Annotated in this window: 40 protein-coding genes, 1 other RNA gene and 1 pseudogene (1 of these 42 cut by a window edge); 24 read left to right on the top strand and 18 right to left on the bottom strand. The window is 58.9% G+C overall.

Annotated elements, in window-relative coordinates; translation table 11 throughout:
• Both ssrA and ACIOVD_RS20645 read left to right on the top strand, forming a co-directional pair.
• Positions 1–153: a transfer-messenger RNA gene (gene ssrA / locus ACIOVD_RS20650) on the top strand (it extends 252 nt beyond the left edge of the window).
• A gap of 186 nt (positions 154–339) precedes the next feature.
• On the top strand, positions 340–1,596 hold the full coding sequence (locus tag ACIOVD_RS20645) for an integrase domain-containing protein (protein WP_330215583.1): 1,257 nt from the start codon (positions 340–342) through the stop codon (positions 1,594–1,596).
• A 166-nt stretch (positions 1,597–1,762) separates the two neighbouring features.
• On the opposite strand, the gene ACIOVD_RS20640 is transcribed toward ACIOVD_RS20645, so the two are convergent.
• From ACIOVD_RS20640 to ACIOVD_RS20620, 5 genes are all read right to left on the bottom strand, one after another.
• Positions 1,763–2,032: a hypothetical protein gene (locus ACIOVD_RS20640; protein WP_330215584.1), complete on the bottom strand. Its 270-nt coding sequence runs from the start codon at positions 2,030–2,032 to the stop codon at positions 1,763–1,765.
• Positions 2,029–3,009 (bottom strand): integrase domain-containing protein, encoded by a 981-nt coding sequence (locus ACIOVD_RS20635; protein ID WP_330215585.1) that lies wholly within the window; start codon positions 3,007–3,009, stop codon positions 2,029–2,031. Before ACIOVD_RS20635 ends, ACIOVD_RS20640 begins: the two co-directional genes overlap by 4 nt.
• A complete protein-coding gene (locus tag ACIOVD_RS20630) occupies positions 3,002–3,346 on the bottom strand; it encodes a hypothetical protein (RefSeq protein ID WP_330215586.1) in 345 nt (114 codons plus the stop codon). The genes ACIOVD_RS20635 and ACIOVD_RS20630 overlap by 8 nt, the downstream gene beginning before the upstream one ends.
• The gene (locus ACIOVD_RS20625) at positions 3,339–4,739 is read right to left on the bottom strand and encodes a YfjI family protein (RefSeq protein ID WP_330215587.1); all 1,401 of its coding nucleotides are present in this window, start codon (positions 4,737–4,739) and stop codon (positions 3,339–3,341) included. Before ACIOVD_RS20625 ends, ACIOVD_RS20630 begins: the two co-directional genes overlap by 8 nt.
• Before the next feature lie 1,995 nt (positions 4,740–6,734).
• Positions 6,735–7,493, bottom strand: a complete 759-nt coding sequence (locus ACIOVD_RS20620) for an SDR family oxidoreductase (RefSeq protein ID WP_401129961.1) — start codon at positions 7,491–7,493, stop codon at positions 6,735–6,737.
• Here ACIOVD_RS20620 and ACIOVD_RS20615 point away from each other — a divergent pair.
• The gene (locus ACIOVD_RS20615) at positions 7,449–7,754 is read left to right on the top strand and encodes a hypothetical protein (RefSeq protein ID WP_401129989.1); all 306 of its coding nucleotides are present in this window, start codon (positions 7,449–7,451) and stop codon (positions 7,752–7,754) included. The genes ACIOVD_RS20620 and ACIOVD_RS20615 overlap by 45 nt on opposite strands.
• Positions 7,755–7,806: 52 nt before the next feature.
• Here the strand turns inward: ACIOVD_RS20615 and ACIOVD_RS20610 are convergent, their stop codons facing one another.
• The gene (locus ACIOVD_RS20610; RefSeq protein ID WP_330215590.1) at positions 7,807–8,862 is read right to left on the bottom strand and encodes an aromatic ring-hydroxylating dioxygenase subunit alpha; all 1,056 of its coding nucleotides are present in this window, start codon (positions 8,860–8,862) and stop codon (positions 7,807–7,809) included.
• A 129-nt stretch (positions 8,863–8,991) separates the two neighbouring features.
• Complete coding sequence (locus ACIOVD_RS20605) at positions 8,992–9,939, bottom strand: PDR/VanB family oxidoreductase (protein WP_330215591.1); 948 nt, start codon at positions 9,937–9,939, stop codon at positions 8,992–8,994.
• 489 nt (positions 9,940–10,428) lie between these two features.
• On the opposite strand from ACIOVD_RS20605, the gene ACIOVD_RS20600 reads away from it, so the two are divergent.
• The 7 genes from ACIOVD_RS20600 (at position 10,429) to ACIOVD_RS20570 (ending at position 17,985) form a co-directional block, all read left to right on the top strand.
• The gene (locus tag ACIOVD_RS20600; protein WP_330215592.1) at positions 10,429–11,412 is read left to right on the top strand and encodes a glyoxalase; all 984 of its coding nucleotides are present in this window, start codon (positions 10,429–10,431) and stop codon (positions 11,410–11,412) included.
• Between the two features lie 64 nt (positions 11,413–11,476).
• Entirely contained in the window at positions 11,477–12,610 is a 1,134-nt protein-coding gene (locus tag ACIOVD_RS20595; protein ID WP_330215593.1) for an FAD-dependent oxidoreductase, read from the top strand.
• Between the two features lie 37 nt (positions 12,611–12,647).
• Positions 12,648–13,577 carry a 3-keto-5-aminohexanoate cleavage protein gene (locus tag ACIOVD_RS20590; RefSeq protein WP_330215594.1) on the top strand — a complete coding sequence of 310 codons (930 nt, stop codon included), beginning with the start codon at positions 12,648–12,650 and terminating at the stop codon, positions 13,575–13,577.
• A 10-nt stretch (positions 13,578–13,587) separates the two neighbouring features.
• Positions 13,588–14,760: a prolyl oligopeptidase family serine peptidase gene (locus ACIOVD_RS20585; RefSeq protein WP_330215595.1), complete on the top strand. Its 1,173-nt coding sequence runs from the start codon at positions 13,588–13,590 to the stop codon at positions 14,758–14,760.
• The gene (locus tag ACIOVD_RS20580; protein ID WP_330215596.1) at positions 14,757–15,782 is read left to right on the top strand and encodes an SMP-30/gluconolactonase/LRE family protein; all 1,026 of its coding nucleotides are present in this window, start codon (positions 14,757–14,759) and stop codon (positions 15,780–15,782) included. Before ACIOVD_RS20585 ends, ACIOVD_RS20580 begins: the two co-directional genes overlap by 4 nt.
• A 191-nt stretch (positions 15,783–15,973) precedes the next feature.
• Positions 15,974–16,885 carry a transporter gene (locus ACIOVD_RS20575; protein ID WP_330215597.1) on the top strand — a complete coding sequence of 304 codons (912 nt, stop codon included), beginning with the start codon at positions 15,974–15,976 and terminating at the stop codon, positions 16,883–16,885.
• Between the two features lie 173 nt (positions 16,886–17,058).
• A complete protein-coding gene (locus ACIOVD_RS20570; RefSeq protein ID WP_401129956.1) occupies positions 17,059–17,985 on the top strand; it encodes a LysR family transcriptional regulator in 927 nt (308 codons plus the stop codon).
• 330 nt (positions 17,986–18,315) lie between these two features.
• Here the strand turns inward: ACIOVD_RS20570 and ACIOVD_RS20565 are convergent, their stop codons facing one another.
• On the bottom strand, positions 18,316–19,407 hold the full coding sequence (locus ACIOVD_RS20565; RefSeq protein ID WP_401129954.1) for an HNH endonuclease: 1,092 nt from the start codon (positions 19,405–19,407) through the stop codon (positions 18,316–18,318).
• Between the two features lie 199 nt (positions 19,408–19,606).
• Positions 19,607–20,044, bottom strand: a complete 438-nt coding sequence (locus ACIOVD_RS20560; RefSeq protein WP_401129952.1) for a YciI family protein — start codon at positions 20,042–20,044, stop codon at positions 19,607–19,609.
• 180 nt (positions 20,045–20,224) lie between these two features.
• Between ACIOVD_RS20560 and ACIOVD_RS20555 the strand changes: the two genes are divergently transcribed.
• The 10 genes from ACIOVD_RS20555 (at position 20,225) to ACIOVD_RS20510 (ending at position 30,005) form a co-directional block, all read left to right on the top strand.
• Positions 20,225–21,634, top strand: coding sequence for a DUF2252 domain-containing protein (locus tag ACIOVD_RS20555; protein ID WP_095169504.1), 1,410 nt, complete (start codon positions 20,225–20,227; stop codon positions 21,632–21,634).
• Between the two features lie 80 nt (positions 21,635–21,714).
• Positions 21,715–22,671: a LysR substrate-binding domain-containing protein gene (locus tag ACIOVD_RS20550; protein WP_095169505.1), complete on the top strand. Its 957-nt coding sequence runs from the start codon at positions 21,715–21,717 to the stop codon at positions 22,669–22,671.
• 151 nt (positions 22,672–22,822) lie between these two features.
• A complete protein-coding gene (locus tag ACIOVD_RS20545; RefSeq protein WP_218274103.1) occupies positions 22,823–24,277 on the top strand; it encodes a 2-hydroxymuconic semialdehyde dehydrogenase in 1,455 nt (484 codons plus the stop codon).
• A gap of 17 nt (positions 24,278–24,294) precedes the next feature.
• The gene (locus ACIOVD_RS20540) at positions 24,295–25,116 is read left to right on the top strand and encodes a fumarylacetoacetate hydrolase family protein (protein ID WP_095169507.1); all 822 of its coding nucleotides are present in this window, start codon (positions 24,295–24,297) and stop codon (positions 25,114–25,116) included.
• A complete protein-coding gene (locus ACIOVD_RS20535) occupies positions 25,109–26,047 on the top strand; it encodes an acetaldehyde dehydrogenase (acetylating) (RefSeq protein ID WP_401129949.1) in 939 nt (312 codons plus the stop codon). The genes ACIOVD_RS20540 and ACIOVD_RS20535 overlap by 8 nt, the downstream gene beginning before the upstream one ends.
• Positions 26,048–26,058: 11 nt before the next feature.
• Positions 26,059–27,078, top strand: coding sequence for a 4-hydroxy-2-oxovalerate aldolase (gene dmpG / locus ACIOVD_RS20530; RefSeq protein ID WP_095169509.1), 1,020 nt, complete (start codon positions 26,059–26,061; stop codon positions 27,076–27,078).
• 150 nt (positions 27,079–27,228) lie between these two features.
• Positions 27,229–28,017 carry a 2-keto-4-pentenoate hydratase gene (locus tag ACIOVD_RS20525; RefSeq protein WP_401129986.1) on the top strand — a complete coding sequence of 263 codons (789 nt, stop codon included), beginning with the start codon at positions 27,229–27,231 and terminating at the stop codon, positions 28,015–28,017.
• Complete coding sequence (locus ACIOVD_RS20520) at positions 28,014–28,439, top strand: RidA family protein (RefSeq protein WP_095169511.1); 426 nt, start codon at positions 28,014–28,016, stop codon at positions 28,437–28,439. The genes ACIOVD_RS20525 and ACIOVD_RS20520 overlap by 4 nt, the downstream gene beginning before the upstream one ends.
• A gap of 10 nt (positions 28,440–28,449) precedes the next feature.
• Positions 28,450–29,022 (top strand): 3-hydroxyanthranilate 3,4-dioxygenase, encoded by a 573-nt coding sequence (locus tag ACIOVD_RS20515; RefSeq protein ID WP_095169512.1) that lies wholly within the window; start codon positions 28,450–28,452, stop codon positions 29,020–29,022.
• An 8-nt stretch (positions 29,023–29,030) separates the two neighbouring features.
• On the top strand, positions 29,031–30,005 hold the full coding sequence (locus tag ACIOVD_RS20510; RefSeq protein ID WP_401129946.1) for an amidohydrolase family protein: 975 nt from the start codon (positions 29,031–29,033) through the stop codon (positions 30,003–30,005).
• Positions 30,006–30,578: 573 nt separating this feature from the next.
• Here ACIOVD_RS20510 and ACIOVD_RS20505 read toward each other — a convergent pair.
• From ACIOVD_RS20505 to kynU, 5 genes are all read right to left on the bottom strand, one after another.
• Entirely contained in the window at positions 30,579–31,604 is a 1,026-nt protein-coding gene (locus ACIOVD_RS20505) for a porin (RefSeq protein WP_095169514.1), read from the bottom strand.
• A gap of 97 nt (positions 31,605–31,701) precedes the next feature.
• Positions 31,702–33,423, bottom strand: a complete 1,722-nt coding sequence (locus ACIOVD_RS20500) for a hypothetical protein (RefSeq protein WP_401129944.1) — start codon at positions 33,421–33,423, stop codon at positions 31,702–31,704.
• Between the two features lie 76 nt (positions 33,424–33,499).
• Entirely contained in the window at positions 33,500–34,816 is a 1,317-nt protein-coding gene (locus ACIOVD_RS20495) for an OprD family porin (RefSeq protein WP_401129942.1), read from the bottom strand.
• Positions 34,817–35,016: 200 nt separating this feature from the next.
• On the bottom strand, positions 35,017–36,432 hold the full coding sequence (locus tag ACIOVD_RS20490; protein ID WP_401129940.1) for an amino acid permease: 1,416 nt from the start codon (positions 36,430–36,432) through the stop codon (positions 35,017–35,019).
• Between the two features lie 31 nt (positions 36,433–36,463).
• Positions 36,464–37,708 carry a kynureninase gene (gene kynU / locus ACIOVD_RS20485; protein WP_095169518.1) on the bottom strand — a complete coding sequence of 415 codons (1,245 nt, stop codon included), beginning with the start codon at positions 37,706–37,708 and terminating at the stop codon, positions 36,464–36,466.
• A 282-nt stretch (positions 37,709–37,990) separates the two neighbouring features.
• On the opposite strand from kynU, the gene ACIOVD_RS20480 reads away from it, so the two are divergent.
• Both ACIOVD_RS20480 and ACIOVD_RS20475 read left to right on the top strand, forming a co-directional pair.
• Positions 37,991–39,445 carry an ArnT family glycosyltransferase gene (locus tag ACIOVD_RS20480; RefSeq protein ID WP_401129938.1) on the top strand — a complete coding sequence of 485 codons (1,455 nt, stop codon included), beginning with the start codon at positions 37,991–37,993 and terminating at the stop codon, positions 39,443–39,445.
• 232 nt (positions 39,446–39,677) lie between these two features.
• A complete protein-coding gene (locus ACIOVD_RS20475) occupies positions 39,678–40,061 on the top strand; it encodes a hypothetical protein (protein ID WP_401129936.1) in 384 nt (127 codons plus the stop codon).
• Between the two features lie 100 nt (positions 40,062–40,161).
• Here ACIOVD_RS20475 and ACIOVD_RS20470 read toward each other — a convergent pair whose 3' ends face one another.
• Complete coding sequence (locus tag ACIOVD_RS20470) at positions 40,162–40,995, bottom strand: phosphatase PAP2 family protein (protein WP_401129934.1); 834 nt, start codon at positions 40,993–40,995, stop codon at positions 40,162–40,164.
• A 264-nt stretch (positions 40,996–41,259) separates the two neighbouring features.
• Here ACIOVD_RS20470 and ACIOVD_RS20465 point away from each other — a divergent pair.
• Both ACIOVD_RS20465 and ACIOVD_RS20460 read left to right on the top strand, forming a co-directional pair.
• Positions 41,260–42,273, top strand: a pseudogene (locus ACIOVD_RS20465) (methyl-accepting chemotaxis protein); the annotation flags it as partial.
• Between the two features lie 42 nt (positions 42,274–42,315).
• On the top strand, positions 42,316–43,179 hold the full coding sequence (locus tag ACIOVD_RS20460; RefSeq protein WP_401129984.1) for a methyl-accepting chemotaxis protein: 864 nt from the start codon (positions 42,316–42,318) through the stop codon (positions 43,177–43,179).
• A 48-nt stretch (positions 43,180–43,227) separates the two neighbouring features.
• On the opposite strand, the gene ACIOVD_RS20455 is transcribed toward ACIOVD_RS20460, so the two are convergent.
• Genes ACIOVD_RS20455 through ACIOVD_RS20445 form a run of 3 tightly spaced genes read right to left on the bottom strand, consistent with a single transcriptional unit; the run spans position 43,228 to position 47,983 of the window.
• Positions 43,228–44,601, bottom strand: coding sequence for a DUF1329 domain-containing protein (locus tag ACIOVD_RS20455; RefSeq protein WP_401129932.1), 1,374 nt, complete (start codon positions 44,599–44,601; stop codon positions 43,228–43,230).
• A gap of 59 nt (positions 44,602–44,660) precedes the next feature.
• Positions 44,661–46,616, bottom strand: a complete 1,956-nt coding sequence (locus ACIOVD_RS20450) for a DUF1302 domain-containing protein (RefSeq protein ID WP_401129930.1) — start codon at positions 46,614–46,616, stop codon at positions 44,661–44,663.
• Positions 46,617–46,666: 50 nt separating this feature from the next.
• On the bottom strand, positions 46,667–47,983 hold the full coding sequence (locus tag ACIOVD_RS20445; RefSeq protein ID WP_401129928.1) for a phospholipase: 1,317 nt from the start codon (positions 47,981–47,983) through the stop codon (positions 46,667–46,669).
• Positions 47,984–48,490 lie beyond the last annotated feature (507 nt).

Here is a 48,490-nt window from a genome sequence, read left to right as displayed (position 1 = left end):
ACGTTGTGGACGAATCGGCTAAAACTTACACAACACGCCCAAACCACCCTGCCCTTCGGGTCGCTGAGTGTTAAATTAATAGAAACGGCTACGCATGTAGTACCGACAGCGGAGTACTGGCGGACGGGGGTTCAAATCCCCCCGGCTCCACCACTTCATCATCTAAAGACGTCCACGGACGTCTTTTTTTGTGCCTGAAATCCAGTAAATACGGGAATTTCAGCGCTTATGGGGGCTTTGCAGGTTTTCTGAGTTCCAGGCGCTTTGGTATCCCAGGTGGTATCCCGGACTGCCAAATGCTATTTTCAGGATACCAAAACGGTGCTGGAGGTAGCCCCCATGCCTACTAACGCAACCCGCCTCTCCGATCGCCAGCTCAAGGCAGTCAAGGCAACTGGTAAAGACTTCGTCCTCAGCGACGGCGATGGCTTACAGCTTCGAGTACGCGCGAGCGGCTCAATGATGTGGAATTTCAATTACCGCGAGCCCCTGACCAGAAGCCGTATCAATATGGCGCTTGGTCCATACCCCGACCTTTCGCTAGCCAACGCCCGAAAGAAAGCCGCAGAGGCGCGTGAGCTGCTCGCTTTAGGCACTGATCCCAAAACCCAGCGTGATGAGGTAAGGCAAGCCAAACTTGCTGAGCGTGAACACACTTTCGAGAAGGTGGCCACGGCCTGGTTCGAGTTGAAGAAAGACTCCGTAACCAAAGCCTACGCCGAAGACATTTGGAGATCGCTGACGCTTCATGTTTTCCCAAGCATGAAAACAACGCCGCTCTCTCAAATCACTGCTCCGATGGTTATCAAGATTCTTCGTCCAATCGAGGCCAAAGGGAGCCTCGAAACCGTGAAACGATTGAGCCAACGACTCAACGAGATCATGACCTACGGGGTCAACTCCGGGCTGATATTCGCGAACCCCCTCAATGGAATTCGGGCGGTGTTCAAGAGACCCAAGAAAGAGAACATGGCTGCGCTACCACCTGAGGAGCTTCCCGAGCTCATGATGGAAATCGCGAACGCCAGCATCAAGCGCACGACCCGCTGCCTGATCGAATGGCAACTGCACACGATGACCCGCCCTGCCGAAGCAGCCACCACACGATGGGCAGATATCGACTTCGACAAGCGCATTTGGACCATTCCGCCAGAGCGCATGAAAAAGCGTCGGCCGCACACAATCCCTCTTACCGATCAGGCACTTTCGTTACTGGAGACGCTCAAGCAACTCAGCGGTAACAGAGAGTACGTGTTCCCCTCAGATAGAAATCCCCGCACCCATGCCAATAGCCAGACCGCCAATATGGCGTTGAAGCGCATGGGCTTTCAGGACCGTCTAGTCAGCCACGGCTTGCGCTCGATGGCGAGCACCATCCTGAATGAGCATGGCTGGGATCCGGAGCTGATCGAGGTCGCACTGGCGCATGTAGACAAGGACGAAGTTCGTAGCGCCTACAACCGGACGGATTACATCGAACGCCGGCGTCCGATGATGGCTTGGTGGAGTGAACATATCCAGAAGGCGGCAACCGGCAGCCTGTCGGCATCGGCCATCAATCAAACCAGAGATCGCAACGTCGTACCGATTCGCTGAACCTCCAAAAGGTACGCGCCACCGGCTACGACCCGTGTCGTGTAGCAGAGCGAAAGGAGTGACGACAGTTGCCAGATCTCTGGTATGCCAGCGCTTTTTCAGCCAAGCCCCTGAGTATGGGAAGGCTCCGCATTCCCATACTCAGGGGCTCACGCTTAAAGGTCTATCAGGCAACCACGACTTTTGCCTTTCTACGGCGGATCAACCCTGCTGTTAACTCATAGTAGTAGATGGTAGCTGGAGCTGAGCATCGCAAATAGTGCTCCAGAAACCATCTCACGTGCTTTTCTCTCCAGGACCAGGGAGTCGCGCAACCCCAGCGCTCACGAATCACCTCGTGCATCCTTTCTGCTTGCCTGATGTGCCGCTGCTGCGTGGCATGTGCACCTTTGAGCACGGGACGCAAAAACAACGCTATGTCGAACTCGACCGTCATCGCCGACCTCCGATGTAGGCACTCACCACATCGATGCGGTTATGTCCCAGTTCGTGGCTGATCTGCTGTCGTGCACGCTGATCAAGCTCCCGATCTTCTCGATGAACACGACCGCCATTGACGGGTGCAGGGAAGCCCGTCAGTTGTTCATAGCGCTCACAGGCGTAAGCTGCCCGCAGTTCATGGAAGCCTTTCAAACCTCGTTCATGCAGGAGGTCGCGTGCCGGCCGCACGACCTTTTGTATGAAGTCTTTGTAGCTTTCATCGGGCGCCAACAAATTTCTACTGCCACTGGGTGACGCCTCGCAAGCTATATCCAGGGCGCCGCGGACTTGATCCGTGACCGTAATCCAGCGTGGTGCGGACGCGCCGGATCGGCCGCCCTTAGTGCCGTCTTGGATATTGATCTTCCCCAGTCGCTGAGCCTCTCGTTGCAGTCGGGGCAGATCGGCCAGGATCGCTTCGCGCAGTCGCATACCGGTCTCCCGGGCAAGGAGCACAATGGCACTCACCCTCTCCTGCTGACGTTCTGACAGCACTTGCGCAATCAGCCTGACCTGCACACGGTCTTGGCCTTGTGGAGGTTCACTACGAACGCCTGAGCGCTGCAAGCCCAGCGCCTTGCTTGGACTCGGGATTTTGACGTACTGATCACCGCGCAGCGCAGCCATTGTTCGGTTCACGCTGGACAGTCGGTTCTGCGCGGTGGCAATGCCGACGTTGCCCTGATCAACCTGCTCCCGCACGTGGACGGCGTACCGCATGAGGATCTCGCGGTCTATCTGGCGCGCGTCGTTGACCCTCGGTCCTTCATCGGATCGACACCAATGCACGAATGCCTGCCAGCGATCGCTATGGGCTTTGACGGTAGCAAAATGGCCGTCGCCAAACAGATCTTTCAAGGCTTGCGGTCCGGCATAGCTGAGCTGGCGACCAAAGCCGAAATTGCGCCCCGCTCGCTTACCGACCCTAGCCATTTTTCTGTTCCTGATCGACTGCCGCGATATCTTGCAAAAGGGCTCGCCAGTGCGCACTTACAATCGCGAACTGAGCCCAATCAGTCGGGCGAAAACACAGCGTGTTGTCGGTGACGTAAAGATGCGCACCCTCCTCTTTCAACCATTGAATAATGGCTGTCGTCGAGGTGATAGTTTTATGGGTGGTGGCGACACTGGCGACAGCGGCGACAACCCTTGTCCTGCCTAGGTTTGAGCGTGGCGACAAAGTGGCGACAGTAGCGACGACAAATCGCGCTTTGGGCTCCTTTTGACGCTGAGCCAGATGGTTACGCAGCGCTTCATCAAGATTAAACATGGCGCACCTCGAAGGTGTGGCCATCGGTGATCAACCACTGATGATCAATCAACTCGACCAGCAGCTTGGCGGCATAACGACTGCTCTTGCGGGCAAAGCGGGGACCGTTGCGATTCAATTCACGAATACTGAAACGCTTCCAATCTTTGACCTGTAGCCATCGCAGCAGGCGGTCCGCCTCCTCTTTTACTCGACACACTGGCTCCTGCTCAGTCAGGCGCTGGATCTCGGTGAGGTAGTAGCCGACTAGAGCCGAGGCCCGTTGGATATGGTCGACCTCCACGACGCTGCTCTCCTCCACAACTGCAAGAATGCCGGCGACGCGCAGGAGGTTATCGGCGGCCTTTGATCCGCTGGGCCGTACGCTGGCCAGCTCGCCAAACTCCCCTAGCTGAGCTTCGATAGCATCATGCAAATCAATCCAGCGACGACGTGCCAGCGGACTGAGGCTCAGCTCTGACAGCTGCAAGGCTCCGTCAGCGGATAGTAACCAAGGCTGATAAAACAGAGCCGAAAGGCGGTGATGATAGCGCTTGAGGGCGGCGTCTTTAGACAAGTCGACAGCCTGGTAGTTACGCTGCCCGGCTAGACTGGTGGGCCAGGTCATCAAGCAGCGCCCTAGAATGCCTTGCCCCTGCAGCAATGGGTCACTGATTAACTGCATGGCTAGATACGGTTGCAGCATCAGGTGCAGGCTTAAGCGTCGATCGTAAGCTCGCAAGCTTTCACCCGCCATAGACCGCGCGCGATCTATCGGACTGCCGTCCCAGAGTGACGACAAGGTCGTGACCGCTTTCAAACGGTTGTCCCGACTCATGGTGCTGCTGCCAAGGAATTGTCCGCCCTCGTCACAGAACAGCCCCATGCTCGGCAAGTCATGGCAGAGCCCCTTGACCAGGGCCTCGATCGTCGGGTCTGTGGTGATCAACCGAGGGGCCGAAGGCTCCGCCTCGAGCGGTACGCTGTTTTTGGGAGAGGGATCGGCAGGCTTGATACGCTGCGCCTGCCGCTGTGCGGCATGGTACAGGGCGAGTTGTTCGCGGTAGCGCTTCCACTGTTCACGCTCCCATTGCCGTGCCGGCAGCAATGCACATCGGTCTGCCGCGGTCTTGCGATCACCGGACGCAGCCACCGTGATCAGGTACAGCGACAGGGGATAATTTCTCCCGTCGAGCTGTAAGCCCGCATGACCTTGAGTGGCCAGCGCCGAGGTAGCCAACACTGATTGCGCGGCCAATGCCTGGGGCACGCCGATGACCTCGGCCATTCGCTCTACCGCAGGCCCAAGAATCCCACCCAGTGCCTGCACCGGATAAGGCGGGGCCACGGGATTCGACTCAATCAGCGGTCGAGGTGGTCGTGGCAGTTCAAGCTTCGGATCTAACTGCTGCATGGGCCCTCTCCTCGTTCATAGTTGGTTGTCCTCACGTAGTCCCGCCACGGCTGTTGAGTGTTATCAGGGATCAAGGCCCCTGCGGCCTGTGAGGTGTTCACTGACGTGGAACGAACGGCTCCTTACGACCGGGAGCAAGGGCATGACCCCATGAATCTGGCCTCCTTAGACGCATCCGAAGATGCGGGCGGGTGGAGGCTGTGCCGACTGACGAGTTCGGCACCTGGAGATCCTGAGTGAGAGAAGGCAACAACATCGACACCTGGGGCATGCCTGACTGTCAGTCAGGTGCAGCCTTTCCATAGGCTGCGGCACCGGTGCCTGTGTCGTTGCGGATGGCGACGAATCGGATTTTTCAGGCCGATTGTCACGAGGAGAGTTGCGGCAATGCCTTGTACGACGTGGCTTGCAGCAGTGGTATGAGCGCCCGTCTCTTTCCAGGAGAAAGAGACGGGCATGGATTGGCGCAGCGAATGCGTCGAGAGGTGAGGTTGCTGCAGCGCAGCGAGGAAGGTCCATCGTCTGCCGCAATGGACAGACAAGTCGAGTAGGCATCCATCACTCTAGAGGAGTGACCGTGCGAGCCGCCGGACGCTAATCGCACTTGGGGAAGAACCACCAACAAGTGGCGTAGCCTTGAAGGTTCTGACTACCTGGGCTGGTGCTGTCAACGACAGCGGTCCATGCGCCAATTTTTATACTCACTCGAAAAGACGGTCAAGCGGCACGGCCAAAGTGCTCAAAAAGTGGCGACTGTCGCCACTTTTGTCGCCACGCTGCAGAGCACGTCCGACAAGGGTTGTCGCCGCTGTCGCCGCTGTCGCCACCTCTCTAGCCCTAGCCCTACGACAAACTCGGCTCTGCCGCTGAATTGCATTGCGCTCGTTAGATATCGTGGGCAATCACTTGGGTAAAAGAAGGCGTGGCCCTAAAAACTTGAAATGGGAGGGCGGAACCAGGTGGCTTCGAGAAAAAGCGAGTGAACCGTCCGATCGGCGCGATCAAAGATCGCTGGATCGGAGGGTTTGGCGGCAAAAGCAAAGTCTCAAATGTCAATTAAAGACTCAGTCATCAAAGCCGGTCGATTGGGAAGGCACCGCCTCACGCCGCATGAGCAGCGTTTGCTGCAATCGAAGCAGAAAACCTGCTTCAAATGCTTCTTGGGGATCACCTGGACGATGGCGTTTTCGGTTCTAAGACAGCGCCCACCATAACGGTAATGATGAGCCTTCAAGCCAAGTCTCTGCGCAACGAACCCCCTCCTTTATTACCGGAGCGAACTCATCGCCCCACGGGGGGCTGGATCGCAGGTGAGCCTTCAGCGGATGGGACAGAGACATACTCATGGATCTGTTGATGAACGCTTGAGCTGGGATGCCAATCAAACTCCGGAACGCCTTGTCGTACAACACAGCGGCGTCATCCAACAGATCTACTGCCAACTCAACGTCTTGCGGAAAATGAAGCAGAATACTCTGAGCTCCATTAAATCGAAGAGTGGCAGCCTGCCGTAGTTTAATCGCGGCACCTTCAGGGCTAAGCGATTCAGTGTCGATAGTATTGGGTTGGGGGAGGCCGATTAGAAGCGACAGGTCAAACATCGCGGAATCCTCCGAGATAGTTCGCAGCGTGAACTATACGGCCGGGGTGGCGCACGAGCTTAAAAGGTGGGCATGCCATTCTCCTTATCTCCTCGGACAAGTAAAACTGCCAACAACCGTTGTCACGCGTTTGGGTGACAAACAGCGTCCGAGGGTACCGGCCAGGCGTAAGCCTGCCCCGCACGATCCGCCATAGAAAAGCAGCAGCTAAGCCTGTGTAAGCACTTCGGATTCCAGTGCCTCTAGAGCTTAAGGTGCCGTTGGACATTGATATATTGCAGGAAGCAGCGTCATCGCTGATGCCGAACCTCATCAACTGCGACGATGATTTCTTAGAAATGCAATCGACTGTGGGAACAGCTAGCCTACTCCCACTTTCGTTCTGCATTGGCTCCTACATGCGCATCCCGCCATCCATCTCCAGAATCCTACCGGTGTAGTAGTCGTTCTCGAAAATGTAAGCCGCCGAATGAGCAATTTCATCCGGCTTGCCCATGCGCTTCAGTGGGATTCCCGACGTCATTTTCTCTAGAGCGTCCGGCTTCATGCCTAGGGTCATCTCGGTTTCGATAAAGCCCGGCGCAATACCCGCCACTCGAATGCCGAAGCGCGCCAGTTCCTTGGCCCAGGTTACGGTCGCTGCGGCGACACCGGCCTTGGCGGCGGAGTAGTTGGTCTGGCCGACGTTGCCGGCACGGGAAATCGACGAGATATTGATGATTGCACCGCTGCTTTTCAGCTCGATCATTTTTGCCGCGACTTCCCGGGTGCACAGGAATACTCCGGTCAGGTTGACATCGATAACCGCCTGCCACTGGGCCAGACTCATCTTGGTCATTTCGCCATCCTTCACCTTGAGCAGCAATCCATCGCGCAGGATGCCGGCATTGTTGATCAAGCCATGGATCGCGCCGAAGTCTTCGGCCACCTGAGTGACCATGTCCGTCACTTGCTCTTCATTGGCGACGTTGCACAGATAAGCTCGAGCCTCGACACCTTTTGCCGCGCAAGCAGCGACAGCGTCGTCGAGCTTTTCCTTGTTGAGGTCGACAAGCGCCAGTTTCGCCCCCTTGTCGGCCAGATACTCGGCCATTGAGCGGCCCAATCCTTGGCAACCCCCGGTGATAATGATGACTTTGTCGTTGAGTTGCATTCGCATGCCCCGATAGCAGGTCAAAGTGAAGGATTTTTAGAGAATCTCTATATGCACCCACTGCACCCGGCTGCACAGGAGAACTACCACATGGAAAAGCGGATACTTTTCACGCACGCTGATCCGTCTTTCGACAGGTTCTGTTCACAGCGCCATAAATTGGATTTAAAAATGGTCTACAACGACCGAGTGCGTCGCCAAGGGATCCTTGGAGTGCTGGAAAAAACACTCCAAGGCGATACCTTTTTTCCGTCTGGCTGATCACTCCGCTATTACTGCGGCTGGAGTTCGACGTTAGGTATCGCAATCCTTGCTATACATTGACTGCCGGAATATTCGCCGCAGACTCTTCCAAGATCAGCTTGTCCAACGCACGGCGCGCGCGAACTGCCGCCGCATCCCCGGGCAACAGGACTGGCTTCAGCGACCAGAAATCTGCTTCGCCCATGTTGACTTGTTGCGCCTCGAGCATTGGTAGATCTTCTTTGCTGAACGGTTCGGTCAGCCCGTCTAGTTGTGCTTGTGCAAACACCTGTCCTTCTTCTCCCATTTCCAAGGGGGCTTGAGTGGAATACCAGTAGTGCGTAGTAGAGTCTGTCTCAGGTGTAAAAAACTGAGGGAAATATGACTCCCGACCCTCTGCTCGCGGTTGCCCCGTGGGCGTTGCGCCGACAAAAATCAGCATGTTAGCCGGTGCATTCCACCGCACATCGATCCAACGATCAACGACCGTGCCGTGCTTAACCCCCAGCGCTGTATAGACAAAATCAGGCAATATTTCCGCAGATGTCTGGCGAAAAGACCAGATGGTATTACCTTCCTCTTCGACACTGGTCGCCGCCTTGCTCACGCTTTCACTGCCGAGCGAACCTGGATGTAAGAACTCGATATGTGACAGATCCAGAATGTTATCCGACTCCAGGACATAGTTAGCTTGGGCGTACAAGTAACCCTTAGCAACAGCATAGCGGGATGGATCTTGACAGCTAAAATCAGGAATCAAGGCCTCGTCAGCTTTCGCTATATCGCCCATCCAAATCCAAATCATGCTGTATTTTTCGACGACCGGGTATCGTTTAACAACGGCGGCTCGAGGGATTTTACCGTCCCCGTGCGGATTGTGAGTACACCCACCAGTGCCATCGAATTTGAGTCCATGGTAAGCGCACTGTACTTCTGATCCGCTTAACTTACCTTTGGATAGTGGAACGAATCGATGCGGGCAGCGATCATAGATCGCCTGGATTTGACCGGTCTCGTCACGAAAAAAAAGAATTGGTTCATTCAAGAGCGTCCTGGTAAATAGCGCCCCTGAATTAATCTCAGTATTCCATGCTGCGACGTACCATGTATTTCTCAAATAATTCATATCCACTGTCCTTTTATATTTGTTAGTAGGAGCAGGCCATATCATGTGCTCAAGATACATTCCAAGCCAGCACAGGTGGCCTTATGACGCATGCAGCAGTTAAGCTCACAGGCTACAACCTGATAAATCTTAGAGATCTAAAACCAAAACTGGGCTTTTCGACCTAGAACAACAGGGAGTGAACTGATTGTTTTTCGCACGCTCTTCTTTTGTCAAAAACATATCTCTGTGATCGGGCTCGCCTTCAAGTACGCGGGTTAAGCACGTCCCGCAGACGCCCTGTTCGCACGAAAGAGGAATATTGATCCCTGCCTCAAGAAGCACCTCAGCCACTGTACTTTCCGCAGGTACAACGAAAGATTGACCGCTGCTGGCGAGGCGTATTTCGAATGTATTAGCTTGCGAAGGTTTTTGAAGGGGAGCCGCAAAGTATTCACGATGAAGACTTTCCTCTGGCCACCCGAGCGCCCTTGCCTCACTTAATACAAATTCTAGAAACCCCGTAGGCCCGCAGACATATAAATGATCTCCCACAACATAACGGCCTAATACTGACTTGGAGTTGAGTTTTTCACCTTCGTCGTCGTAATAGCACGTAACCGCCTCTGCAAAATCAGACGCCTGGATCCGATCTACGAATGCAGCTCGGGATCGCGAACGACTACAATAGTGCATCTCAAATGAAGACCCTAGCTTGTTTAACCGTTGCGCCATGCACAGAATAGGAGTGACGCCAATTCCGCCCGCAAAGAGCAAGGAGCGTTTAGCGTCAGGTGTGAGAGGAAATAAATTTCGGGGCTCGCTTATGATTACGCGCGTGCCCTCATGAAGGAGCTCGTGCATCGCGCGCGAACCTCCTCGAGAAGATGGATCCAGCAAGACAGCGATCTCATATTGAAGCGTGTCCTCTGGACTGCTGTGTATCGAATACTGCCTAACCAGGCCGTTAGGTAGCTGCACATCTATGTGCGCTCCAGCAGAAAATTCAGGTAGAGATGCTCCATCCGCTCGGATTAGGTGGAAGGAGAATATGTCATCAGCTGCAAGAATTTTTTTTGTGACGATAGCTTCAATCATGATCTTACAACCTCGTAACATTTCTTGTTTTTTTAGCCTACAAACATACATAGGTGAGCCGCCCCATACGTTCGCTCAGCTCTCGAATGGGCGCACCTCACTGAGCTGCAGTGGGTCGGAGTCAGTGGTGGATGTGCAACACGCGACGTCGATCCCAGCACGAACTCCTAGGCGACCACTCTGCCCGCTGCCCATGCTCTGCACGAGTTCATCTCATGAACCATAGGCGTCCGTTGAACAAACTTTTCATTTCCCGCCTCTCCTCCATGATTGGTTTCACAAAAACGCACCTCGATGAGGGCTAATAAAAGTTGGAGGATTCCATGTTCATTTATTCCGCACGTTCCGTCTCGTTTACCCTCCCGCCCCCCGTGGACGTCACGTCCAAAAGTTGGCCTGTCGGCGATTTTGCCTCGCTCTAGAGCTCATCCTTTTTCGACTCCGAAAAGGGCAGCACCCGGTTCACTAGACTAATGCTGAGGATTAAGCATGGCAATTGTTGGAATTGAATCTCTTGTTTACGGCGTTGATGACGTCGCTCTTTGCACGCAGTATTTGAAAGATTTTGGGCTATCGCTGAAGCAAGGCGATACAACAGAGTCAGTATTTGAGCTCAAAGAAGGCTCAAAGGTGGTAGTTAGACTAATGGATGACTATCGGATGCCCAATACGAGCCAAGTCGGCATCGGAGTTCGAGAAGTTATCTGGGGAGTTGATTCTGAATTAGCTCTTGATGTGCTGATCCAGAACCTGAAGCAGGATCGGGAGGTGCTCATCAGTGAAGATGGTGTAGCTCGTTTCCTTACAGATGGCGGACTCGCCTTTGGCCTTAGGCTCTTTACAAAAAAACCTGTAGTGAGCGCCCCGCCTCTTACCAACGCACCTGGATATGTTCAGCGCCTCAACACGCCCCGCCCTTGGCGCACGCATGCAGCTCCCAAAACTATTAATCATGTAGTTTTCGCGATGCCCAACTTTCTCCAAGAGACCGCTTTTTTTCAAGAGCGTCTTGGATTCAAGTTATCTGATTATCAGCACGACGTAGGCGTCTACCTGCGCGCAGACGGCACCAACAACCATCATTCATTGCTCGCAATAAATGCCTCTGGGCCTCTGCCTGGCATGGATGGAAAACTGCGCTTCCATCACGCTAACTTTGGGGTGTCTGACATTGATGAGTTGATGGTGGGGGTTAATAACATGGAACGCGCCGGGTGGCCTAAGTCGCATTTTGGACTTGGACGGCATCGCGTCGACTCTGCACTGTTCTATTACTTGCCGTGCCCCGCAGGCGGGGAAATCGAGTACGGGACAGACTCCGACTATGTTGACGACACTTGGGTGCCCCGAGAATGGCCAGTTCCACTTTTCGCTTATTCCCACTGGGTACAAGAAATCCCACCGTTCCTGGCGCAAGCACCAGAGTGGGATGTTCGTTACCTCACCGATGGGAAGATTCCGACGGCTCAGTAATTAGCTTCAGTAAATAATATTAGTTTCAGCAAACAATAATTCCAAAATATTGCAGGTGGCTAAAGTGGCAATTCGCAAGGTCTTGATTATTGGAGGTGGCATCGGAGGTCTAACCGCCGCTATCGCACTTCATCGAAAAGGGATTGAAGCCGATGTAATCGAGCGCGATCCAAGTTGGTCTGTTTACGGTGTCGGAATAATTCAACCTTCGAATGTTCTGCGTGCTCTATGCGATATCGGATTGGGCGATGCTTGCGTGCGAGATGGCCGTGGCTTTAAGGGATGGCGTTTCTGCGACGCCCAAGGCAATCAACTAGGTGAAGGTTGTGGGCATAACGTGCTCGGTTCCGATTACCCCCCAATCAACGGAATCCGTCGACCGGCACTGCATAACATTTTGACTGAGACCACCCTGGGGCAAGGAACCTCGGTTCGTTTGGGTGTCACGCTCTCCTCCTGGAAAGAAGATGCTGATGGTATCGATGCCGTATTCAGTGACGGTACTGAAGGGCGATACGACCTCATCGTCGGTGCGGACGGTGCCTTTTCGCAGCTGCGCCATCAGCTGTTCGGCGATGTTGTAAAGCCGCACTTCACAGGCCAAGGCGTGTGGCGCCATAACTTTGAGCGTCCTCGTGATCTGGACTGGGGAATGATTTTCTTTGGGGCTAAGAGCAAAGCCGGTCTTGTGCCACTTTCAGAAACGCTCATGTACCTATTCGTTGCCACGCCAGAACCAGGTAATCCAAGGCATCCAACAGATCAGTTGCATACCCTTCTTAAGGAGAGGCTCTCTGAATACGGCGGAATTGTGAAGCAGTTGAGCGAACAGATTGTGGACGCGAAGGATGTGGTCTATCGGCCAATGGAAGTGGTCATGCTCCCAGAACCTTGGCACAAGGGTCGAGTCGTCCTAATTGGTGATTCTGCTCACTCGAGTACCCCGCACCTTGCGGAGGGTGCAGGGATGGCCATCGAGGATTCAGTCCTACTCGCTGAGATGTTAGCCGCTAACACTGGCAGCCTAGGATCGGCATTAACTTCGTTCGAACAGCGCCGGATGCCCAGAGCAAAGCTCGTTTACGACGTAAGTGTACGGTTGGGTGAATGGGAAATGGCTCAGTGGGAAGGAAGGCCTCACGGTGATGCCGGTGCGTTAATGAACAGTACCTATACCACGTTGATGCAACCCATCTAACTGCGCAATTAGTTAACACTAATATTGGATAACGACAATGAGCAAGGTCATTATTACGTGTGCGATCACCGGTTCGGCTCACGTGCCGAGTATGTCTCGCTATCTACCTCTAACTCCTGACGACATTGCTGCCCAAGCGATTGAAGCTGCTGAAGCGGGCGCAGCAATCTTGCATCTGCACGCTCGTGACCCTCGAGATGGCCGGCCCACCTCAGCCCCTGAAGTCTTTGACCAGTTTGTGCCTCGCATAGCGCAGGCAACTGATGCAGTGATAAACATAACTACAGGTGGAAGTGTGCACATGTCGCTTGAAGAGCGACTTGCCTATGCTTTGCAGATCAAGCCGGAATTATGTTCCCTGAACATGGGGTCAATGAACTTCTCGCTTCATCCACTTGCGCGAAAGATCACGGACTATCGTTTCGAGTGGGAGAAACCCTATCTAGAGGCTTTCGAAGATACGATCTTCCGGAATACGTTCAAAGATATAAAAAACATTATGTTGAAGTTGGGTGAGGAATGCGGCACCCGGTTTGAATTCGAATGCTACGACATTGGCCACCTATACAGTCTCGCGTTTTTCGTTGAGGAAGGTCTCATTAAACCTCCGCTCTTCATCCAGTCAATTTATGGCGTACTCGGGGGCATGGGCCCTGACCCGGAAAATCTTTCGATGATGCGCACTACAGCTGACAGGTTATTCGGACGTGCGAATTATCAATTTTCAGTCCTTGGGGCAGGACGGCATCAGATGCCTCTTGCTGCCGTGTCAGCAGTCATGGGCGGTAATGTTCGCGTAGGTCTCGAAGACAGCGTGTATTTGGCCAAAGGCGAACTTGCAGTCAGCAATGCAGACCAGGTGCGCAAAGTACGCCGCATCCTTGATGAACTGTCTCTTGAGGTGGCAACACCCGACGAAGCACGGACGATTCTCAACCTGAAAGGCCGCGCCGCAGTCAATTTGTGAGGAACAGAAAATGATCGAATATTTCCCAACTAATTATGTATGGAACCTGTCCGTTAACCTTGCGTTAGCGACAGGTGGAAATTACGGTGAAATAGACGACGTTTGTCGTCCATTGGTTGAGCCGTCCCAACGTTCGGACGATAGTGGCGCCGAGGCTTTCTTCCACGCCTGGAGTAGCCTCGGTGATCGCCTGTACTCACTAGCAGAGGCTGACCTGGCTGCTGGGCGAAAACTTAGCGCCGGTGCGAAATTGGAGCGTGCTGCAGTTTATTACATGACTGCCGAGCGAGTGACACACCCGACTTTCGAGCCACGAAAGCCTGTCTACAAAAAGGGGCTGGCATGCTTTGTACAGCACACTGAGCTGTCCGAGGCCAACTGCCGGCGGGTAGATATTCCCTACAACGGTACCACGCTTGCCGGGCTGTTTGTGGCGGCAAAGGGTGGCAATGCGAAGGCACCCTGTATTGTTCTAGCCAACGGCCTGGATAGTTTCAAAGAGATGATCTATGGCAGTGGTATTCAAAGCGCACTCGCTGATCGCGGCATTTCAAGCATTTCTGTGGATCAACCGGGTACCGGAGAGGCCTTGCGCTTGAACAGCTTGACTGCCCTGATTGAGTCCGAAGTTTGGGCCGGTGCGGTGATCGACTATCTGGAACAGCGCGACGACGTGGACAGCGACAACATAGGCATGTGCGCCTGGTCGCTGGGCGGTTACTACGCACCGCGTGCGGTGGCAATGGAGAAACGATTCAAGCTATGTGTCGCTTGGGGCGCGAACTTCAATTGGGGTGAATTGCAGAAACGTCGCCTTGCTCGTGAGGGTGACATTCCTGTTCCACATTACTGGGATCATGTCCAGTGGGTATGGGGTACAAATGACGTCAGCGAATTCATCTCCTTTGCTGAGGGCATTACCTTGGCCCCAGTCATCGATAAGATTACGGTGCCCTTCCTGATCACTCATGGTGATGCTGATCGTCAGATTCCCCGCGAATATGCTCATCAGCAATATGATGGAGCGGTTAACAGCCCCAAGCGTGAGCTTAAATTTTTCACCCGTGATGAAGGGGGAATTGAACATGTAAGCGCAGACAACATGACGAATGTCCGCGACTTTATTGCCGACTGGATTGCTGAAACCTTCGCGGAGCTGGGTGTGAGCGGAGTTAGGACGTGAGCGCGCTCAAGAATCCACTGCAGGGTTGGATACTCGACAGATCGGACATCAGTTACGTTGGACACGATCTATGTCGCCCCGAATGCATTCTCGCCGAGCGTGACGGCACACTGTGGAGTGCGGACGCTCGGGGAGGTGTAATGCGCATCGGGCCCGACGGCGCCCAGCATTTGATCGTTCAGCACCAAAGTGCTCACTTCGACCTAGCCGCTGACGCTCGTTCTAGTCTTCTTACTGGAACGTTGCCCAACGGGCTCGCTTTCGCTAGGAACGGGGATTTTCTAATCGCCAATTTTGGGACTGACGCATTGGAGGTCATGACTCGAGATGGGCGTTCGCGATTGCTGCATGACAGTATTGACGGACGCCCAATTGGAAAAGTCAACTACGTGCTTAGAGACTCCAAAGATCGGATTTGGCTGACGATCTCCACTCGTACTAACCCTTGGAGCGACGCGATTCGCAATGATCTCGCAGATGGATACATTGCGTTAATAGATGACCGTGGATTGCGGATCGTTGCTGAAGGTTTTGCCTTTACCAACGAAATTCGCCTTGATGCGAATGAAGAGTATCTCTACGTCGCCGAGACTACCGCAAATCACGTCTCCCGGTTGAAAGTTGGAGCTGACGGAGAGCTTTCGGGTCGGGAGGTATTTGGCCCGAGTAATCTGGGACAAGGTGTCATTGACGGTATTGCTTTCGACTCACACGGGAATCTATGGGGAGCAATGTGCTTCTCCGACAGAATAATTGCAATTACTCCGGAAGGTGAACTAACGACTATCTTCGATGACGGTAAAGGGCCTGCGCTCGATAAATTTGAGCGCGAGTTTCACTCGGGAAAAGCTGTCTCCTTTGAAACTTTGGCTGCGTGCGGCGGAATCGTTTCTCCTTGGATGGCAAGTATCACATTCGGAGGCCCCGATCTAAAAACCGTTTACGTCGGCAGTCTGAAGGGCACGACCATACCTAGTTTTCAATCACCCGTAGCAGGCTTACCAATGATTCATTGGCGCTGATATGACCTAATGCACTGTATAGGTGTGGAATGCTGCGGCACTAGATGGAGCATTTAATTAAGTGCCCCATCTGCGGCAATCTTGACACGCACCCGTCCTCAGGTGTTAGACGGCCCTGAGCTCGCTTAATTGCTTGTAAACACAAATACAACCTCACACAAACATCAAAAATAAAAATAAAGGTGATTCCTATGGTTAAGCCAATTTTACCGTTTTGCTTTCCTGTAGCTTGTACGCTCATGATGCTTAGTCAAAATTTCGCATCCGCAACCGAAAATGGCCAGCAGCGATACCCGATAGGAATTAACACGGTTCTAAACGGGATTATGCCGGAGCCTGGGAAGACACAGTTCTATAACTATAGCCTCTACTACTCCGCTGATAAATTGGCGGATAAGAATGGCAACGAAGCACTCCCAAAATTCAGTGCAGACGTAGTCGTTGACGCCATGCGAGTGGTGCATACGTGGGATGTTGATGCGGGGCCATTTCAGTTGGCATCCGGATTAGTGGTTCCGCTGATCTACAATAAGGTCGAGCTTCCATTTGGTAGAGATTCAACCAGTGGCGTGGGCGACATAGTCCTTTCCGGTTTATACCTTGGTTACCGAAATATAGATGCAAGTTTTTACTCGTTCTTAGCGCTGGATTTTACTCTTCCAACTGGCAGATATTCCGATGAGCGCATCGCTAATGTTGGAGCAAATACATATGGATTTGCACCGAGTTTAAATGCGACTTGGTTTCCGACACCGAAAACAGAGCTTTCTGCCACTGTAGGGTACGAAATCAACTCTCCAAACCATGATACAAATTACCATTCAGGTAACATCGCTTTTGCAGAATGGATTGTAGGTTACTCAGTTTTACCGAACCTACAGCTTGGCGTGCAGGGCTACGCCTTGCAGCAGATCACTGATGACAAATCAGGATCAGTAGAGATTGATGACGGCTACCGTGGTAAGGCCTTCGCGATTGGCCCACAGGTTCGATACAATTTCACTGCCAATTCAGGGATCGCTGTCAAATGGCAACATGAATTCGATGTACGCAATCGACCTGAGGGCGACCGGCTTTGGGTTCAGTTTTCGTTTCCTTTATAGGAGCTCAGGGCCAATAAAGCACGCTACAGGCAAGCTGAATTGGCCCTGGCTGCCCTGCCTGCAGATCGCCTATACCGTCATGTTTTTGACAGGCGCGCTTTGAAGATCTCTTGCGTTACGTCCAGGTTGAAGTAAATTCAGGGAATAAACTGTCCTGAGGTCTGCTCCGTCAAATGCGCCTGAATAAATTCGATTTGAACAATATCGTCTGCCTTGACGCGTTGTTGGCTGAGAAAAGCATTACGCGTGCAGCTGATCGACTATTTTTAAGCCGCCCTGCAATGAGCAACGCATTAGCGCGTCTTCGTGAATATTTCAATGACGAGATTCTGACGCAGGTTGGGAAAACGATGGTTTTGACACCGTTTGCTCAATCGTTACAAGTCCCTGTACGAGATCTGCTTTTACGGATGCAGGCTATAACATCTGCGTCGCCCTCCAACATTGACCTTGCCACCGTTGATCGCCGTCTTTCAGTCACCTGCTCCGACTACGTTGCGTCGATATTCATCCCGCTGGTTCTCGCGCATATATACAAGCGTGCACCAGGTATCGCGTTCGATATCCGTCCATTTTCGGGTCGTTTTTTAGAGGAAATCGAAAGCGGAGAGGTTGATTTTCTGATCACATCCGACACTGTGATCAGCGATGAGCATCCCTCGGAGAGACTCTTCACTGACACTTTTTCTTGCGTCATCTGGGATGAAAATAAGAAATTTGGTGACTCTATTAGATTGGAGGAATATCTAGGCTTGGGCCATGTGGTGGCCCAATGGGGATTGGGACGTGTGAAGGCTTTAGACGAGCAGTTCCTGAGAGAACATAACCTGAACCGACGCATCGAGACCTGGGTTTCAACCTTCACACAAATACCTCAGTGTGTTGTTGGTACAGACCGGGTTGGCACATTGCCTACCCGATTAGCACGTTGGGCAGCCCAACGCTGGCCGCTTCGTATCTTCGAATGTCCAGTCCCTATCCCTCCCCTTGTCGAAATGATGCAGTGGCACGCATATCAGCAGTCGGATCCAGTTCAAACTTGGGTTCGAGAGCAATTCAGGCATATAGGTAGCGTGCTTACCACTCAGGATGGTAATTGATATCGTCCTTTTGAATTGCGATCAAGATAGGCTATCGGGTGTGGCAGATTGTGGTTGCGGGTCAAACGCTTTGGCCAGTTCGACTGCAAGCTACGGGCCATGGCATTGCTATCTCGGGAGGTAGTCCAATTGGTATTCCAGTTAACATTCGTTACGAATATTTATGAAAATAATCAAAAGCATAAGAGACCGATTCAGATTACCCCGGCCCACCAACTCAACAAAAAAGACGTCCATGGACGTCTTTTTTTGTGCCTGGAATTCCGTAAGCACGGGGGGTTATGCCTAGGGCGGCGTCAGTCGCCAAATTAGCTTGGCACTACGAATCAATCAGCCTTCAATTACTTCCAACCGTTGCTTCAGCCGCTCATTCACCAATGCCCCGTGCACCCCAGAGTGGATCTCACGATGACAACTCGGGCACACAGCCCCCACAAAACGTGGGTGATCTAACCCGCCATCCGAGAGCCGGTTTACATGATGTGGCTCTAAGTAGGGCGTGCCGTCCTTTTTTATGAATGGCGCCGGCTTCTCACAGCTTTCGCACTCCCCTTGGGCGCGCATCAGAACATAGTGGGCGACCTTTCGGCTTCGTTGGTAAATCTTACGTGGCGCGGACTGGCCTACTTCATCACTACCGGGCTTACATGCAGCCAGCGCAGCCAATCGAGCGGCGGCCAGAGAGTCGGGAAGGTCAGCCTCATCCTCCACTTCGGCCTGCATGGTCCCACTAGAAATACCCGAAGGCACCAACCGAAAAACAAGCGCAGCACGATCCTGTCCGTCCACATCCGGCTGGGTTCTCGTAAACATGTCGGCGCATGAAAACTCGCCCATGTAGGCGTAGCCATTCCCTTTACCGAGAGACTTGAACAAGTACAGCGCGCGGCCGTCCACAGCATGCTCAGCAATGGCCCGATTGCCGCGGGTCAAGGTCATCGGCCCGCGTTGCCCCTCCCCCGTGTAAAAGTAAGCGCCCCCTTCCCAGTGGTCGGCATACCCATATTGCTCGCCGCTTTCACCTGTAAACAAAAAAATCGCGGGGTGGGTAGCGGACGCCGCAATGCCGCTCTGCTGGCTTCCGCCGAACAGTCCGTTGATCTCAGTTTTGCGGTCGTATACAGCTTCCGGCGTGAACTGTAACTCTGGCTCACCCTCCCCTCGCGGTAGCTCCACAATCGTGAAGCCTCGCTTCTCTAGGAAGCTGTTGGTCGGACGACCACCGGAGAACTCTCCTACAGCAATGCCGGTAGCCAGGGAGACTATTTTCTTCGCAGGATACAGCTCACCGCCGACGTTAACGGCATAACGGTGGGCCAGATTATTTTCCCAGCCCTGCCACTCGCTCTTACTTCGGTATTCACGGTCAAATTCCAGCAAAGCTTTGCCTATTCGTTCCTTCGAAACCGCTTTTATCGCCACGAGTCACGCCCTTTGTCGCCGTAGGTTGTAGGAAAACTCCTATCGTCGCCAAAGTGCACCAGGGTTTCAACACGTAACAGGGCGAACAGCCATTATCTTTGGGGGCTGATGCTCGATCGTGGCCATTTGGCTGATGCATCAGTACTTTTCTCAAACTTGCGGCCAAGCCCCTAAGCGCGGCATTTACCGCGTGAATACCTCAACACTTCCTCCCCCCCTCCCGCCCATCCCCAAACACCCGCGCCTCCTGCTCCCGCAACTCCTGCGTCAACTCCGCCCCAAAATCCTCCATCTCAAACACCTGCCGAATCTCTATCTCAGCCTCAGTCCCCGGCATCGGATTCGGGCAGCGCTTAACCCATTCAACCGCCTCCTCTTTCGACTTCACCTGCCACAGCCAATACCCGGCAATCAACTCCTTGGTCTCGGCAAACGGCCCATCGATGACCGTGTGCGTGTCCCCCCTGAAACGCACCCGTGCCCCTTTGCTGCTGGGGTGCAGGCCTTCGCCGGCAAGGAGGATCCCGGCCTTGAGCAGTTCTTCGTTGTAATTGCCCATCTCGGTCAACAGCGCTTCGCTGGGCATTTTGCCGGCTTCGGAATCCTGGCTGGCTTTGATGATGATCATGAATCGCATGGCGGTTGCTCCTTTGGATTGGGTGACCTGACAAGTAGTCGAACGGCCGCTGTGCAAATCGACGGCACAGGACAAAAAGATTTGCCGCCGCGCAGCAACCCTGGCGGCTGGCCAAGCCCTGGATTCCTGCTAGCGTTTGAACCAGCGCTCGCCGGCACAACCCATTTCGCAAGGGACTCCATGACCACCGTCAAAGACCGTCTCAAACAAGGCAAGGATGCGCGCAAGCACTGCCCGCGCAGTTCCCAGGCGCAGCACCAGCAGAGCGAGCGCGATCCGATTCCGTTGATCAGGGCTTCCAGTGAGGGCCGGGTGCAGTCGTTGGTGGCTTTGCGTTACGGGCGCATGCTGGTGTCGCCGTTCACTTTCTACCGGGGCAACGCCTTGCTGCAGGCCCACGACCTGTCCCGCACGCCGGACATGGGTTTGCGCTCAACGATCTGTGGCGATTGTCACTTGATGAACTTCGGCGGTTTTGCCACCCCGGAGCGCAATCTGTTGTTCAGCGTCAATGACTTCGACGAGGTCCATCCGGGCCCTTGGGAGTGGGATCTCAAGCGCTTGGTGGCGAGTTTTCTGATTGCTGCGCGGGACCTGCGCCATGGGGCGACGGTGGAGGAGAATGTCTGCCGTCAGTTGATTGGCGCCTACCAGCAGAGCATGGCGGTGTGTGCCGAGCAGAGCGCCCTGGAAATCTGGTACGACTCGATTACCTACGACGATCTGCTGCGACAGGCGCGCTCGGACAACACCCTGGAGCACGTGCAGCGAGCCATGGAAAAAGCCGAGCGCCGTACCCATGCCGAGTTGCTGCCGAAAATCTGTGAGCGGGATAACCAGGGCCGGTTGCTGATTCGCGATGACCTGCCGGAAATCTTCCACTTGCACAACACCACCACGTTGCTCGACGCCGACGACGCCTGGTTGCGCCTGGCCGATTGGCGGCCGCTGTATGACACCCTGATGCGCGATTATCGCAGCACCCTGGCCGGTGACCGCCGGGAGTTGCTGGCGCGTTTCCAGGTGCAGGACCTGGCCTTCAAGGTCGTTGGCGTGGGCAGCGTCGGCACCCGCTGCATGGTCGCGCTGATGACCGATAATCAGGAGCGTCCGCTGTTCCTGCAGATCAAGGAAGCCCGGCGTTCAGTGCTCGCCGACTACGTCAAAAGCAGATCCCGCGCCCGCCACAACGGCCAGCGCGTAGTGGAGGGACAACGCTTGATGCAGTCGGCCAGCGACCTGTTCCTGGGTTGGACCACTGGCCCCCATGGCCGGCATTTTTACGTGCGCCAGCTACGGGACATGAAGGTCTCGGCGGAGCTGGAAACCTTCGATGACGAAACCTTCGCCGCCTACGCGCGCACCTGCGGCCGGGCGCTGGCCCGCGCCCATGCCAAGGCCTCGGGGCAGGCAGCGTTGATCAGTGGCTACATCGGCAAGAGCGATACCCTGGCCGACGCCCTGTACCAGTACGCCCAGGCCTACTCGGACCAGAACGAGCGCGACTTCGAGCGCTTCCAACAGGCCTGCCGCAAGGGTCGCCTGCTGGCCCGATCGGAAGCGGACTTCGCCGCCGACCATCTCCCGTAAAGCCTCCTCCGCTGCTGAAAACACCGGAAGTGTGATACCTATAGCGCCCCGTCGAACCCACGCGATTCCCGAGGCTCTGCATGAAGTTCACCACCATTTCCGTTGCGCGCAAGCTCAAGTTCTACCAGTTGGTGGTGTTCGACCAGGTGCTGCAAAGCGGCTCGCTGGTCCGGGCTGCGCAGGCGCTGAATCTGACTCAGCCGGCGGTGACCAAGATCATTCATGAGCTGGAATCGTACTTCGACGCGCCGCTGCTGATTCGTGGCAATCGCGGGGTCAGCGCCACCGAACTGGGTGAGTTGGTGGTGCGCCGGGCCAAGTCGTTGCTGGCCGAACTGCGCTCGCTGACCGACGAGGTCAATGCCTTCCAGGAGGGCACCTCGGGGCACGTGATGGTCGGGACGCTGATTTCCGCGTCCACCTCGTTGTTGCCCCGGGCCATGCAGTTGCTCAAGCAACAGGCACCGGGGGTGCTGGTGTCGTTGCGGGTCGGGCAGATGGACCAGTTGTTCCCGGCGCTGGCCGTGGGCGAAGTGGACCTGGTGGTGGGCCGGGTACCTGATGACTGGCGCTGGCGCAACGAGTCGCCGATGCTCGACGTCGAGGTGCTGTATGCCGAGCAATTGAGTGTGGTGGCCGGCGCCAACCATCCCCTGCAGGGTCAGGCACCGGTCAGCCTCGCCGATCTGCACGCCTACCCGTGGGTGCTGCCGACCCGCGATTCCCTGCTGCGCCGCACCGCCGACAAGCTGTTCGCCGACGCCAACCTGAGCACCCCGGGCAACGTGGTCGAGTCGCTGTCGATCCTCACCAACATCACCCTGATGCAGGACCAGCAGACCGTGGCACTGATGCCCTACGAGGCGTCGCAGCAGTTTGTCAGCGCCGGCCTGCTCAAGGCCTTCGACCTCGGCGCGCCGTTGCAGTTTGGCGATATCGGCTGCTTCTTCTCCAACACCCGCGCCCTGGGGCCGGCAGCACGGCTGTTCCGCGAATGCCTGAACCAAGCGCGTAGCGAGTCGGATCAACTCCCATAGGGAAATTCGGAAAGATCGCAACCTTCGGCAGCTCACCTGGTATTCCAGATCGACATATCAAGGCACGACCTTTTTATTATTCACTAATAGCCACCCTCCCTACACTCCCTCCGACTACCCACGTTTTCCGGAGGTTGATGTGTCTGCACCCCTGCAGTTGCTGCGTAATTACATCTCGGGCGAATTCGTCGCCAGCGAGCAGACCTTCCCCAATGTGTCGCCCATCGATGGCCGGACCCTCAGCCAGGTCTGCGAAGCCGACGAGGCCCTGGTCGCGCGTGCCGTCGCGGCGGCCAAGGCTGCGCAGCACGGGCCCTGGGGCGACTACAGCGCGAGCCAGCGTGCCGCCGTGTTGCAGCGTATCGCCGATGCCATCGAACGTCGCTTCGAAGACTTTGTCGCCGCCGAAGTGGCCGACACCGGGCGTCCGGTGCAGCAGGCGCGGACCCTGGACATCGCCCGGGGTATTCACAACTTCCGCACCTTCGCCGAACTGATCAACCAGGCCGGCAGCGAGTGCTTCGAGATGCGCGCCGCCGATGGCAACGACGTTTTCAGCTACTCGGTACGCAAGCCCCATGGCGTGGTGGCAATCATCTCGCCGTGGAACCTGCCGATGTTGCTGATGACCTGGAAGGTCGCCCCGGCCCTGGCCTGTGGCAACTCGGTGGTGATCAAGCCCTCCGAGGACTCCCCTTCCACTGCCACCTTGCTGGCCGAGGTGATGCACGAAGTCGGGTTGCCGGCGGGCGTGTTCAACCTGGTACACGGCTTCGGCCCGGGCTCGGCCGGTGAGTTCCTGACCCGCCACCCGGACGTCGACGCCATCACCTTTACCGGTGAGTCGCGCACCGGCGAAACCATCATGAAAGTCGCCGCCGAAGGCATCCGGGACGTGTCGTTCGAACTGGGTGGCAAGAACGCCGCGGTGGTGTTTGCCGACTGCGATTTTGACGCGGCAGTGGCCGGCGTCCTGCGCTCCAGCTTCACCAACTCAGGCCAGGTCTGCCTGTGCTCGGAGCGGGTGTATGTGGAGCGGCCGATCTACGAACGCTTCGTTGCCGCCATGAAAGCCGGGGCCGAGGCGCTGAAGATCGGCTACCCGGATGAAGACGGGGTGAACATGGGCTCGTTGATTTCCCACAAGCACCGCGACAAGGTCCTGGGCTACTTCGAACTGGCCCGCAGCGAAGGCGCGACCCTGGTCACGGGCGGCGGCGTGCCGCACTTCGGCGACGAGCGCGACAACGGCGCCTACGTGCAACCGACCATCTGGACTGACCTCTCTGACGACGCCCGTTGCGTGCGAGAAGAAGTGTTCGGCCCGGTATGCCATATCGCCCCGTTCGACCGCGATGAAGAAGTGGTGCAACGGGTCAACGACTCGGCCTATGGCCTGGCCACCGCCCTCTGGACCCGTGACCTGAAGCGCGCGCACCGGCTTTCACGGCGTTTCGAGGTCGGCATGGTCTGGGTCAACACCTGGTTCCTGCGCGACCTGCGCACCCCGTTTGGCGGCACTCGCCTGTCCGGACTGGGCCGTGAAGGGGGACGCCACTCCCTGGATTTCTACTCGCAAATCACCACCATCTGCGTCAACCCTTGAGCCCCGGAGTCTCGTCCATGCATGCAGCTCTCATCGAAGCGGCCAACCGGCTGCGCCAGGCCGAACGCGACGGGCAACCCTGCCCGCCGGTTCGCGAACTGATCGCCAGCGCCCTCGCCGCGGATCCCACGGCAGACCCGGTCGCCCTCGCCTACGCCGTGCAACACCACAACACCCAAGCCGCCATTACTGCCGGGCAACGTCCGGTCGGGCGCAAGATCGGCCTGACCTCCTACGCGGTCCAGCAGCAACTGGGGGTCGATCAGCCGGACTTCGGTCAACTGTTCGCCAGCATGGCCCGCGGTGACGATCAGCCGATTGCCTGGAGTGACACCCAGCAGCCCAAAGTCGAGGCGGAAATCGCCCTGGTGCTGGAACACGACCTGTGCCACGAGCGCCACACCATGGCCGACCTGATCCGCGCCACCGCCTTCGCCCTGCCGGCCATCGAAGTGGTGGGCAGCCGAATCGCCCAGTGGGACATCCGGCTGGTCGACACCATCGCCGACAACGCCTCCTCGGGCCTGTTCGTGCTCGGCAGTCGCCCGGTACAACTGGCGCAACTGGACCTGGTGCGCTGCGGCATGAGCATGACCCTGGGCGGCGAGCCGGTATCGGTGGGCGCCGGTGCGGCGTGCCTGGGCAACCCGTTGAACGCGGCGCTGTGGCTGGCCGACACCATGGTCCGGTTCGGTGCGCCGTTGCGCGCCGGCGACATCCTCCTGACAGGCGCCCTCGGGCCGATGGTCGCGGCCCAACCGGGCAATGTGTTTACTGCCCATATCCAGGGCCTGGGCAGCGTCACCGCGGCCTTTGAACGGAGCGCTGGCCATGACTGACAAGCTGAAGGTCGCCATCATCGGCTCCGGCAACATCGGCACCGACCTGATGATCAAGGTCCTGCGCAACGCCCAACACCTGGAAATGGCGGTGATGGTCGGCATCGACCCGGCCTCCGACGGCCTGGCCCGTGCCGCACGCATGGGCGTGGCGACCACCCACGAAGGGGTTGAAGGGCTGGCGCGAATGGAGGTATTCCAGGACATCGACTTCGTGTTCGATGCCACCTCGGCCAGCGCCCATGTCGCCAACGACACGTTCCTGCGGGCCATCAAGCCCGGCATCCGCCTGATCGACCTGACGCCTGCGGCGATTGGCCCGTACTGCGTGCCGGTGGTCAATCTGGAGCAGAATCTGCACCAGCTCAACGTCAACATGGTCACCTGCGGCGGCCAAGCGACGATCCCGATGGTGGCCGCCGTGTCGCGCATCGCCAAGGTGCATTACGCCGAGATCGTCGCCTCCATCGCCAGCAAGTCCGCCGGACCCGGCACCCGGGCCAACATCGACGAGTTCACCGAGACCACCTCCAAGGCCATCGAAGTCCTCGGCGGCGCCGGCAAGGGCAAGGCGATCATCGTGATGAACCCGGCGGAGCCACCCTTGATCATGCGCGACACCGTGTTCGTGCTGTCGGACGCCGCCGATCAAGCCCAGGTCCAAGCCTCCATCGAAGAAATGGCGACCGCGGTGCAGGCCTATGTGCCGGGCTATCGCCTCAAGCAAACAATACAGTTCGACGTGATTCCCGAGCAGGCGCCGCTGCACATTCCCGGCCTGGGCACCTTCTCGGGGCTCAAGACCTCGGTGTTCCTCGAGGTCGAAGGCGCCGCCCATTACTTGCCCGCCTACGCCGGCAATCTCGACATCATGACCTCCGCTGCCTTGGCCACCGCCGAGCGCATGGCGCAGTCGATGCTCAACGCCTGAGGAGCCTTGCGATGACCTTCAACCCCGGTAAAAAGCTCTACACCTGCGATGTGACCCTGCGCGACGGCAGCCATGCGATTCGTCACCAGTACTCGATCCAGAACGTGCAGGACATCGCCCGCGCCCTGGACAAGGCCCGCGTCGACGCCATCGAAGTGGCCCACGGCGATGGCCTGCAAGGGTCGAGCTTCAACTATGGTTTCGCCGCCCACACCGACCTTGAGTGGATCGAAGCGGCGGCGGATGTGATCAGCCACGCCAAGATCACTACCTTGCTGTTGCCCGGGATCGGCACGGTCCACGACTTGAAAGCGGCCTACAACGCCGGGGCACGGGTGGTGCGCATCGCCACCCATTGCACCGAGGCGGATGTCTCCCGACAGCACATCGAGTACGCCCGCGCGTTGGGCATGGACACCGTGGGGTTCTTGATGATGAGCCACATGATCCCCGCCGAGCAGCTTGCCGCCCAAGCCAAACTGATGGAAAGCTACGGCGCCACGTGCGTGTACATGGCCGACTCCGGGGGTGCGATGAGCATGCAGGATGTGCGCGAGCGTTTGCGCGCCTTCAAGGCGGTGCTCAAGCCCGAGACCCAGACCGGCATGCACGCCCACCACAACCTGGCGCTGGGGGTGGCCAACTCGATTGTCGCGGTCGAGGAAGGCTGCGACCGCATCGACGCCAGCCTCGCGGGCATGGGCGCCGGTGCCGGTAACGCGCCGCTGGAAGTGTTCATCGCCGCCGCCGACCGCCTGGGCTGGAACCACGGCACCGACCTCTACACCTTGATGGACGCCGCCGATGACATCGTCCGCCCGCTGCAAGACCGTCCGGTGCGGGTCGACCGCGAATCCCTGGCCTTGGGGTATGCCGGCGTGTACTCCAGCTTCTTGCGCCACGCGGAAATCGCCGCGCAGAAGTACGGCATCAAGGCGGTGGACATCCTCGTCGAGCTGGGCAAGCGACGCATGGTCGGCGGCCAGGAAGACATGATCGTCGACGTCGCCCTGGACCTGCTCAAACGCTAACCCCACTGACCCCACACACCCCAATGTGGGAGCGAGCTTGCTCGCGATGACTGAGTGCCAGTCGACATCACCGTTGCCTGACACATCGCCATCGCGAGCAAGCTCGCTCCCACAGGAGAACCGGGCATGTTCGCCCTTGGAGCAACACCCATGACCACCGACATCGCCTACATCGCCAAGGCCCTGGACCAGGCAGCACGCAAAGCCGAAGCCGTGGCGCAGTTCAGTACCCACACGCCGTTCAGCCTCGATGAGGCCTACCAGATCCAGCGGGCATCGATGCACCATCGCTACGCTGGCGGCGAGCGCCAGATCGGCCTCAAACTGGGCTTCACCAGCCGGGCGAAGATGATCCAGATGGGCGTCGACAGCCTGATCTGGGGCTGGCTCACCGACGCCATGCTCGAAGAAGACGGCGGCATCGTCGACCTGCAGCGCTACATCCATCCACGAGCCGAACCCGAGGTGTGCTTTCTCACCCGGCGCACCATCGACCGCCCCTTGACCGCACTGGAAGCGGTCGACTACCTGGAAGCCGTGGCACCGGCGATCGAGATCATCGACTCGCGCTACCAGGCCTTCAAGTTCAGCCTCGAAGACGTGGTCGCCGACAACTGCTCCTCCGCCGGGTTGGTGGTCGGCGCCTGGTCCCGCGACTTCGCCGGCCTGGACAACGCCGGGGTGCTGATGCGCATCAATGGCCGGGTGGTCCAGGCCGGCTCCACGGCCGCGATCCTCGGCCACCCGCTGCGCAGCCTGGTGCAGGCCTCGCAGTTGCTGGCCAAGGCCGAGATCGCCCTGCCGGCCGGCAGCCTGATCATGGCCGGTGCCGCCACCGCTGCCGAAGCCCTGAGCCCGGGCGCCCATGTCAGCGTGCAGATCGCCGGTTTCGGGGAATGCGGCTTCAGCGTTGCCAACCACCCAGGAGCAAGACAATGAGCCTCAATCGATCGACCGTGGTCGCCGGCAAGGCGACGCCACGCGGACGTTTTCCCCACATCAAGCGCGCCGGTGATTTCCTCTACGTCTCCGGCACCAGCTCGCGGCGTCCCGACAACAGTTTCGAGGGCGTGGAAGTCGATGCCCTGGGCACCACCCGCCTGGATATTCGCGCACAGACCCGCGCCGTGATCGAGAACATCCGCGACATCCTCAACAGCGAAGGCGCGGGCCTCGCGGACCTGGTCGAACTCAGCAGTTTTCTCGTCGACATGAACGACTTCGACGGTTACAACCAGGTCTACGCGCAGTACTTCGACGAAACCGGCCCGACCCGTACCACTGTGGCCGTGCACCAACTGCCCCACCCGCACTTGCGCATCGAAATCAAAGCCGTGGCCTACGCCCCCCTCAACGCTTAAGGACAACAAGATGGACAAGCATCACTTCAGTCCACCCCTGAACTTCAATCGCTGGATCGAAGAATACGCCCACCTGCTCAAGCCACCGGTGGGCAATCGCCAACTGTGGAAAGACAGCGACACCATGGTCACGGTGGTCGGCGGCCCCAACCAGCGCACCGACTTCCACGATGACCCGGTGGAGGAGTTCTTCTACCAGTTCAAGGGCAATGCCTACCTGAACATCTGGGACCGCGGCCAGTACGAGCGCATTGATTTGCGCGAAGGCGACATGTACCTGATGGCCCCGCACGTGATCCATTCGCCCCAGCGTCCGGAGCCCGGCAGCCTGTGCCTGGTGATCGAAAAGTCCCGTCCAGAAGGACAGTTCGATGCCCTGCAGTGGTCCTGCGCCCATTGCGGCACCCTGGTCAAACGCTATGAGTTGCAATTGCAAAGCATCGTCAACGACCTGCCGCCGGTCTATGAACAGTTCTATGCCACCAGCGACGCCGAACGACGTTGCCAGGGTTGCGGTGAGATCCACCCCGGTCGCGATTGGCAAACCTGGCACCGCACCCTCGAAGCGGTGAAACGTCCATGAAAATCGACATGCATTCGCACTTTTTCCCCACCATCAGCCAGGCCGAGGCTGCACGCCTGAGCGCCGACCGCGGGCCGTGGTTGCACACCAGCGGACGCACTGGGCAGATCATGGTCGGCGACCAGCCGTTCCGTCCGGTGCACGACGTGCTGTGGGACATGCACCGGCGCATCGAGCACCTCGACGAACAGGGCCTGGACGTGCAGATCATGTGCGCCACGCCGGTGTTGTTCGCCTACGATGCGCCGATCGAGCGAGCCCTGCCCTGGGCGCAACTGATGAACGACCGCGCCCTGGAAATGACCGCCGTGGCCCCGGACCGGCTCAAGGTCCTGGCCCAGGTGCCGCTGCAGGACATCGACGCCGCCTGCCGGGAAGCCAGCCGGGCCAAGGCGGCCGGCCATGTCGGTGTGCAGATCGGCAACCACGTCGGCAATCAGGACCTGGACCACGAAGGCCTGGTGAGGTTTTTCACCCACTGCGCCGAGGACGATATCCCGGTGCTGGTCCACCCGTGGGACATGATGGGCGGCGAGCGCATGCGCAAGTGGATGCTGCCGTGGCTGGTGGCGATGCCAGCGGAAACCCAGCTGGGGATTCTGTCGCTGATCCTCTCGGGTGCCTTCGAACGCATTCCGCCTTCACTGCGCCTGTGCTTTGCCCACGGCGGTGGTGGCTTCGCCTTCCTGCTGGGGCGTGTGGACAATGCCTGGCAACACCGCGACATCGTCCGCGAAGACTGCCCGAACCTGCCGTCGAGCTACGTCAAACGCTTCTTCGTCGACTCCGCCGTATTCGATCCGCGCTCGCTGAAGTTGCTGGTGGACGTGATGGGCAGCGACCGGGTAATGCTCGGCTCCGACGCCCCGTTCCCCCTCGGGGAGCAGAGCATTGGTGCCGGGGTTATCGAGCATCCTGAGCTGGATCAGGCGACCAAGGCGCAGATCCTGGGGAGCAACGCCCAGGCGTTCTTCGGGCTCTGACCCAACGCTGCACCCAGCCCCGCCGCAAGCGATTGCCGCGGGGCTTTTACATTCCCCCTCACAGTGTTTTTCAGCTGCCCACAGATTTTGCCTACCTCCACCGGGATCTTGGGTGCCCATGGATTTTGCAGGCACCCACCGGTCCAGTGTGGGAGCGGGCTTGCCCGCGATGACAGTGTGTCAGGCACCATCAATATTGAATGTCCCGGCCCCATCGCGGGCAAGCCCGCTCCCACCGAGATCTTCGGTGCCCACAGCTTTTGCAGACACCCACCAAACCTGTGGGAGCGGGCTTGCCCGCGATGGCGGTGTGTCAGGCAGCATTGATGTTGAATGTTCCGGCCCCATCGCGGGCAAGCCCGCTCCCACAGAGATCTTCGGTGCCCATGGATTTTGCATATACCCACCAAACCTGTGGGAGCGAGCTTGCCCGCGATGGCGGTGGGTCAGGCAGCATCGATGTTGAATGTGCGGCCCCATCGCGAGCAGGCTCGCTCCCACCGGGATCGTGGTCGCTCGCAGGTTGTCCAGGCACAAAAAAAGGCGCCTTTCGGCGCCCGCTTTCAACCTGGCTTAAAACTTGTAGCGCACCCCCATCTGCAATCCCTCCGGGTTCTCGTTGCGCAACGGGCTTTCCAGGTTCCAGCTCACCGGATAACGCACGTCCGAGTCGCGGTTGTGATGCACGTAGCCGTACACCGCATACAGGTCGGTCTGCTTGTTGAAGTTGTAGATGTACGCCAGGTTGATGCCCGTGGCGTCGCTCAAGGCTTGGTTCTTGCGGTCGTCCTTGTAGACCACGCTGGCGGCAATGTTCTGAGTGTCCCAGAAGTTGTGGCGAATCCCCAGTTGCAGGTCGCTGCCGTTGGACTCGAAGTCCACCCACGGTGCGTAGGCGTAGTAACCGACATAACGGTGATAGACCGCCGTCAGGTCCGTGGTGCCCATGCTGTAGACCACGGTGAAGTAGGCATCGGTCGCCTGCTCCATGGTGTGCTTGTCCCACAGATTGCGTTGGTACTTACGATCCACCGCGGCGGCAAAATACCAGGGGCTGTCGGCCCAGTAGTCGATGCTGGTGCTGTAGACCACGCCGTCGCGACTGCCATCGTTCTCGCCCAGGGTCGCCATGCCACGAAACTGATAACCCTCGTAGCGCGGGCTGATGTACATCAGCGAGTCGTCTTCACGCCACGGTGCATAGAACACCTGGACGTTGTTGACCAGGCTGTAGTCGTTGCCATAGAGGGGGTCGGCATAGCCGTAGCTGTTGGCCGAGGGGGTGTCCTGGCGACCGGCGCTGAGGGTCCCCCAGCGCTCGGAGATCACCTGGTAATAGACTTCGCGCTTACCCGTCGAGTCATCGGAATGGGGGTTGTACATGGCTTCATAGACGGCGTTGAGCTTGATGTCGTCCGTCACTTCCTGGAAATACTTGAACTGGATACGGTTGGAACTCAAGCCCGCACCCGTCAGCCGATCCACGGTGTCGCCTCCCGAGCGCGCCACTTCGTACGTCAGGTCGACCACCCCGGACACCTTGAACTCCGCATAGCAAGCGCCACTCATCAACGGAAGGGCGAGCAATAGTTTGCGCATGAAAAACTCCGGACACTGCACAAGCGCTGGCCGGTGGCTCGTTGTCGAACCACCGCCAGGCTTTGCTTATTTGTTTTTATGGTGAGTTGTCTGGTTTTCAGTCCCGGGCCGGCCAGGGTTTGCTCGGGGCCTCGAAATTCGGCTTGCCGAGCAACGGCGTCGACAGGGCGTAGAAGCCGTGGTTGGTGAAGACCCAGATCAGGTTGCGGTCGTACTCGGTGTAGGTGCCGTGGGTCAGGTTGCCCATGGCGTAACTGGCCACGTTCTTGGTATCGAACGGCGGCACGAAGTAGGCACCGATGGTCGGTTTGCCCGGCTCACGCACGTCGAACACCTGGACCCCGGCGTTGTAGAACGCGTACGGCAGGATGCCCTCGCGCGCGACACCAGGCTGGGTGTAGTAACCGGAACGCTTGGGCCCGAAGCTGCCCTTGCGCTGGCAGTAGTCGGTGAACGCGGCGTCGGCCGGTGGCGTCGGACGCGGCAGCACGTACTGGATCGCCGGCTTCTGCGGGTTGCTGACGTCCACCGCGAAGATATCCTTCTTCGCCTCGAAGCAATCTTCCGACAGTGGGTAACCACTGAAGTAGATGATCCCGGTCTTCTCCACTTGCGAGACGTCGATGTTGTCGCCTTCGGTACCGGCCACGCTCACCGGGAACTCCAGGTGACCGACCACTTTCATGTTGTCGGCCTGGGTGATGTCGACCACGTAGAGCCCCATCCCGCCCATGGCGGCGTAGCCGTATTTACCACCCTGCTCGACGGTTTTCGGAATGAACAACGACATGCGCGCGCCCATCCAGGACGCACGGTTACCGGCGCGCGGGTTGGCCTTGAACACGGCTTCGTGCTGCGGGTCACCGACGATCTGGCCGGGAATGGTCAGCATGTCCAGGAGCTTGGGGTTGCTCGGGTCGGACATGTCCCAGGACTGGTAGCCGGCGTTGTACAGGTCGTTGGGGTATTCGGTCAGTGCGTACTTGTCGCTCGGTGCGGCGGCCACGTACATCACGTCGCCCCCGAAGTAGGCGGGAATATCACGCACACCGGAGCCCTGCTGCTCGCCGATCGGCGCATCCGGGTGTTCGATGTCGGTGGTGCGGGTAGCGATCAGTTTCCAGTCGTCCGGCAACGGGCCATTCATCTCGTAGACCTTGAAGCCTTTGAGGTGCTTGGACTTGCGGATGGCCTCGACTTTGTCCGGCTCGCGGTACTTGTCGCTCAACACGCCAAAACGGCGAACCTCGAAGGACTGGACCATGATGTTCTTGCCCAGTTTCTTGTTCCACTGCACCGACGCCGCGCCAAACATGTCGTCTGGGGCATAGGGGTTTTCCTCCTTGCTCGGACCGTCCGCGCCCCAGGTCGAGCCCTTGGTGAACACCAGCTTCACGTCTTTGGGGTGGGTGATATCGAAGATCTTCAGGTTGCGGCGCACGTACTGGTAGAGGTAGCGCTTGCCGTCGAAGTCGACGATGTTCTGCCAGGTGTGGAACGGCTCGACCGTGATCGGGTAGTAGGCCTCGACGGTCATGTTCTTGATGTAGCTTTTGGTGTCCCAGTAATCCAGCTCGCCAGCGAACGGCTCACCTTCATGGCTGAACGGCGTGGCCACCGGGTGGGTGAACTTGCCCGTCGCCTTGTCCATGCCATAACTGCCCGGGGCCGGCATCGGTGGGATCTTGTCCACCGACAAGGCCGTCTGCTGTTTGACGAATGGGTCGCTGATATTGACCGGTTTCGAGCTGTCCGCCTGGACACTGGCGCACAGGCCCAGCATCACGCAGGCGCTCAGCGCGCTGGTCAAAAATGGCACACGGCAAGTGCTGGGGAGTCGCATTGTTTTCATTATTCACTCCAGTGGTGTTGCCCGGGTGGGCAGTACAGGGGGTCTACAAAATGTCGATCGGGTAATCGATGATCAGGCGAAAGTCATCCAGGTCGCCCGAGCCCTGGTCGCGATCGGCCCGGTGCCAGGCCTGCCGGGCCCGCACACTCAAGCCCTTGGCCGGACCGGACTGGACCACGTAGCGCAGTTCCAGGTTGATTTCGTGATGCTCGCCGTCGTCGCCATAACGCCCGGCGTAGGGACTGTTGGCGGCGATGTGGCTGCCATCAATGCCCCAACCGCGCACATAGCGACTCATGAAACTCAGGCCGGGCACGCCGTAGGTAGCCAGCGCAAGGTCGTAACGCAGTTGCCAGGAACGCTCCTGCGGGCCGTTGAAGTCGGCGAATTGCGCCGCGTTGGGCAACAGGATCGAGGCGCCCTGGTCGTTGCCGTTGCGGCCGTGGCGGTCCTTGTCGCCGACACCGAGGTAATCGAAGGGGGTATCGCCGTCGATCTTCTGCAGCCCCAGCAACCAGCGATGACCACCGCTGCGCCAGAACGTCGAGAGGCCCAGGCTGGTGTTATTGATCTCGCCCGCCTTGGCCCGCCCCTCGTCCAGGGTGCGGTAGGCCGTCAGGCCCAGGCCGAGTTGGTTGTGCGGGTCGAGGTCGATGCGCGCGTCGAGGTTGGCGTAGTACTGGTTCCAGATATCCTTGAAGCGCGAGCCGTACAACGTGGCGCTCAACCCCGGCGTCAGTTGGTAGGTGCCGCCCAGGTAGTCCGCCGTCGGTGTGGTGACCCCGGCCATCACTGCCCACAGGTCGCCATCGCCATTGGTGGTCACCGGGCTGGTGCCGGAGGTGAAGCGCCCGGCCTGGACCTCCAGCGCCTCTACTTCACGGCTGATCAGCGACAGGCCCGTGGCGGTCTGCGGCACGATGCGAAAATGACTGACACCAAACACCGGGGTTTCCGGACGCTGCTCACCGTACTTGAGCACGCTGTCGGACAACCGCAGCTTCAGCGCCGCACCGGCCTTGCCGTAGCTGTCGGCCGGCTCGCCGTCATCGTGTACCGGCAGGTTGCCGGTACCGGACTTGTCCGCCGGGGCATCGAGTTTCAAGCCCAGGTAGGCGAAGGCATCCACGCCCACCCCCAGCGTGCCCTCGGTGAATCCGGAGCTGAACTGGCCAAGCACGCCTTGCGTCCAGTCGCGGGCATCGCGACGGCCGTCTTCCTTGCTGCGGTTGAAGTAGGAGTTGCGCAGCAACAATTGCGCGCTGCTGTCGGCGATAAATCCGCGCGCCGGTTCTGCGGCGAACGAAGTCATCGCGCAGGCGCAGGCCAACAACAGAACGGTGGTTCTGGCGTGATTCATGACAACTCCGTGTGAAAGGTGGGCCGCTAAACACACAACCTGTGGGAGCGGGCTTGCCCGCGATAGCGGTGTGTCATCCAACCGTGACGTTGGATGTGCCGACCTCATGGCGGGCAAGACCGCTCCCACAAGGACTGTGTCTGGCCCTCATGTTTTCGGATTTAGAAAACGCCGGACCGTCCCTGGTCAGGCAGCGCCACTCAACGTTGCAGTGGCAAGGGCTTGGGCGCGTCTGTCGGGTGCACGGCCTTTTGCCGGAAGCGCAGGAAGTAGATCAACAGGATCACCGCCAGGAACGGAATGCCACACAGCAAGGTCGGGGCAAACTCTTCGGTGAACAACGTGGTGACCATCACCGCCAGCATCAGCAGCAACCCGCCCAGGCTGGTCCATGGGTACCCCCAGAGCTTGAAGGCCAAGGGTTGACCGGCCTGGCGGCGGCGGAAGAACAGGTGCGTGAGGAAGATCCCGGCCCAGGTGAACATCGCACCGAACATGGCGATCGACATCATCAGGGTGAAGGCTTTTTCCGGGTAGGCCAGGTACAGCAGCGTTGCCAGGCCAATTCCCACCGACGACAGCAGCAGCGCTGACAGCGGCACCCCTTTGCTGTTGAGGCGACCGAACACCGCCGGTGCCTGGCCGGCCCGCGACAGGCTGAACATCAAGCGCGTGGTGATGTACAGCTGACTGTTCATGGCCGACAGGGCGGCAATCAGGATCACCGCGTTGAACACCGCGCCGGCATAAGGCACACCAGTGGCCGCCATCACCGTGACAAACGGGCTCTGGCCGCCGCTGTTCTGGCCCCAGGGCACAATCGCCAGGACCAGGGCGATGGTCAGCAGGTAGAACACCACCAGGCGCACCACGGTAATCCGGAACGCGCGGGTCACTGCACGCTGCGGGTCCTTGGCCTCGCCGGCCGCCACCGCGATCATCTCGATACTCAGGTAGCTGAAGAACGCGACGATCACCGCCACCCAGGTGCCCCACCAGCCATTGGGGAAAAAGCCCCGGTCGTTGCTGTAGTTGGCAAAGCCGATCGAGGAGTCGGCCGGCGCGCCGTACACCACATAGGCGCCCAGCAGGATGAACACCACGATGGCGCAGAGCTTGATCAGCGAGAACAGGTACTCGATGGCACCAAATACCTTGACGCTGAAGGCGTTGGCGACGATCAGCGCCATGGAGAACGCGACCATCCAGTAGCCACCCGGCACGTCCGGGTACCAGTACTTCATGTACATCGCCGCCGCCGTGATCTCGGTTCCGACCGCAAACACGATCGACGACCAGTAGGCGTAGCGGATCGCGAAGCCAAACCAGGGCGCCACGTAGAACTCGGCAAAGGAACCGAACGACCCTGAGGTCGGATGGCGCACGGTCATCTCCGCCAGGCAGCCCATCAGCAACAGGGCGATCAAGGCACCGATGCCATAGCTGACCAGGACGCTGGGGCCGGCAAAGCCGATGGCAAAACCGCTGCCCAGGAACAGGCCGGTGCCGATGGCGCCACCAATGGCGATCATCGACAACTGGCCGCTGGTAAGGCTCTGCTTCAAGCCTTTTTCGCGGTCTATCAAGTGTTCGAAGGTGCTGGTTGTTTTTGTCATTGCACGTTTGCTCCGAATCGGTGGGAGGAACTCAGGTCACTGACTTGCGGGCCAGGAACTCCGGGCGATCCCATTCTTGTTGTTCGAGAATTGCACGCAGGGCGACCACGCTGTCCCAGACATCGACATAGCGGATGTACAGCGGGGCAAACCCGAAGCGCAGGATGTCCGGCGCGCGGAAGTCGCCAACGATGCCCCGGGCGATCAGCGCCTGCATCACCGCATAGGCTTGCTCATGCGCCAGCGACACCTGGCTACCGCGTTCTTCGCCGTTGCGCGGTGAGCGCAACTCGATGCCCAGGCCCGCCAGTTGCTCATCGCACAGCTGGATGAACAGATCACCCAGGGCCACGCTTTTCTCGCGCAGCAGGTTCAGGTCGACGCCATCGAACACTTCCAGTGCAGCCTCCAGCGCCAGCACGCCGAGCTGGGGCGCGGTGCCGGTGAGCATCCGGTCGATGGTCGGGTGGGGGCGGAAGTGATGGTCGAAATCGAACGGCTTGGCGTGCCCGTGCCAGCCCGTGAGCGGCTGGCGGATATGCGGGATGTGGCGTTCGGCAACAAACACGAAGGCCGGCGCACCAGGCCCGCCGTTGAGGTACTTGTAGCCACAGCCCACGGCGAAGTCGGCGTTCACCCCATTGAGTGCAATCGGCATGGCTCCGGCCGAATGGCACAGGTCCCAAACCACCAGCGCGCCAACCGCATGGGCCCGCTCGGTAATGCGCGCCATGTCGTAGCGCTTGCCGGATTTGAAGTTGACGTGGGTCAGGGACACGATCGCCACGTCTTCATCCAGGGCATCGAGAATCTCGTCCGGCTCGACGCAGCGCAGTTGGCTGCCGGTCAGTTCGGCCACGCCATCGGCGATGTACACGTCGGTGGGAAAATTGCCCTTCTCCGCCAGGATCACACTGCGCCCAGGACGCAGGCGAGTCGCCGCCACCAGTACTTTGAACAGGTTGATCGAAGTCGAGTCGGCAACGATCACCTCGTGCCCCTGGGCACCAATCAAAGCGGCGATTTTCGCGCCGGTGCGCTGCGGGGCCGGGTACCAGTTGGCATCGTTCCAGGAACGAATCAGGCCCTGGGCCCATTCCTGCTTGAGGACTTTCTCGATGCGCGCGGGAATGTGTGCCGGCATCGCGCCCAGCGAATTGCCATCGAGGTAGATCTCGCCCTCCGGCAAATCGAAACGCTCACGCGAGGCGCCCAAGGCATCAAGACGGTCAAGGTACTCAAAATCCGCTCGCGTCGCGGGGCTGGACATGGACATACAGGCTCCTTCAGGATTTTCTTTTTCTAATTTAGGTCGACGGTCTGCAGCTTGAGGGGCAGTCCGCTACGAAGTGGCTTGATGCTACCCTCGCATGCCATTACCCGAAAATAGAAAAGCCTGCGTCAAGTATTCTCGACCGTTATAGCCAGCCAATCCGCACATCGGCTCAATCGCCCTGCAATGCACCATCTGTCACACGCCGTTCACTCATTGTTCAGATTCGCCGCCCTATACTTTGCCGCCCTCCTCCCCGCTCTTTCCTTCGGTGGCCCCCAGCACATGACGCGCCCAGCTCCGTTGTTATTCCTGCTCGCCGCCGTGCTGTTTTTCTTCGCCCTGGGCAATCACCAACTGCAAGGCTCCACCGAAGCCCGGGTCGCCGGGATTGCCATGCAGATGCACCTGGACAATGACTGGGTGACCCCTCGCCTGCTCGACCAAGCTTTTCTGGAAAAACCACCCCTGAGCCTGTGGCTTGATGCGGCAGCGATTCGCACATTCGGCGGCACGCCCTGGGCGGTGCGCCTGGCGTCGGCCTTTGCCGGGTTGTTCAGCGTGATGCTGCTGTATGGGGCGCTGCGCCGCTTTGGCCGACCCAGGGCGATCGCCTTCAGCGCCGGGATCATGCTGGCCACCATGGGCAGTTACTGGGGCAATGTGCGCGGAGTCGGTGAAGATGCGCTGCTGAGCCTGGGGGTCAGCCTGGCGTTGCTGGCCTTTTATCAGGCCCATCGACAACAGGCCGCCCGGCAGAGTGCCAAGGCCAGCTGGATGGTGTTCGCGCTCGGCATCGCCATCGCCACGTTGAGCAAGGGCGTGCTCGGCCTGGCGATGCCGGGGGTGGTGATCTTTGCCTTCCTGGTGGCCGAGAGCTTGATCGACAAGCGCTTCACACTGGCGCCCTGGGTACGCCCGGCACTGATGACCGCGTTCGGGTTGATTCCGCTGCTGATCTGGCTGTGCATGCTCTACCAGCGCGGCGGCGCATCGGCCCTGGCCGAGGTACTGCTGACCAACAGCGTCGGGCGTTTTAATGGCTCGTTCGTCGAGGCCGGCCACTACGAGCCGTTCTACTACTACCTGGGCAAACTGCCAGAAGCCTTCCTGCCGTGGAACATCCTGGTCTACCTGGGGCTGTGGCACTTTCGCAAAAGCCTGGCGAGCAACCGCTACCTGCTGTTCTTCACCCTGTGGCTGTTGGCGCAGTTCCTGATGCTGACCCTGGCGTCGAGCAAACGCACGGTGTACCTGATGTCGATGACACCCGCCGCCGCGGTGATTGCGGCGGAATATGCAGCAGTGCTGTTCGAGCGCCTGCGCGAGCACAACACGGCAAGCAATTGGCTGGGCAAGGTCGCGCGTTCCCGCCGGGCTATCGCCATTGGCCTGCTCAGCCTGGTCATTGCGGCGTACCTGGGTGCCGCCCAATGGGCCGCGCCGCGCGCAGACCGGAGCTTGTCATTCCTGCCGCTGATGCAACAGATCCAGGCGCTCCAAGCCGAGGGGCGGCAAGTGGCGCTGTACCAGGCCAACGAACGAACGGCCGGGGCATCCGTGTTCTACACCCGGAGCATGCTCAGGAATCTACAGACAGAAGCCGAGTTGACCGCCTACCTGGGCACTTCCCCCTCCCACGTAGCGCTGATCGCCAGCGACCAGGAGCCCGCGCCGCCGCTGCAGGTACTGCAGAAAATGTCGGTGAGCCGGCAGGCGTATTACTTTGTGGGGGAGTAACACTGCCAGTAGCTGTAAGCCTTTCAGGACTTCAGCGAAAGGCATCACTTTGCAAAGCAGGCCAATCACTTAGAGAGAAAGCCTACATAAGCCAAAGAAACGTCTGATTTATCTTCCTTTGCCCCGTCATCTAGCGTGCGTCCTTTCGAGCAAACAAGGACGCACGTCGCATGAAGCGCTATCACATCACCGTCGGGGCCAAGACCACCGCCGACGGCAGCTATGAAGTCGAATGAGCAAAGCCGAATTTGTCGTGGGTTCTCTCGGCGGAGCCATTCTCATACTGATATTCATCTGGATCGCCGTCGCGCTCTACCTGGCCTACACCAAGATGGATGTGATGCTGGAGCACCTGAAGAACAGTTCAGCGGTCAAGGCGCTGGCGTTCTATCGACAACTCGGAGTCTGGGGACACTTGAAGTTGATAGGGGAAATTGCTGCGCTCATCACCTCCCCCGACAAGTGTATTAAAAGCGGTCGCCTCAGCGCGCAAGATATCGAGAACTTCCCCGCGCCACTGAAAAAAAAGTTGATACTTCTGCGCTGGAGCGTACTCGTACTTGTGAGCCTGCTTTTTCTAGTGGCTGGCATCGGCAAAGTCGCTGGCTGGATCTAGTCACTACTGGCGTACTCATGTTTGCCAACGAGGTCGATCTCACGCTCGCCTTCGCTGGCAATGGCCTATGTAGGTCGTGACCTGCGCTGCAGGACCGACCTCAACCTGCTGCCTCGACCTGCGTCGTAGAGTCCGGTGCCTTGACCTTCTGCAACACCGGCACATCCAGCCGCGCCTGCCCGTAGAACGCCAGCGCCGTCAGCAAGCAGGTCAGCCAGACGAAGATCCCCGCCCAAAAGGTGTGGGACATGTAGTGCCAGCCTTGCAGGACCCGTGTGGTGCCATAGATGAAGCCCAGTCCCAGCGAGCCCCACAGGATGGCCTTGGAAAAGCGCCACTGATGACGCCGGGCCACGAAGTACAGGGCCAGCATGGTGAAGCCGCCGGAGGCATGGCCGCCTGGCCAGCAGCGGCCGTCGCCCGCTTCCTTGAACAACTGGAAGTTGCTGTACCACTCGATATGCGCGAGCTTGCCGCCATAGAGGGTGGTCTCGATCGGGCAGTACACGCTGGTGTGTGCCTTGAGGAAGTGGATCACCCCGGTGCAGAGGGCGAAGGCAAACACCACGAACCAGAAGTCCCGACGATGCTCGGTGGTAAAGCGCAGCACTGGCGCCACCTTGCTTCGCTCGAGAAATCCACTGAAGCGCGGGTATTTTCCGGCATTGATCCGCGGCCAGGCAAACGACAACAACCCGCCGATCAGGGCGATTTCTGCGGTCCAGTTCGGCACGATCCGCGCCCATTTGTGGGTGAACTGCTCAAACAAGCGGATGTGATCGAGTGGGAAAGTCTGGCTGACTGGGTCGAACAACAGGTTACTGAAGGCTATGTCGACCTGGGTCATGTCGAACAACAGGAACACCAGCGCCGCACAGAGCAGCGCGATTCCCAGGTTCATCCAATAGAATCGCTGGCGCGCGAACAGTTGCATCGTGGATCCCCACTCGGTATCGATCGCCGGACACTAAAGACCGGCAGGTGGGTGGTTGGTGAAATGAATGTGAAAAAAACCTGATCTCAGGCAAGCCCTCCGACAACGCGCTGAATAGCGCGTGATCCGCTTGTGACAAAAATCGGTTCAGCTATCGCGACTGCGGCCGATACAGGCCATCTACACCCCTTGCTGGCTCCCAAAAAAAACAATCTTCCAGCCCAATGACGACTAAGTAGTGCAACGTTCCTGGAGGAATTGTTTATGAATAGCTGGTTCGCCAACATCAGCGTCAACCTCAAGCTGGGCCTGGGTTTCGGCCTGGTGCTGGCCCTTACCTGCGTGCTCGCCCTGACGGGCTGGACCAGCCTGGGCGGGCTGATCGACCGCAGCAACTGGATGAGCGACATCACCCGCCTCAACGCGGGGCTGACCAAGCTGCGCATTACCCGCCTGCAGTACATGCTTGCCAACGGTGACGAGGGCGTGGCCCAGACCGTGCAAAGCTCCCTCGATGACTTCAAGGCCCAGCAACAGGCCCTGCTGGCGCAGTTCAAGAGCCCGGACAACCTCAAGCTGCTCCGCGAGCAAGGCGCGGTCATCGACGCCTACCAGCAGTCGCTGAACAAAATGCGCAGCGCCTATCTGGCTGCCAACAGTGCGCGCCAGGCCATGGGCGACAACGCGGAAATCGCCAACAACCTGATCAACGACATCAACAGCCGTGTGCGCCAGATGCCCCTCAGCGACCAGCGCTTCGAGCAGTTCCAGGCCATCACCGAGGCCAAGGAGCAGTTCCTGTTGGCCCGCTACGAAGTGCGCGGCTACACCGCCGACAGCAACCCGGCTACCGAGCAGAAGGCCGCCGTGCAACTGGACGCCGCGATTGCCAGCCTGAAAACCCTCAACCAGCATTTTGCCGACACCCAGGGCGACGCCCTGCGCCAGCTGGAACGGGTGCTGAGCAGCTACCGCAGTGCCTTGCAGACCTACAAGGCAGCCAATAGCCAGGCCATCACCGCGCGCCAGGAAATGACCGTCCAGGGCAGCGACATCGTGACCCGCAGCGACGCGCTGTATCAGATCCAGCTCGATCGTCGCGACATCGAAAGCGCCCAGGCCCGCACCCTGCAGCTGATCAGCACCTTGCTGGCCTTGCTGGTCGGCGTGCTCGCCGCAGTGCTCATCACCCGCCAGATCACCCGTCCGCTGCGCGACACCCTGGCAGTGGTCGAACGGATTGCCAGCGGCGACCTGACCCAGGACATCCGCGTTACCCGTCGTGACGAACTTGGCGTATTGCAGCAAGGCATCGCCCGCATGGGCGTGACCCTGCGCGACCTGATCAGCGGCATTCGTGATGGCGTGACCCAGATCGCCAGCGCCGCCGAAGAGCTATCGGCGGTGACCGAAGAAACCAGCGCCGGGGTCAACAGCCAGAAGGTCGAGACCGATCAGGTCGCCACCGCGATGCACGAGATGACCGCCACCGTGCAGGAAGTCGCGCGTAACGCCGAACAAGCCTCGCAAGCCGCCGCGGCCGCCGATGGCGAAGCCCGTGAAGGTGATCGGGTGGTCAACGAAGCGATCACCCAGATCGAGCGCTTGGCCAGTGAGGTGGTGCGTTCCACCGAGGCCATGAGCGTCCTGCAGAAGGAAAGCGACAAGATCGGCAGCGTCATGGACGTGATCAAGGCCGTGGCCGAGCAGACCAACCTGCTGGCGCTCAACGCCGCCATTGAAGCGGCGCGGGCCGGTGAAGCGGGACGTGGCTTCGCCGTGGTTGCCGACGAGGTGCGCGGCCTGGCGCAACGCACGCAGAAATCCACCGAGGAAATCGAAGGCCTGGTGGCCGCATTGCAGAACGGCACCCAGCAGGTCGCCACGGTGATGAGCAACAGCCGCAGCCTGACCGACAGCAGCGTGCAACTGACCCGCAAGGCCGGCTTGTCGCTGGAAAACATCACCCGCACGGTGTCGAATATCCAGTCGATGAACCAGCAGATCGCCGCCGCCGCCGAGCAGCAAAGCGCGGTCGCCGAGGAAATCAGCCGCAGTATCGTCAACGTGCGCGACGTCTCGGAACAGACCGCCGCCGCCAGCGACGAAACCGCCGCCTCAAGCATTGAACTGGCGCGCCTGGGTAACCAGTTGCAGATGATGGTCAGCCACTTCCGGGTCTAGGCCTACGCGTTAAACAGCCGCGCGTCATCGTTGACGCGCGGCTTTGTCTTACCGCGTACCGCGTTGGCGCAACGCCGACGGCATGAAGTAGGAGTCCTCTGGCACCGGTTGCGCGAAGTCCACGGTCTCCGACTCTTCGTTATCCAGGTTCTGCACGTAGTAACGGCGCGCCTGCAAGTCGTGGAACACGTCCAGCGCACTCCAGGTGGTGGGCAGGTCGTAGAAGTTCTTCAGGTAGCCCATCGACACCCGCCACAACTCCCCTCGCCCGTCGTACTGATCCACCACGGCCGCGCCCCAGCTGTCCTCGTCGAGAAACAGCACGCGCTTGGAGTAGATGTGCCGCGAGCCCGGCTTCAGCGTGCCCTCCACCACCCACACCCGGTGCAGCTCATAGCGGGTGAATTTCGGGTTGAGGTGCCCCGGCGTGAGCAGGTCCGCGTACTTCACTTCAGGGCTGGTGACCTTGTAGTTGTTGTAGGGAATGTAGACCTCTTTCTTGCCCACCAACTTCCAGTTGTAGCGGTCTGGCGAGCCGTTGAACAGGTCGGTGTCGTCCGCCGTGCGCAAGCCATCGGAAGAAGCGATCGGGGTGTCGTACGCCAGGTTCGGCGCCCGCCGCACGCGGCGTTGCCCGGCGTCGTAGACCCAAGCCTGGCGTGGGTCCTTGATCTGGTCCAGGGTCTCGTGCACCAGCGCCGCACCACCGGCCAGGCGCGCCGGGCTCTTCACGAAGGCCAGGTAGTAGAACAGGATGTTCTTCAGGTCGGCGAACTGCCCACCCGGACGGTAGTAGGTGAACAGCCCTTCCTGTTGCGAAGTCACCAGGGCGAAGCTGCCATTGCGCTGCACCGGTGCTTCGGAAGCGCGCCGCACCACATAGATTCCGCGATAGCGGGTGATGTGGTTCCACAACGCCTCGACGCCGTCCTTGGGCACCGGGAACGGCACGCCGCCATAGGCATCGCTGAAGCCGTTGCCACCGTCCAGCAACTTGGCCGAAGTGGCGTTCTTGAAGGTGTTGTCGTACAGCCACTGCGGCGCCGAGCCGGAGCGACGGCTGGGGTAGATCGGCATCTGGAAGGTGTCGGGGTAGCTGTTGAACAACGCGATCTGACCCGCCGTCAACTGCCCCTTGTACTGCTCCAGATTGGCCTTGGTGATGGTGAACAACGGCTTGTCGGTGGGGAATGGGTCCAGGTGATGCTTGCCCGGCACATAGCCCTTGGGCGCCTGAGTGATGCCGCCATCCCAGGCCGGGATAGTGCCGGCTGAGTTACCCGCACGCTCGGCGCCCAGGGGCGTCAGGCTGGTTTTCAGTTGTTGCGCGTCCTGGGGTGACAGCGCGGCCAGCGCGCTGCCCGCTGCCAGGCTGAGGACCAGCGCCAGGCTGGTCTTGAGCAATCGTGGTGTGTGAAGCATGGACATTCTCCGAATCAAAGGCAGGGCCACAGCACCCGCATGCCAGGGGGCCTGAACCGTCACAGGAAATACTTGAGGTTAAAACCGACGTTGTCGCGGTCACGAATGCTGTTGTTCTGCCCACCGCCGTAGAACTCGGTGTATTGCAGCTCCGCTTCCAGCTTGTTCTGGTAGTTGGCCTTGATCCCCAGGGTGTAGGCCTTGCGCCCTTCGATGGTGTTGCCGGCCTGGTAGCTGTTGCCCTTGAAGTCGTCTTTGTAGACCGCGTACGGCGAAACGTTGACCCCGGCGTACACATCGTTCCAGGTGCCGTTGACCATCAGGGTGTAGCTGTAGGAGTCGCGATTGATCTGATCGTCCCGATCACCGCCCGAGACATAGGAGGTGTTGCCGGTGCCGGCGTAGTAGCGGTTGCTGCCGTCGAAGGCGGTGTACTGCAGGCTGCTGCCGCGCAAGTGCTCGGAGGCCAGCTCGAATACGCCAAACAGCGAATCGAACGACAGGTTCGGGCCGAAGTTGTAGATGCTGCCCAGCGAGGTGTTGAACGCCTCCACGCGCTCGGCGTTGTTGATCTGGCTGTCGAGGGTGACCATCTGCCCGCCGACGTTGATCGACTGGCCGGTTACCGCAGCGGCTGCGCCGTTGGCCAGGTCACCGATCAGGTCGTTGGTCGCCGCGATGCCAATCGGCAGGTTCGGCCGGTAGGCCAACTCACCGAAGACCGAAGCCTGACCCAAGGTGGTGTTGAAGCTGAAGCCATACATGCGGATGTCTTCGGCGTAGCGGCGATTGGCCTGGATGTTGCCCATCACGTCGGCGGTGGCCAGGCCATTGGCCAATGCAGCGGCCTGGCTACCGGCCAGACCGCTCAACAGATTGGTCAGGGCGTCCATGTCGATGCCCTTGTAGCCACCCAGATTGGCGGCGATGGTCGGCTCCTTGGCGTGATAGTTGACCATGTACACGCCGAACTCGGTGCTGTTGAGCTCTTCGGCGATGTAGTGGAAGGCGAAGCCGAACTGGCCGTCGTTACGCGCGTTGATGTCCTTGCCGATGGACGCCACCTTGAGGGTGTTGCCGTAGGCCGGGGTCACGCCGTTGGCGTACAAGCCGGTGCTGCCCAGGATCTGGTTGAGCGCCGGGTTGTTGCCCAGCGCTTCGTACAAGCCGATCACGTTGCCAAAGCCCGGCACTGGCGTATCCAGGGCGGTGCCGCTGAAGTTGTTGTAGCCGGTGTTGCCGCCGTCGGCGAACAGGTCGCCCTGGGAGTAGAAGGTGCCGACCGGATCGATGCGGGTTTCTTTCCAGTTGGTCTGGTAGAAACTTTCCATGGTCAGGTTATCGCTCAGGCCGATGTTGAAGCTGACCGCCTCCACCGGCATCAGCACTTCCTTGACCTCGGCACCCGGCAGGCGGTACTTGGCCGCGTCCACCGGGTTGGTGGTGTTGATCCCGCCGCGATAGAAAATACCTTCGCCCCAGTTGAATACCTGGCGGCCCAGGCGCGCGGTCACCGGCATCTGCGCCACGTCCCAGTTGCCATAGACGTAGGCGTCGAGCATCTCGACCCGGCTGCCAGCGATGTCGCGGGTCTCGTCGGTGAAATGGTCGTCGTCGGGGTAACTCTGGCTCGGTTGCGAGGGGCTGTTGTTGCGGTAGTAATCGTTGCGCTTGTCCATCAACTGAGTGTCGTAGAACGCGGTGCCGCGCATGAACACCCCGTAGTTCTGGTAGTTGGCTTCCAGCTCCGAGGTGATCTTGTACACCTCGGATACCAGCCCGGTGTCGAAGTTGCGATTGCCATCGTTGGTGTTGACGTCATCGTTGCTCTTGTCCCGTCCCTGGACCCGCCACAAGCGACCGTAGGACAAGGTGCTGTCGAACGAGCCCGTGACCTGGTTGTCCAGTACCTTGAACTCGGCAGCCAACGCGCCATCGACCACGCATAGCTGCAACAGCCCTGCCAGGCCTACCCCGGATATCGCCGCGCCCGAATGGCGTAATCGAATCCTCATGCGGTGTTCCTCCCTTCCCTGATCTTGTTGTTTTTGTTTTCGGGCAGCGGTTAAGGCGCTGCGTTGCCTGCAACCGCTGGCGCGAGTCCGGCACGGACATAAATCCGGCTGTGCGCACCGAAATGCCCCAACAACTGGAACAGCTGCTGGTTGAGTAATGGGTGGTCGTAGTCTTCGGTTTGCAGCTGATTGCCACTGCTGAAATTGCTGGTAGCCGGCGCCGTCTCCAGCCATTCGCCGATGGCCTGGTCAAACATGGCGCCGGCCTCGGCGGACTGGGCGCTGACCACGTCGCGCAGGTAGTCCACCGAATAGGGCGGGTAGCTGGTGTCTTGTGCGGTATCGGCGTAGGCCTGGAGCATCGGATGCACCGGCTGCCCGCTGCGCAACAGGCTGTAGAGCCAGGCGGCCTGATACTTCTCCACCTCCATATGGCGACTGGCAACCCGCTCGATGGCCGCGCGCTTGTCACTGTCGTAACCGGCCAGGGCCTGGCCTTCCATCAGCAGCATGCTCGCCAGTTCGACGCCTGGCAGTGGCTTGGCGTGATAGGGCTGGGTCAGGTCCTGAATGTGGTGCAGGCCCCAGCCAAGAAAGCGGTAACCCCAGTAGGAATGGCCCGTGGCGAACGCCAGTCGCGCCAGGCCCAGGTACTGATAGGCGCGCCAATCCGGCCAACTGCGCTGCAGAAAACCGGCGGCGGCATAGACCACTGGGCTCTCGTGGAAGAAGCCCATATGGAACGGCGCCTGGGAGCTGTACTGGAATCGCTCATCGCCGAACGGCTGTGGACCGAAGCCGTAGACCGCGGCCACCTCGCCGGGGTTGTCGCTGAACAGGTTGATGTCGTGCCCGTAATCCGGCTCGTCGGCGGCACTGGCCAGCACGGCCAGGGGCGCGACGTGTTCACCCTGCTCGAGCAAGATAAAGCGCTGGCGATTCCACGGCGACAGGGTCTGCTCGACCATTACCTGTTCAGCCTTGAGGTGCGCGCGCTGCGGCTGGTCCTGCCCGGGCATCGGCTGGATCACCATGGCCAGGTAGATCTGCGGATTGACCCGCAGTGCGTTGAGAAACGCCTGGCGCACATTGTCCCCCGGCGTAGCGGGCAACTTCAGGTTGTCGGGACGTGGCGGGTACTGGGCAAAGTGCTGACGAGCGAATTGCTCCTGCTGCTCGAACAACTCGGCGATGGCGCCATATTGCTCAGTGAGGAACTGCTCCAGCGGCTCGACCGTGACCTGGGGTGCCTCGCGCAGCGCCGGCAACTCCTGCAACGCCAGGTAGCTGCCGACCGTATGGTTGGACCAACCCCACGCCGCCGGAGCGGTGCCGCAGAGCAGCAGCAGGAGAATTGTCAGCTTCATTGCTTTTGGTTCTTATTGGCTGAATTCGAGCACTGAGCCTAACAACCGACCCCGGCCCTGACACTGTCCAATCTGGCCAAAAAAACTCTCCGATAGCGCCATCGCGAGCAGGTTGGGTGGCGGTATACACAATCTGCGAACAGCTAAAATCCATTGTGGGAGCGAGCCTGTGGGACCAGGTTTACCCGGGATGGCGGTGTGTCAGGTCGATAAATGTTGGCTGTGCTGGCCCCATCGCGGCATAGGTATCTACACAACTGTGGTGCGACGTTGCACCTCTGGGCCTCTGGGGTGTTGGATCAGGCCGAGTACATATCCATTTCTTCGGTAACGGCCTCCTATGGTTCCGCTTTTACAGCGGCTCACTTTTGAACAGCGCAAAAGTAAGCAAAACGCTTTTGCCCCACCACTTGGTGCCTCGCTTAGGCTCGGCATGCCCGTACTCCGACATTGATTTGGGGGGCCGCCGCAATGGGCCCTCCCTGGCCCAGTGCGGCTAAACCGGCG

The organism is Pseudomonas sp. NPDC087626 (assembly GCF_044743405.1).
Classification (GTDB): domain Bacteria; phylum Pseudomonadota; class Gammaproteobacteria; order Pseudomonadales; family Pseudomonadaceae; genus Aquipseudomonas.
The sequence above is the reverse complement of the archived record's forward strand: the minus strand, read 5'-3'. Positions and strand labels throughout refer to the sequence as shown.

Coding starts and splice junctions, on each gene's coding strand:
- ACIOVD_RS20645 (WP_330215583.1), top strand. CDS start 340: ATGCCTACTAACGCAACCCGCCTCTCCGATCGCCAGCTCAAGGCAGTC.
- ACIOVD_RS20640 (WP_330215584.1), bottom strand. CDS start 2,032: ATGACGGTCGAGTTCGACATAGCGTTGTTTTTGCGTCCCGTGCTCAAA.
- ACIOVD_RS20635 (WP_330215585.1), bottom strand. CDS start 3,009: ATGGCTAGGGTCGGTAAGCGAGCGGGGCGCAATTTCGGCTTTGGTCGC.
- ACIOVD_RS20630 (WP_330215586.1), bottom strand. CDS start 3,346: ATGTTTAATCTTGATGAAGCGCTGCGTAACCATCTGGCTCAGCGTCAA.
- ACIOVD_RS20625 (WP_330215587.1), bottom strand. CDS start 4,739: ATGCAGCAGTTAGATCCGAAGCTTGAACTGCCACGACCACCTCGACCG.
- ACIOVD_RS20620 (WP_401129961.1), bottom strand. CDS start 7,493: ATGCAACTCAACGACAAAGTCATCATTATCACCGGGGGTTGCCAAGGA.
- ACIOVD_RS20610 (WP_330215590.1), bottom strand. CDS start 8,862: ATGAATTATTTGAGAAATACATGGTACGTCGCAGCATGGAATACTGAG.
- ACIOVD_RS20605 (WP_330215591.1), bottom strand. CDS start 9,939: ATGATTGAAGCTATCGTCACAAAAAAAATTCTTGCAGCTGATGACATA.
- ACIOVD_RS20600 (WP_330215592.1), top strand. CDS start 10,429: ATGGCAATTGTTGGAATTGAATCTCTTGTTTACGGCGTTGATGACGTC.
- ACIOVD_RS20590 (WP_330215594.1), top strand. CDS start 12,648: ATGAGCAAGGTCATTATTACGTGTGCGATCACCGGTTCGGCTCACGTG.
- ACIOVD_RS20585 (WP_330215595.1), top strand. CDS start 13,588: ATGATCGAATATTTCCCAACTAATTATGTATGGAACCTGTCCGTTAAC.
- ACIOVD_RS20575 (WP_330215597.1), top strand. CDS start 15,974: ATGGTTAAGCCAATTTTACCGTTTTGCTTTCCTGTAGCTTGTACGCTC.
- ACIOVD_RS20570 (WP_401129956.1), top strand. CDS start 17,059: ATGCGCCTGAATAAATTCGATTTGAACAATATCGTCTGCCTTGACGCG.
- ACIOVD_RS20560 (WP_401129952.1), bottom strand. CDS start 20,044: ATGCGATTCATGATCATCATCAAAGCCAGCCAGGATTCCGAAGCCGGC.
- ACIOVD_RS20555 (WP_095169504.1), top strand. CDS start 20,225: ATGACCACCGTCAAAGACCGTCTCAAACAAGGCAAGGATGCGCGCAAG.
- ACIOVD_RS20550 (WP_095169505.1), top strand. CDS start 21,715: ATGAAGTTCACCACCATTTCCGTTGCGCGCAAGCTCAAGTTCTACCAG.
- ACIOVD_RS20540 (WP_095169507.1), top strand. CDS start 24,295: ATGCATGCAGCTCTCATCGAAGCGGCCAACCGGCTGCGCCAGGCCGAA.
- ACIOVD_RS20535 (WP_401129949.1), top strand. CDS start 25,109: ATGACTGACAAGCTGAAGGTCGCCATCATCGGCTCCGGCAACATCGGC.
- dmpG (WP_095169509.1), top strand. CDS start 26,059: ATGACCTTCAACCCCGGTAAAAAGCTCTACACCTGCGATGTGACCCTG.
- ACIOVD_RS20525 (WP_401129986.1), top strand. CDS start 27,229: ATGACCACCGACATCGCCTACATCGCCAAGGCCCTGGACCAGGCAGCA.
- ACIOVD_RS20520 (WP_095169511.1), top strand. CDS start 28,014: ATGAGCCTCAATCGATCGACCGTGGTCGCCGGCAAGGCGACGCCACGC.
- ACIOVD_RS20515 (WP_095169512.1), top strand. CDS start 28,450: ATGGACAAGCATCACTTCAGTCCACCCCTGAACTTCAATCGCTGGATC.
- ACIOVD_RS20510 (WP_401129946.1), top strand. CDS start 29,031: ATGCATTCGCACTTTTTCCCCACCATCAGCCAGGCCGAGGCTGCACGC.
- ACIOVD_RS20505 (WP_095169514.1), bottom strand. CDS start 31,604: ATGCGCAAACTATTGCTCGCCCTTCCGTTGATGAGTGGCGCTTGCTAT.
- ACIOVD_RS20495 (WP_401129942.1), bottom strand. CDS start 34,816: ATGAATCACGCCAGAACCACCGTTCTGTTGTTGGCCTGCGCCTGCGCG.
- ACIOVD_RS20490 (WP_401129940.1), bottom strand. CDS start 36,432: ATGACAAAAACAACCAGCACCTTCGAACACTTGATAGACCGCGAAAAA.
- kynU (WP_095169518.1), bottom strand. CDS start 37,708: ATGTCCATGTCCAGCCCCGCGACGCGAGCGGATTTTGAGTACCTTGAC.
- ACIOVD_RS20480 (WP_401129938.1), top strand. CDS start 37,991: ATGACGCGCCCAGCTCCGTTGTTATTCCTGCTCGCCGCCGTGCTGTTT.
- ACIOVD_RS20475 (WP_401129936.1), top strand. CDS start 39,678: ATGAGCAAAGCCGAATTTGTCGTGGGTTCTCTCGGCGGAGCCATTCTC.
- ACIOVD_RS20470 (WP_401129934.1), bottom strand. CDS start 40,995: ATGCAACTGTTCGCGCGCCAGCGATTCTATTGGATGAACCTGGGAATC.
- ACIOVD_RS20460 (WP_401129984.1), top strand. CDS start 42,316: ATGGGCGTGACCCTGCGCGACCTGATCAGCGGCATTCGTGATGGCGTG.
- ACIOVD_RS20455 (WP_401129932.1), bottom strand. CDS start 44,601: ATGCTTCACACACCACGATTGCTCAAGACCAGCCTGGCGCTGGTCCTC.
- ACIOVD_RS20450 (WP_401129930.1), bottom strand. CDS start 46,616: ATGAGGATTCGATTACGCCATTCGGGCGCGGCGATATCCGGGGTAGGC.
- ACIOVD_RS20445 (WP_401129928.1), bottom strand. CDS start 47,983: ATGAAGCTGACAATTCTCCTGCTGCTGCTCTGCGGCACCGCTCCGGCG.